A 56415-nucleotide genomic window follows, 5' to 3' on the forward strand; every position below is an offset into this window, starting at 1 on the left:
GCCCCGCTCTGCGCAACCGGCATCGCCGACGATGCCGGCAACGGCGCCGGAGCAGCCACGTCGCCCGTTTCGCGATTCATCTGCGACGCGTCCCAGCCGCCGCCCAGCGCCTTCACCAGACCCACCGACGACACCATTCGCTGCCCCGCGATGCTCTCGAGCTTCTGCTCGGCCGTGAACGCCGTGGTCTGCGCGGTCAACACGCTGACGAAGGCGACCGTGCCCGCCTTGTACTCGTTCGTGACGATGGCGAGCGCCTGACGGGCCGACTCGACCGCTTGCCGCTGCACGACGATTTCCTGTTCGAGAATGCGCAGCGACGCGAGGTTGTCCTCGACGTCCTGGAACGCGGTCAGCACCGTTTGACGGTAGGTGGCGACGTCGGCGTCGTAGGTGGCGCGCGCGGCGTCGGTCTGGGCCTTGCGCAGACCGGCGTCGAACAGCGTGGCCGCGAGTTGCGGCCCGACCGTCCAGAAGCGCGACGGCACGGTCAGCAACTGCGAGAACACCGAGTTCTCGAAGCCGCCGGTGGCCGACACCGTCAGCGACGGGAAGAACGCGGCGATCGCGACGCCAATCTGCTCGTTCGCAGCCGCAGCCTTGCGTTCCGCCGACGCGATGTCCGGCCGCCGCTCCAGCAACGCTGACGGCATCTGCGCGGGCACGGTGGGCGGCGTGGCGGTGAGCGGCATTGGCGGCAGCGAGAACACCGAGGCCGGCACGCCGATCAGTACGGCGATGGCATGCTCGTCCTGCGCGCGCTGGATGCCGTTGTCGATTGCGGCCGCCTGCGCGGATTGCAGCTGCGTTTGCGCCTGAATCACGTCCGAACGCGCGGCGACGCCTGCGGCGTACTGATTTTGCGTGAGTTGCAGCGAGCGTTGATAAGCCGCGACGGTGTCGTCGAGCAACTTTTGCGTGGAGTCGAGTGCGCGCAGCGAGAAGTAGGTTTGCGCGAGCGTGGCCTGTGCGGACAGCCGCGCGTTCGCGAGATCGGCGGCCGCGCCCTGCTGGCCGGCTTTTTGCGCGTTGACCGAGCGGGTCACCGAGCCCCACAGATCGGGCTCCCAACTGGCGTCGAGCTGCACGTTGAAACTGTTGCCGACGCCCGAGCGGCTGCTGCCGGTCGTCGAGCTACCGCTGGATGCGATGCCGTTGCCGGAACGCGACGCGCCCGCCGAAGCGCCGATGATCGGAAAATACGCCGAGCGCGCCTCGCCGACCAGCGCGCGCGCCTGCCGGTAGGTGGCCGCGAATTGGGCGATGGTCTGGTTGGCGGCGTTCAGCTTGTCTACGAGCGCGTTGAGCTGCGGGTCTTCGTAAATGGTCCACCAGTCGCCGCGATCTTGTTGGTCGGCCGGTTCGGCGACTTTCCAGCCGGGGGCGGCTTCCTTGAACGACGCGGGGACTTCGGCGGCCGGCCGCTTGTAATCGGGGCCGACGGCGCAAGCGGCCAGCAACGTGGCGAGGGCCGCTGCTACCGCGATAGTCAGGGCGCGAGGCGCAAGCCGCCGCGCGCGCGAGATTCGATCAGACTGCATGCAATGAATTCCTTCTGGACGCCGCGATGCGGCCGATGGCGGCACCGTCGGCGGGGCGAGATCTTGGTCTGCCGGAATGTTAGCGTATGAGCCCGCGTGGGCGCGGGAAACTGAAAGGGTAATGCGGGGATGCGCGCAGGTGTGTTACTGAGGGTGTCGCGATGGTTACGTGCTGTTACGCGGCGCGGCCGGCGCTGCGCCGCGCGACCGTCAGATCCGGGATTCCGTCGACGTGGTCTGGCGCGCCAAGCGGCCGGCGGCCGCCCGGCAGGGCGCGTCGCCGCGCGCCTGGCACGCGCCTGCCGCATTGACTGCATTGGCCGCGTGGCCAGCCGTTGCCGCGACGCTTTCCGTCAGCCCGGGCGCAGCCGTCAACTCTCCACTCGCCGCCTTGCCGACCTTGCTGCCCCGCCGATGCTCGACCCACGCCAGCACCGCGACCCCCACCGATCCGCCCGGCAACACGAACAGCCCGGCGAACAGCGCGAGTTTCCACCAGCGGTGCGGGCCTTGAAAGCTGTTCAGTGCGGAATCGGTCAGGGAGCGGCCGAGGCCGCCAAGGGTGTTTTTGAGGTACAGCATGGGGAATCCTTTTCGCACGTCGCGCTCGCGGCGGTGCAGACAATCGGTCAGAACATGGGCTCGTGGGCGAGTAACTCGTTGCCTGTAATAATATTGACTATGCAATTAAATTTCAACATACTTTGCGCCGCGTACAAACTTCGTGTTGTTTTTCTGCTCCTCATGGAGCTTGCAAGAGGTTTGACTTGCCTGCTTAGGCAGCTAAACTCCGTTGTGCTTGTCGATGTTCTGGAATCGCGATGACTGATGGCCCCTATAAAGCGGACGAGACTCAACTCATGTCGAGCCTCGGCTACTACCTGACGAAAGCGCGGAACGTGCTGGTCGAGCGGACGGACCGCGCGGTCAAGCCGCTGGGGCTGACCGCGCAGCAGATCGGTGTGATCCTGATGCTGTCATCGCGGCGCGCGAACACGCCGTTCGAGCTGTCGCGGGCGATGTCGTACGACAGCGGATCGATGACGCGTCTGCTCGATCGCCTTGAAAAGAAAGGCTTTGTGGTGCGCACGCGCAGTAACGCCGATCGCCGGATGGTGAAGCTGGAACTGACGCCGCAAGGCCATGAAGCGGCGCGGCAACTGCCCAGTCTCGGCGCGGCGGTGTTGAACGAGCAACTGCGCGGCTTCTCCGCCGACGAGCACGCGACGCTGATCGACCTGCTCGCGCGTTTCATTGCGAATGGTCTCGGCGATGGCGTGGGCGCGGGTTGCGCGTTGGAGCCGCAACAGCACTCGCAGGAAAAAGCATCCGCACGGACGCCGGCGGAGCCCGGCGACCAGTAACCAAGAGGCGCTTTTGAAAGCGCCATTGTTTTGAGATATCTGTCTGGGCAGAGGGTGATCCGGCATGCAAGCGCGCGGTTCGTGACGCGCGACAAGGCTGCCGTGACAAGCTTTCCCGGCTGAGGAGAACATCATATGGACGCCACGGCACCCGCCGCTGCCCTTCCCGCCGCCGAACCCGCGCCGCTCAAAGGCGGAGCGCTGGCCCTGCTGACTGTCGGCCTCGCGCTCGGCACCTTCATGGAGGTGCTCGACACGTCGATTGCGAACGTCGCAGTGCCGACCATTTCCGGCAGCCTCGGCGTGGCGACCAGTCAGGGCACCTGGGTCATCTCGTCGTATTCGGTCGCGTCTGCGATCGCCGTGCCGCTGACCGGCTGGCTCGCGCGACGCGTCGGCGAAGTGCGGCTTTTTACGCTGTCCGTGCTGCTCTTCACGATTGCGTCGGCGGCGTGCGGCTTCGCGCATAACTTCGAGTCGCTGATCGCGTTCCGGCTCGTGCAAGGGCTGGTCTCCGGGCCGATGGTCCCGCTCTCGCAGACCATCCTGATGCGCTCCTATCCGCCGGAGAAGCGCGGGCTCGCGCTGGGTCTCTGGGCGATGACCGTGATTTGCGCGCCGATCTTCGGTCCCGTGATGGGCGGCTACATCACCGACAACTTCACGTGGCCGTGGATCTTCTACATCAACGTGCCGATCGGGCTGTTCTCGGCGGTGTGCGCTTACTTGCTGCTGCGCGGCCGCGAGACGAAGATCACCCGCCAGCGCATCGATGCCGTCGGCCTCGCGCTGCTCGTGATCGGCGTGTCGTGTTTGCAGATGATGCTCGACCTCGGCAAGGACCGCGACTGGTTCAACTCGACGTTCATCGTGTCGCTCGCGGTGATCGCGGTGGTGTCGATTGCATTCCTGCTGGTCTGGGAGATGACGGAGAAGGAGCCGGTGGTCGATCTCTCGCTCTTTAAGGACCGCAACTTCGCGCTTGGCGTGCTGATCATCTCGTTTGGCTTCATGGCCTTCTTCGGCTCGGTGGTGATCTTCCCGCTGTGGCTGCAAACCGTGATGGGCTACACCGCTGGGCTCGCGGGTCTCGCGACCGCGCCGGTCGGACTGCTCGCGCTGTTCCTGTCGCCGTTGATCGGCAAGAACATGCACCGGCTGAACTTGCGCATGGTGGCGAGCTTTGCGTTCATCGTGTTCGCGTTCGTGTCGTTCTGGAACTCGACCTTCACGCTCGACGTGCCGTTCAATCACGTGATCTGGCCGAGACTCGTGCAGGGGATCGGCGTGGCGTGCTTCTTCGTGCCGATGACGACCATCACGCTGTCCAGCGTGCCGGACGAGCGGCTCGCCAGCGCATCAGGTTTGTCGAATTTCTTCCGGACCTTGTCGGGGGCGATCGGCACCGCGATCAGCACGACGTTCTGGGAGAACGACACGATCACCCATCACGCGATGCTGACCGATTCGGTGAACGTGTATTCGGCGAACACCAACGCCTATACCAATGCGCTGGCGGGCATCGGTCTGTCCGGCGATAGCGTGACCGCGCAACTGAACCAGGTGGTGACAGCGCAGGCTTATATGATGGCCACCAACGATTTCTTCCGCATTTCGTGCGCGGCGTTCCTCGTGCTGGCGGTACTGGTGTGGATTACGAAGCCGCGTAAAGGCGTGGGGCCTTCGATGGGGCACTGAGGTTGGTCTGCCGACGTCCGATGCTTCGAGCGCGCCCGCGTGACGATCCAATGCGCCGCGTCGTCACGCGCGTCGATGCTCTTCGTTGCGTCACTGCGTTACGGCTTCGCCATTGGCTGTCGGAATCGATTGTCCCTGCGCAGCATCCGGATGCATCGCGGTAGGTGCAGGCGGCGGTTTCACTCCACCCTGCGGTGCGCCGCCGACGTTGCCTCGCACAAATTGCTTGAAGTCGGCGCCAGCTTCCCAAGGGTTCGGTTTGCAACCCAACGAGCCGTCGCAATGCGCGGCAAAGCCGATAGTCGCCGTGCCGTCAGGGTTCGCGGTGCGCGTGATCTGATATGCGAGTGCGCGCTTGCCGCCGTCCGGGCCCGCAGTCTGAATCAGCGAGTCGGTCGCGGACTCGATCTTGTAGGTCGAATGACTTGACACCCACGTCTGCGCGCGTTGCCACCACAGGTCGCATTCAGCTTTGTTCGAACACGTCAACGGCGTCGTCGCGATCTGCATGACATCCGGATCGACCTGCCCCTGCGTCGAACATCCCGCCGCTGCCGCTAAACACAGCGCGGCCAACAGACCTTTGTTCATCACGTCGATACCTCCTGCCTGGGAGCGTGTCTATCAGTTTGACCGCGGCGCTGATGCGGTGTTTCATCGACGTCAGCGAATCGTCAGAGCGCACGGAGAATTTGCCGATTATGTGCGATGCGCGGCCATGCGCGACGTAGACGTTACCTGTAGAGAAGAAAAAGCGGCCACGCGGGCCGCTTTTTTCATGGCATCGCTGAGCGCGTCGGTCACACGCTAAATCGGTTCAAAGTGTACGCGCGATAAGCCGCGACGAAGGCGTCGAACGAACCGACCTCTTCGCGCTCGAGTTGGCTCTGCTCGGCCAGCGACTGCGCGGCGAGTTCGGTGAACGCCTGCGTTTGCGCAGCGTCCAGCGGACGCGAACGGAAATACGCGGCGTGCGCTTCGCTCTGTTCGAGGCCGAACGCGATGAAGCTCTGCTGCTTATCGCGCATGATTTGCAGCACGCGCGCGGACGGAGTCAGCGATACATCCGTGAGCTTCGCGCGTTGCACCGCCACCGCGCGCGCGTGTTGGTCGCCGCCTTGCAATGCGTCGAGCGCGGCGGCTGCCGCGTCGATCTTGCTCATCAGCTCGTTGGCCCAGTCCAGCATCGCGACCGGCTGGCCCTCGCGGATCAGTTCGAGGCCGGGCTTGCGCCCTTCCATCGTCACGCGGCCGAAGTTCTGATTGGCTTCGGCGTAGGCGTCCGGCGGCAACGGCGCGCTGTCATCGAGTGCGCAGACGAGCAGATAGGCGTCGAGAAAGCGCGACGTTTCCAGCGAAATGCCGCTCGGCTCGAATGGGTCGATATCCATGCAGCGCACTTCGACGTATTGCACGCCGCGTGCGGCGAGCGCATGCAGTGGACGCTCGCCCGGATGCGTGACGCGCTTCGGGCGAATCGTCGAGTAAAACTCGTTCTCGATCTGCAGCACATTGGTGTTGATCTGCACCCACTCGCCGTCGCGTTGCGTGCCGATCTGCTCATACGCCGGATACGGCTGGCTCACGGCCTTCGCGAGCGCGTCGAGGTAGCCGGGCAGCGTGTCGTAGTCGGCATGCAGTGCGGCTTGCGCGGTGGTGTTCGAATAGCCGAGGTCGCTCATGCGCAGGCTGGTCGCGTACGGACGGTACAGCGTGTCGGCGTCGAACGTTTCCAGCGTGTGTTTGCGATCGCGGAGAAACCGACGATCCAGCGCCGGCGATGCGCCGAACAGATACATCAACAGCCAGTTGGTGCGGCGGAAATTGCGGATCAGCGCAAGGTAACGTTCGGACTGGAAATCGACGGCGGTCGCGGTGGATTGCTGGTCCGCGTGCAGCAGCCGCCACACTTCTTCGTTCAGCGAATAGTTGTAGTGGATGCCCGCGATGCACTGCATCGTGCGGCCGTAGCGCAGCGCGAGGCCAATGCGGTACACGTACTTCAGCTTGCCGATGTTCGACGTGCCGTAATCCGCGATCGGAATGCCGTCGTCGGTGTCGGGCAGCAGGCCGGGCATCGAGTTGTTCCACAGGATTTCGTCGCCGAGTTGCGCGTAGACGAAACGATGCAGCGTGTCGAGTTTCTCCAGCGTGAGCGCGACGTCCTGCTCGGCCGGCGTGATCAGTTCGAGGAGCGCTTCGGAGTAATCGGTGGTCAGCGACGGATGCGTGAGCGCCGAACCGAGCGCGCGCGGATGCGGCGTCAGCGCGAGCTGACCGTCGTGCGTGACGCGCAGGCTTTCCTTTTCGATGCCGCGCAGACCGCGCGCCAGCGCGTCACGCTGCGGGCCTGAGGTCAGCACGGACAGGCGGTGCAGGAACGCGTCGGTCGTGCGGGAAGGTGTCGTGTTTGGCATTGATGCGAGTCGGGCGTTGTCGGCCGCCATGTGCCGCTTGACTGCTCGTGGGCAGCACTGCGCGGTTGACAACGTTCGGCGGAATTTTCAGTAGCGGGCACTTTAACATCTCGCTACGACGCCTGCTTGAGGCCGCTTCGGCGGGCTATTCGGGGCAGCGGTCCCGCCCGTTTTTGGGATGAATCCGAGTGTCGCGCGGTGCGCTGATTTGCTTGCCGCACGCGCGTTACGCGCGCTGGTCCAAGCGACGCACAGGCGTGAGTTCAGCGACGGCGTGTGGCGCCATGTGGGGTTCGCCCACCCCGTTATTGAAGATGAATCGTCTGCAATACGGCGCGCTGCTTCACCCCCGGTATCCGCGCTTACACGCTCCGGTTCTGAGCCACTTGCCCGCGCGACTTTAACCACCGCGTGCCGTGTCAGCGCAGTCGGTCCGCCATCTCGTTTTCGAGCCGCGAGACGGCGTGCTATTCCGACGCGCGCGCCCACGCGACTTCATCCACCCCGCGCTGCGCCCGCGCGGTCCGCCACCTCGTTCCACAGATGCATCGCCGCATACGCGCGCCACGGCCGCCACGTATCGGTGCGGGCACGTTGCTGCGTCGGCCGCACGAGCGACGGGTCGCGCGCGCAGATCGACTGCATCAGCACGAGGTCCCAGGCGGGCCAGGCGTCGGCGTCGCGCCATGCGCGCATCGCGACGTACTCGACGGTCCACGGACCGATGCCGGGGAGCGCGAGCAACGCGGCGCGCAGGCTGGCCGCGTCGACGACGTTGCTGTCGAGCGGTACGTCGCCGGTGGCGACCGCGTGCGCGAAACCTTGCAACGACGCGACGCGTTTGCCCGGCATGCCGATCTGCGCGAGATCGACCGCGGCCAGCGCGGCGGGCGTGGGAAAGCGCCACGCGGTGTTCTCGTGCGGATGTCCGTCGATGCGCTCGCCGGCGCGCTGCACAAGCCGGCCGATGATGGTGGTCGCCGCTTTCACGCTGACCTGCTGCCCGACGATCGCGCGCACCACCAGCTCGAAACCGGACCACGCGCCCGGTACACGCAGGCCGGGCGCGGCTTCGACAAGCGGGGCGAGCCAAGGATCCGCCGCGAGTTCCGCGCCGATCTTCTTCGGATCGGCGTGCAGATCGAACATCTTTGCTATCGGCGTGGCGAGCGCGTCGGCGTGACGGCTCACCGGCCCTTCGATGCTCGCGACGAGGCAGCGCTTGCGTGGATGCAGCCGCACGCTTAGCGTGCCGCTGTCGCCGGCCCAATCGATCGCGCGGCGATACGCGCCGTCCTCCACCGCTTCGACGCCGGGTGTCGCGCGTCCGCCGAAAAAGCGCAGCAGGCGCGGCCAGTCGAAGGGTGGTTTGAACGGTAATTCGAGAGTTGCGACGTCGTCGAGCGTGCTCACGCGGCGTGGTCCAGTTTGGTGGGGGTTGTCGTGGTGGCGTCCGAGCCAGAATTGGAGCCGGAGCCGGAACCAATGAGGGCCGGCTTCTGGCGGCCCGGCTGACGGGGCTGGCCGGGCGTCGCATGACCGGCATGCTGCGCTTCGTTGTCGAGCAGCGCGGCCTTGCGCGGCAGACCCCAGCGGTAACCGGCCAGCGCGCCGCCCTTTTGCACCACCCGATGACAAGGAATCGCCAGCGCCACCGGATTCGTCGCGCAGGCGGTGGCCACCGCGCGCACCGCGCGCGGCGAGCCGACCGCTTCGGCGATCTGCGAATAGCTGCGCGTTTCGCCGTAGGGAATGCGCCGCAGCGCGTCCCAGACACGCTGCCGGAAGGCGGTCGCCGCGATGTCCAGCGGCAGATCGAAGTCCTGTCGGCTGCCGCGCAGATAGGCGTCGATCTGCGCGATGAACGGGGCGAGCTGTTGAGCGTCCTCCAGCAGGTCGGCGTTGGCGAATTCGTCGCGCAATTCGTCGAGCAGCGCCGCGTGGTCGTCGCCGAAACCGATCTTGCAGATGCCTTTGCCGGTGGCCGCGACCAGCACGAAGCCGAGCGAGGTCGGCGCGCTTGCGTAGCGCACGGTCAGCCCCGCGCCCTTGCGACGATACGCGGATGGCGCCATGCCCAGTTCTGCCGGCGCGCTGTCGTACATCCGCGACGGCGACCCGAAGCCGGCGTCGAGCGTGGCGCGCGTGACGTCCGCGCCGCTTTGCAGCGCGTCGCGCAACGCTGCGCCCCGCTGCGCAGCCTGGTATTGCCGCGGCGAGACCCCCACCACGCGCTTGAACAGACGCTGAAGGTGAAACGGGCTGACGTGCACGGCGTCGCTCAATTGCGCGAGCGTGAGACGTTGCTGCGGGTCGGCGTCGAGCGCGGCGCACGCGCGATTCACGATTTCCAGTTCGCGCGGCAGGCCGCCGGGCTGGCAGCGCTTGCAATCGCGAAAGCCCGCGGCGCGGGCGGCGGCGGCGTCGGTGAAGAACGCGACGTTTTCGCGGCGCGGCTGACGCGATGCGCACGACGGCCGGCAGAACACGCCGGTCGTGCGGACCGCGTAGAAGAATGCGCCATCCGCGCGCGGCTCGCGGCGCGTGACGGCGGCCCAGCGCTCGTCGTCGGAAGTCCAGCGGGCGGAGTCCGGGGCGGTGCGGAGGTCGGCAGGATCGGTCGTGCGGTTCATGGTGGTCTCGAGGAGGCAGGTGGTGTCGATGCTCACCAATGTAGGCCGTATGCCGACACCCTACGCTCCGGTTCTTGCTCTGTCATTGCGCCTGTTCGTCGGCTGAAACGGCCGCCTGGCGGTCGTTTTGCCACAAAACGCGACAATTTGGCCCGATATCGGGTTTTCCCTTAAAAAGTTATTGCGTCGCATCAACCCCGTGTGTATATTAGTACCTGTCTCCTCCATGTCTCCTCCTGATATGGATTCAGCCCGCTCCACATAGAGCGGGCTTTTTTTCGTCTGTACTTCCCCGATTTTCTTTTTTGAGCCGCCCCTCGCGGCGGGTTGTACGCGTGTACTCGCGGCAGCGCCCTTTCTTCTACACTGGCTAATCATCCGTTCTGCCAACCAGTCAGGGGCGTCCGATATGAAAATCCACATCCGCGAGATCGATCACGTCGTCATCCGGGCGACGAACGTCGAGACCATGGCGCGTTTCTATTGCGACGTGCTCGGGTGCAGCCTGGAAAAGGAACAGCGGGACTTGGGGCTGACGCAATTGCGCGCGGGGCGCTCGCTGATCGACCTGTTGCAGGTTGGCGGCAAGCTGGACCGTGTCGAGAACGGCGTGCCGGGCGCAGGGCGAAATATGGATCACGTGTGCTTGCGCGTCGAACCGTTCGACGCCGACGCGCTCAACGCGCATCTGACCGCGCAGGGCGCGCGGCTGGGCGAACAGGGGGTGCGCTACGGCGCGGACGGTTTTGGTCCGTCGCTGTATCTGTTCGACCCGGAGGGGAATATGGTCGAACTCAAGGGGCCGCCGGAAGCGGCGCGAGTCACGACGCTCTAGGCACCCACCAGCAGCGACAGGCTAATGGCTGGCCACGCGCCGCTTCGGCCCTCGTCCGATTCGAGCGTCGACGCAAATCGCAAGCCGTCAGCCCTTACGCGTTGGCCGGCGCCTTCAATACCGTCCACTCGATCTTCACCGCATCGGCGTCGGCGCTACCGAGCCACGCTTCGCCGTCCTGCACCGTGCATTGCAGGCGCATCGTGCGTTCCGCGAGCGAGCCGAGCGCCGTCGCAACGTCTTCGCCGAGCGTCCACACCGTCACATTGCGCATGCGCTCGACCTTGTTGCGCACGCCCTGCCACCAGATGTCCGACGCACGGCCGCCGTATGCGATCACGATGACTTCGTTCGAGCGCCCGCTCGCTTTGGCGATGCGCCGTTCGTCGGGCTGGCCGACTTCGATCCACGTTTCGATCGCGCCGGTCAGATCCTTCTGCCACAGATCCGGTTCGTCGACATCCGACAAACCTTTGCAAAACTCGAGCCGTTCCTGCGCAAATAGCGCGAACGCGGCGACGCGCACCATCATGCGTTCGTCGGTTTCGGAGGGATGGCGGGCGATCGTCAGGGAATGGTCGGCGTAGTAGTGCCGGTCCATGTTGGCGATCTGCAGTTCCGCCTTGTAAATCGTCGATTTGAGAGCCATGCCGTTGCTAAACCAGGCGCTCGCTCCACCGGAGCGAACAGAAAAAGAATCGTCGACGGCGCGTTGCCGTTTTCCGTGTTTGTTGTACATCGCGTTTCTCCCGCGCCGTCAGCCGGCGGCTACACCGACGGGAGAAGCATTTATCGCGCCACAGCCGGCTCGAAAGCCGTGCCGTAGACCTCTGCCGCGGCTTCCCGCAAGGCTTCGAGCACCACGGCGGCGGCTGGCGAAAGCAGATGCGACTGGCGCGTGATGATACCGAATGTATCCATCCTGCACGGTAAATCGATCGGCACGCGCTTCAACACACCGTACTGTTGGTATTGACGCGCCACTTCGTCAGGCAAAACCGCCAACATGTCGCTCTGGAGCAGCAGGCTTGAAATCGCCAGAAAATTGTTGGTATTGACGACGTTTTGCGGCGGATTCAGCCCGATTTGCGAAAACATCAGATCGAAGCGGTGACGCAGCACGCTGCCCGGCGGATGCAAAACCCAACTTGCGTTCACGATTCCGCGCAACGTCAAACCTGTCTCATTTTCGAGAGGATGACCGGGCCGGGCGACCACGCAGAGCGGCTCGTCGGCGAGTGGTTCGTAGCGGACTTCGGCCTTCAGCTGGTTCTGCCGCTCCAGCACCCGGCCGATCATGATGTCCAGCTCGCCTTCGGCCAGCCGCGGCAGCATCACGTCCGAGGTTTCCACCTCGGCCCAGATCTGCAGCTGTGGATAACGTTCCTTCACGCCGGCGATCGCGCGCGGCACCATCGTCGCGGCGGCTGCGGCAATCACGCCGATGCGCACCTGACCGGTGAGCCCGGAGCGCAGCGCCGAGATTTCGTCGTGCGCGTGGCTCAGGTTCGACAGCACCATGCGCGCGTGGCGAATCATCACTTCGCCGTACAGCGTGGCGTGCATGCCGTGCGGCGTGCGATCGAACAGGCTGACCTCCAGCATGTCCTCCAGCTCCTTGAGCAGGCGCGACGCGGCGGGCTGCGTCATGCCGAGCACGTCGGCGGCCCGGCGCACGTTGCCCTCCTCCTCCATCGCCGCGAGCAGCAGCAACTGGCGCGTCTTGAGCCGCGCCCGGACGAACCAGTTCGAATAGCTACGCGTCATCGCCTTGTCTCCATCCTGTTTTTGGTTGAGCGGTCTGAAGCCGCTGCGCCCGGTGGTTTATCCCGGCGAGGTCTCAATCATGCCATACCGAAAGTGATATCGGGATGGCTTAAAAAGGGATTGGAAAGTTATTGGGGCGGCTCATACCATTCGTGGACTTTCCAAGCATCCCACGTGGCGCCCTTCCGTCGATGAACCGCGATTCGCTCGTCCCGCTCGTTGCCAGCCCCTTTCGCCATTACATCAATGGCGGATGGGAGACGGGCGCGACCGCGGGCGTCTCGTTCAACCCGTCGGACCTCGACGAACCGGTCGGCGAGTACGTCCGCGCGGACGTGCGGCAGACCGATACGGCGATCGAAGCGGCGCACGCGGCGTTTCGCGACTGGTCGGTGGCGTCGGCGCAGCGTCGCGCGGATGCGCTCGACGCGATCGGCACGGAGATGCTCGCGCGCCGCGACGAACTCGGCCGGCTGCTCGCGCGCGAAATCGGCAAGACCGTGCCCGAGGCGCAGGTCGAAGCGACGCGCGCCGGCCAGATCTTCAAGCTGCTCGCCGCCGAGGCGCTGCGCGCGTTTGCGGAGCCGCTGGCCTCGGCCCGCGCGGGCGTCGAAATCGACGTGACACACGAACCGCTCGGCGTGGTCGGCATCATCGCGCCGTGGAGCGCGCCGCTGGCGATCGCCGCGGCGAAGATCGGCGCCGCGCTCGCGCACGGCAACTGCGTGGTGTTCAAGCCGGCCGAATCGGCGCCAGCGTGCGCGGCGGCGTTGGCCGCGATTATCAGCCGCGCCGGCCTGCCCGCCGGCGTGTTTAACCTCGTGATGGGCAGCGGCCGCCAGGTCGGCGCGCGGATCGTCGCGCATCCGCTGGCGGCGGCGATCAGCTTCACCGGCTCGACCGAAACGGGCACACGCGTGCTGCAGGCCGCGGCCGCCCGCCAAGTGCGCGTGCAGCTGGAAATGGGCGGCAAGAATCCGTTCGTGGTGCTGGCCGACGCCGATCTCGACGGCGCGGTCGACGCCGCAATAACCGGCGCCTACAGCGCGACCGGTCAGCGCGGCACGGCGTCGGCGCGGTTGATCGTCGAGCGCGCGGTGTTCGAGCCGTTCGTCGACGCGTTGAAAACGAAGCTCGCGAAGCTCTCCGTCGACCACGCGCTGAAGCATGGCACGGACATCGGCCCGGTCGCAAACGCTACGCAGCTGAAGCGCAACCTCGACTACGTGCGCATCGGTCAGCAGGAAGGCGCGCAACTGTTGTGCGGCGGCCAGCAACTGGAACGTGCGACGCGCGGCTACTTCTTCGAGCCGGCGCTGTTCATCGGCGAACCGGAACACCGCATCGCGCGCGAGGAAATTTTCGGCCCGCTCGCCGTCGTGCTGCGCGCGGACGACTACGAGCACGCGCTGCATCTGGCCAACGACACCGCCTACGGCCTATGCGCCGGCATCTGCACGCGCTCGCTCGAACGCGCGCGGCATTTCCGCCGCCATGTGCAGAGCGGTCTCGTCACGATCAATCTGCCGACCACCGCCGTCGAGCACCACGCGCCCGGCGGCGGTCGCAAAGCGTCCGCCTATGGCGCGACCGACGCAGCGTTCTGGACGGCCGTGAAAACGGCCTACGTGGCGGGCTGATCGCGATGCGTGTCACGCGTCGCTTCGCTCACCGCGCCGTTTGTCGCGCAGCGGCATTTCGATGCGTCGCGCATCCCACGCTTCATTTGCGCCCCGGCTGATGCCGCGGCGCATGCCCCTGCTGCAAACCAACGAAATCAATGCAGCTTTCAACCTCAGGAGACAGGCATGACCAGCAAGCTTCGCCGTTTGACCCTCACCGCGATGGCCGCCGCCGCCCTCGCCGCACCGTTCGCCATGCAACTTTCCGCGCACGCGGATCAGCCGCTCAAGGTCGGCTTCCTCGTGAAAATGCCGGAACAGGCGTGGTTCATCAACGAACAGAAAGCTGCAACCGCGCTCGGCCAGAAGGACGGCTTCTCGGTCGTCAACATCGGCACGCCGGACGGCGAAAAGGTGCTGGCCGCGATCGACAACCTCGGCGCGCAAGGCGCGAAGGGCTTCGTGATCTGCGCGCCCGACGTGCGTCTCGGACCGGCGATTCAGGCGCGCGCGAAGCGCTACAACATGAAGTTCGTCACCGTCGACGATCAACTGGTCGACTCCACCGGCAAGCCGCTCGCGAACGTGCCGCACCTGGGCATGTCGGCGTTCAAGATCGGCAATCAGGTTGGTACAGCAATCTCCGAGGAAATGAAACGCCGCGGCTGGAAGCCGGAAGAAGTCGGCGCGCTGCGCATCACGAACTACGAACTGCCGACCGCGAAACTGCGCACCGATGGCGCGACGCAATCGCTGCTGGCCGGCGGCTTCAAGAAGGAAAACATCTTCGACGCGCCGCAGAAGACGACCGATGACGAAGGCGGCTTCAACGCGTCGTCGCCGGTGCTCGCGAAGCATCCGAACATCAAGAAGTGGGTGATCTTCGCGCTCAACGAAGAAAGCGTGCTGGGCGGCGTGCGCGCGACCGAGCAGTTGCATATTCCGGCGGCGGACGTGATCGGTGTCGGCATCAACGGTGCGGGCGAAGCCTTCGCCGAATTCCAGAAGAAGGAGCCGACCGGCTTCTACGGCACGATCGCCGTGAGCTCGACCAACCACGGCAAGGACAGCACGGAAAACCTCGTCGAGTGGATCAAGGACGGTAAGCAGCCGCCGGCCGACACGCAGACCACCGGCAAGCTGATGGTGCGCAGCAACTGGCAGGACGTGCGTAAGGACCTCGGCATCTAAGCGGCGAAGCGCTCCGAGATTCGAGGCCGCACGTTTTGCGGGCCGCGTCGCGCTCGCGCGCGGGCGGCCCGCGAAGCTGCCCGCACAGCAGTCGTTCACCCGCTTGATTGAGGTTTTCCCATGACGTCTTTATCGCCTTTGTCCACCGAGCCGCCGAGCGAAACAGCGGCGCCCTCGCCCGCCTTCGCCGACGTTGCGCCCTATCTGCAACTCGACGGCATCACCGTGCGCTTTCCCGGCGTACTCGCGCTCGATCAGGTATCGCTCGAAGTGCGGCGCGGTGAAGTACACGGGCTGATGGGCGAAAACGGCGCCGGCAAATCGACGCTGCTCAAGGTGCTATCCGGCGTGAATCAGCCGGCGGCCGGTACGCTGTCGCTCGACGGCGTCGTGCAGCATTTCACCACGACGAAGGCGGCCATCGCGGCGGGCGTCGCGATCATCTATCAGGAACTGCATCTGGTGCCGGAGCTGACCGTCGCGGAAAACCTGATGCTCGGCGCGCTCCCCAATCGCTTCGGCATACTGGACGAAAAGGCGCTGGTCGCCCGCGCGCTGCGTGAACTGGAGCGGCTCGGCGAAAAGATCGATCCGCAGCAGCAGGTGAAGAATCTGTCGATCGGCCAGCGGCAAATGATCGAAATCGGCAAGGCGTTGATGCGCGACGCGCGCGTGATTGCGTTCGATGAGCCGACCAGTTCGTTGTCGTCGCGCGAGACCACGCAACTGTTTCGCATCATCCGCGCGCTCCGGGCCGAAGGCCGCGCGATCATCTACGTCACGCATCGGATGGACGAGGTGTACGAGCTGTGCGATCGCGTCACGGTGTTCCGTGACGGCCGCCGCATCGATACGTTCGAAGCCGGCGCGGGGCTCGATCGCGATCGTCTGATCAGCTGCATGGTGGGCCGTTCGATTGCCGACGTGTACGGCTATCGCTCGCGCGAACTCGGCGACGTGCAACTGCAAGTCAAGGATCTGATGGGACGCGGCCTGCGCGAACCGGCTTCGTTCGCGGCGCGCAAGGGCGAGATCGTCGGTTTCTTCGGACTCGTCGGCGCGGGCCGTTCCGAGTTGATGAAGCTGATCTACGGCGCGGTCAAACCGGCCGCGGGCGAGATCACGCTCAAGGGCAAGCAGGTGCGCTTCGCCACGCCGCGCGACGCGGTGCGCGCGGGCATCGCGCTGTGTCCGGAAGATCGCAAGCAGGAAGGCATCGTGTCGATCGCGTCGGTGTCGGACAACCTCAACATCAGTTGCCGCCGTCACTTCAGCCGCTTCAACGTGCTCAACGGCCGCAAGGAAGCGCAGACCGCGAAAGAGTTCATCGGCAAGCTCGCGATCAAGACGCGCAACGGCGAAACGCCGATCGGCACGCTGTCCGGCGGCAATCAGCAGAAGGTGATCCTGTCGCGCTGGCTCGCCGAAGACATCGACGTGTTCCTGATGGACGAGCCCACGCGCGGCATCGACGTCGGCGCGCGCAGCGAAATTTACGGACTGTTGTATGGGCTCGCCGAAGCGGGCCGCACGGTCATCGTCGTGTCGAGCGACCTGGCCGAGGTGATCGGCGTCGCGGATCGCGTGATCGTGATGAAGGAAGGCTGCATCGTCGGCGATCTGCCGAAGGCGCAGGCCACGCCCGACGCGTTGATCAAGCTCGCGCTGCCGCGCTGAACCGCAACCTGAGCCGCGGCTGAAGGGCCCCGCTCCACCCGGCTCGACCCGAACCCGAACAAGCCACTGAATCGCGCTTACTGAAACGGAACACACATCATGCAGACACCCTCCACCGACTCCCCGACCCCAGCCGTCGCCTCCGCAGGCTTGAGTGCGCGCGCCGCGCGCACCTGGGACCTGATCAACAAGTCCGGCATCGTGATGGTGTTCATCATCCTGTTCGCGGTGCTGTCGTTCACCGTGCCCGACTTTCTGAGCTCGCGCAATATCCAGGGCTTGCTGCTCTCGGTCACGCTGATCGGCTCCATCTCCGTCACGATGATGTTCGTGCTCGCGCTCGGCGAGGTGGATCTGTCGGTGGCGTCGATCGTCGCGTTTGCCGGCGTGGCGGCGTCCACGGTGATCACCGCGACGCATAGCGTGCTGCTCGGCGTCGCGGTCGGCGTGCTTGCGGGCGGCGCGGTCGGGCTCGTCAATGGCGTGCTGGTCGCGCGTTACAAGATCAACTCGCTGATCGTCACGCTCGCGATGATGGAGGTCGTGCGCGGTCTCGCGTTCATCACGTCGAACGGCGACGCGGTGATGATTTCCGAAGAGCGTTTCTTCGACCTCGGCGGCGGTTCGTTCCTCGGCATTTCGTTTCCGATCTGGAGCAACATCGTCGGTTTCGTGCTGTTCGGTTTCCTGCTGAAAAAGACCGTGTTCGGCAAGAACGTGCTGGCCGTCGGCGGCAATAGCGAGGCCGCCTTGCTGGCGGGCTTGCCGGTGACGCGCATCAAGATCACGGTGTTCGTGCTGCAAGGCCTCGTGACCGGCTTCGCGGGCGTGATGCTCGCGTCGCGCATGAGTCTCGGCGACCCGAAGACCTCGGTGGGGCTCGAACTCGGCGTGATCTCGGCTTGCGTGCTCGGCGGCGTTTCGCTGACGGGCGGCGTCGCGACGATTTCCGGCGTGCTGGTCGGCGTGCTCATCATGGGCTCCGTGCAGGACGCGATGAGCCTGCTGAACGTGCCGACCTTCTACCAGTACCTGATTCGCGGCGGGATTCTGCTGCTGGCGGTGCTGTTCGATCAGTTCCGTCGCAGTAAGCGCGTGCATTGAGGTTGTCCGAAGCCGCTGCCGCCGCTTCGATTTGAGAGTTTTTCCCTGCGCTTTGCGAGAAGGCGTACGTGCCGATGCGGATCGATAATCCGCATCGGCTTTTTTCTGGGCGCTTCGAAAGCAGAACAGCCCCGCGATAATGTTTGGGCAATAAAAAAGCTGGGCATGCGATGCCCAGCCGATTTTTAACTCACAGACTCACACCCTCCAGCTTTTTAATTGCTCGAGGCTTATTGTGCGCATAAATACGCGAGCCGGATTTCGGCTTTTAGCCGGAATCGCGGCGTTCGGATTATTGCTTGATAAAGCGGTCGTTCGCCCAAAGGCCCTGCGTATCGCTGTTGCCGGAATTCACGAATTCGACGTCGTGTCCGACTACGCGCACGACCCGGAAATTCGAGTTTTGCGGCGTCGACACGCACTGATATCCGGAGAAGAATTCCTGCATCTGCTGCTGTTCACCGGCTTGCGCGTGCTGGTCGGCGGCGTCGAGTTTATCTTTCGACAGACAGCCATACGCATTGGCCTTGAACTGGATGGTTTGCTGCGGCTTGATCACGACGTCTTGCGCCTGAACATTTGCGGCAGCCAAACCCGCAATGGCGAAAAAAGCGGCGAATCGCATTTTCATATTTTCCTCCGGTGCGGGTTGATACTCAGGTTAGCTATGTATTTAACTTTAACGTTGAACCCGCATCTTGCACTTTAGGAGAATGCAAGAGAACGACAAGCACATCTTGTGTGCGGTCGCAACAGTGGCGAATTGTCGCACCTGCGGCGCGGGTTGCTTAAACCTTGAGCAGCGGTTTAAACCGCTGGCATTGAAATGGATAAATAAAAACCGGCTCCGTCGTTGCGCTTTAACCAGTCAAGCTTTGCGGCCTGTACTGGTGTAAACGCGAAGTGGCAATTAAGCGGTCTAATACAATGAAATATGCCGGTTTGTGCGCCGCACACAAAGTCGGTCCGGCGGTTCAATCAGAAATGCGAAATAACGGTTCACATGCAGAAGATAAACAGTGCCAGGTAAGTTATCGGCGCCGCGAGGCAACGACCTGGTGGCGACCGCACACGTCAGTCGGTGTGCTTGCCGGACCTGAAGAACTCCGACTGGAACATGCACATGCGCAACGCATTGTGATAGCGGCCATTGCCGAAGAATTCCTCGATCAGTTCCGCCTCGTGCCGGAAGCCGCATTTCTCGTAGACGTGAATCGCGGCGGTATTCGACTTGTCGACGATCAGATAAATCTTGCGCAGGTTCAGCACCGAAAACGCGTAGTCGATCGCCAGCTGGGTCGCGACGGTTGCGTAGCCGCGGCCCTGCGCGTGCGGCGCGATGATGATCTGGAACTCGCCGCGTCGATGGATATAGTCCAGCTCGATCAATTCGACCACGCCGACGGTTTGCCCGGCGTTGTCCATCGCGACGAAGCGCCGTTCGCGCAGATCGTGCACGTGCTGGTCGTAGAGCTGGGTCAGTTCCGAGAAGGTTTCATACGGCTCCTCGAACCAGTAGCGCATGATCTTGGCATTGTTGTTCACTTCATGGACGAAGCGCAGGTCGGTCCGTTCAAGCGGGCGCAACGTAAGTTCGCTGCTGCGTTCGATTGTCATTGAATTCCCCTCGACACCATGGTTTGAATGTACGCGCCCGGTTCGGCGCGCGAGCGCGTTCCGGTTAGTCTTGGCGCGGGGGGCGGAGTTCTTGCCCTGTCTTGATCGACGCGGTGCGCGTTTGCCGAACGCGCGCAGAACGCTGACAAACAGGCATAGCGGCAGGCCGGGCGGCGAGGGCGGCGGCATCGTCTCGCCAAACGCTAGTCGGCGTCGGTTTACGCGCCGGCGCGGCACGTACGGTGCTCTACAATGAAACCATGCTCCTGCGATCGGAGGCCACCGTGATCGAGCACTTGATATTGGGCGTTTTTCTGGTGATTCCGCTGCTCATCGTCGCATTTCTTTTCTCGGACGAATTGTGGCAGGAACATCGCCATCTCCATGACCTGCGGCCTGTACGTCTGAGACAACGACGGATCGACTGGCGTCATCCGCTGCGCCGCCATCGGGATCGTCTCTAACGCCCGCGCCAGCGGTTGCCGAAGCGCATTCGCATGCCGTGTGCGCCGTCGCGCCAGGCAGGCTGCGCCGCGCGGCCCGACCGCCAAGAAAAAAAGCCTGCCGTTGCCGGCAGGCTTAAAAAGAGATCCACACTCAATGCCTTGAGGCTACAAGGCAGCTCACAGTCTAGTCGCGTCGCGCGCGCTACTGATTTCAAAGGCTTTTACAGATGTTACGGCGCGTGACTACGCCCGCGCCCTGCGCACCCCTCGTCAGTCGGCGCGCCAGTGCGCGCGAATCCGTGTGGCGAGCGCTTCGAGCGTGTCGGTATCGGCGACGTCGCGCGCGTGAAGGTTCAGCGGCTGGCCGTCCCAGCGCGGGATCACGTGAAAATGCACATGCCGCACGGTCTGTCCCGCAGCCGCGCCGTTGAATTGACCGATGAACACGCCGTCCGGCCGCAAGGCCGCGCGCACCGCGATCGCGAGCTTCTGCGTCATCCGCATGCACGCCACCAGCGACGCATCCGACAACTCGAAAATCTCGGCCACCGGCTCTTTCGGCACGATCAGCAGGTGGCCGTCAGCCTGCGGCATCAGGTCCATGAAGGCGAGCGCGGCTTTGTTTTCGGCCACTTTGATGCAGGGCAGCTCGCCCCGCAAAATCCTCGCGAAGGGATTGCTGTCGTCATAGTTCATCGCGCTTCCTTTCCTGGTTGCAAGTTCGGATCGAGGTGAGGCTGTGTTCTCGAGATTGTCCACTACATCCGTTACAACGCGCGCGCCGCGCGTCGGATTGCCTGCGGCGGCTGGCCGTAGGCGCGCAGAAATGCGCGCCGCATCCGCTCGGTGTCGATAAAACCGGTATCGGCCGCGACCGCTTCCATCGAATGACGGCCCGCTTCGAGCATCGCGCGCGCGGCTTCGACGCGCAATGCCTCGATCGCCTTGGCCGGCGACTGCCGGGTCTCGTCGCGAAACGCACGGCTGAATTGGCGCGGACTCAGATGCGCGATGTCGGCGAGTTGTTCGACCGTCAATGGCTCGTGCAGATGGCTTTTCGCATACGAGAGCGCGTTCTGGATGCGGTCCGATTTCGGCTCCAGGTCGAGCATGGCCGAGAATTGTGACTGGCCGCCAGTGCGCCGGTGATATACGACGAGTTTCTTCGCGATCGCCCGCGACACGTCCACGCCGAGATCGCTTTCGACCAGCGCGAGACACAGGTCGATGCACGCGGTCATGCCAGCCGACGTCCATACCGAACCGTCGACGATAAAAATGCGGTCGTCGTCGACCCGCGTGTCCGGAAAGCGCTGTTGTAGCGCGCGCGCGTGAAACCAGTGGGTGGTCGCGTGGCGGCCGTCGAGAATGCCGGCTTCAGCCAGCGCGAACGCGCCGGTGCAGATGCTGGCGGTGCGCCGCGACGCGGCGAGTGCGTCATTCAGAAATGCCAGCATGCCCGGCGACGACGGCGCGATCTGCATCGCCCCGGTGACGACCACGGTGTCATACGCCGGATCGCCGAACGGCCGCGTGGCGATTTCCACGCCGGACGAACTGCGCACCATGCCGCCGTGTTCGGAAATCACCTCGACCTCGTACTCCGGCTGGCCGGCCTCCAGGTTCGCCAGTTCGAACACCGAGACCGCGACCATATCGAGGATCTGAAAGCCGGGAAACACCACCACGCCGATCTGCTTCATCGCGATGTCCTGAAACGAGGTAAATACGACATTTGAGTCAAAAGCCTACGCGCCTAGACTTGTCTCGTCAACAGCGCCACACCGAGCCGAAAACGACGCGGCGGCGCGGTTTTACGGCGTATCTCATCAATCGGACAGGGCAGGGGCGCGATGCGCCAAGCCCGTAAGGAGCGCTTCAAATGGCAACGCGAGCAGGCAATGAAAGCAAAGGGACCGCCCTGGTGACGGGCGCGTCGTCGGGGATCGGCGCGGTGTACGCGGACCGCCTCGCGCGGCGCGGCTACGATCTGATTCTGGTCGCACGCGACGGTCAGCGGCTCCAGGGTCTCGCTGAGCGGCTGACGCGGGAAACCGGACGCCATGTCGATACCGTCAGCGCGGATCTGACCGTGAAGGCCGACGTGCGCCGCATCGAGGAACGGCTGCGCGCGGATCGCGCGATCACGATGCTGGTCAACAATGCGGGCGTCGGCGCGACGGCCTCGCTGATCGACTCGGATGTCGACGAACTCGAAAAGATGATCGACCTGAACGTGACCGCGCTCACGCGTTTGACGGCGGCGGCGGTGCCGGGCTTCGTCGAACGGGGAAATGGCGTCGTGATCAATATTTCGTCGATCGTGGCACTGTCGCCGGAACTGCTGAACGGGACGTACAGCGGCACCAAGGCGTACGTGCTGAACCTGACGCAATCGCTGCATCACGAAGTGGGCGACAAGGGCGTGCAGTTGCAGGCGGTATTGCCGGGCGCCACCAGCACGGCTTTCTGGGACCGTGCGGGGCTGGCCGTCGAACATCTGCCCGCGCAGATCGTGATGACCGCCGACGACATGGTGGACGCCGCGCTCGCCGGTCTGGACCAAGGCGAACTGGTGACGATCCCGTCGCTGCCGGACGCGGCCGATTGGGACCGTCTGAACAGCGCGCGCCAGCACTTGCAGCCGAATCTGTCGCACAAGGTGCCGGCCGAGCGTTATCGCCGCGCCAAGATCGCCGCCTGACGGCGCCGGTCGGCGCTAGCGCGAGAACTGGAGCTAGCGGCCGTCGCACAACAGACACGGACTGACGCACGGACGCCCGGCGCGCCTTACCGCCAGTCCGTCGCCACGTCGTCGGGATCGGCCAGCGTCAATCCCGACGCGGGCAACGGCAGCGCCGTCTTGTAGCGCACCTGCTTGAGCGCGAAGCTCGACCGGATATTGGAGATGCCCGGAATTTTCGTCAGATGATCGACGATGAACCGTTCGAGCGTCTGCATGTCCGGCATCACCACGCGCAGCAGATAATCGGCATCGCCGGTCATCAGGTAGCACTCCATCACCTCGGGCCGCTCGGCAATTGCCTGCTCGAAGCGCAACAGCGCATCCTCAACCTGTTTTTCCAGGCTCACCTGAATAAACACGTTGATGCGCAGCCCGAGCGGCTCCGGGTTCAGCAGCGTGACCTGCTGCTTGATGAGGCCGAGCTTTTCGAGCGCCCGCACGCGATTGAAGCAGGGCGTCGGCGACAGATTCACCGAACGCGCCAGGTCCGCATTGGTGATGCGCGCATTCTGCTGCAACTGGCTCAGGATCCCGATGTCGATGCGGTCCAGCCGTCGGGGTGACGTGCTCATAGATGAAATATTCCGTGACGGGCGATAAAACCGGAATAAATAGCCTATCCTAAGGCACAACCACAAGCAAATGAGATGCTCATTTTGCGGGCACGTAGCTACCATGGAATCACTCGATCCTGAGCCGAACGCGTCGAAGCGGGAGTGGTGTGATGACGGATTTGTCCAGTGGTAGCGAGCAGTTGCGGTCGTTGAACGAGCCGGTTGTCGACAGCGCGGAGCCGCGCGATGCGGTCACCAGCGCCGACACCCACATCGACCCCGACCCGCAGGAAACCGCCGAATGGCTGGAAGCGCTCGACGCGGTCGTCGAGCACGTCGGCCGCGAGCGCGCGCAGTTTCTGTTCGACCGGCTCGCGAGCCATGCGCTGACGCTCGGCGTCGAATCGGCGCGCAGCAACGTCACGCCGTACCAGAACACGATCCCATTCGACCAGCAGCCGCGCTATCCGGGCGACCTCGAACTCGAAGAACGGCTCGCCGGCGCGCTGCGCTGGAACGCGCTCGCGATGGTGATGCGCGCGAACCAGGCTTACGGCGAACTGGGCGGCCATATCGCGAGCTACGCGTCGGCGGCGGACCTGTTCGAAGTCGGCTTCAACCATTTTTTCCGCGCCGCTGCGCCGGACGGCGAGCCGGGCACGGGCGACCTCGTCTACTTCCAGCCGCATTCGTCGCCGGGCGTGTATGCGCGGGCTTACCTCGAAGGCTTCCTGTCCGACGAGCACCTGCGGCATTACCGCCGCGAGATCGGCGGGCCGGGCTTGTGTTCGTATCCGCATCCGTGGCTGATGCCGGACTTCTGGCAGTTCCCGACCGGCTCGATGGGCATCGGCCCGATCAACGCGATCTACCAGGCGCGCTTCATGCGGTACCTCGCCAACCGCGGCCTCGCACAAACGGCGGGGCGCAAGGTGTGGGGCTTCTTCGGCGACGGTGAAATGGACGAGCCCGAATCGACCGGCGCGCTGTCGATCGCCGCGCGCGAAGGGCTCGACAACCTGGTGTTCGTGATCAACTGCAATTTGCAGCGGCTCGACGGTCCGGTGCGCAGCAACGGCCGCATCATCGACGAACTGGATGCGCACTTCGTTGGCGCCGGCTGGAACGTGATCAAGGTCGTGTGGGGCTCGGACTGGGACGCGCTGTTCTCGCGCGACCGCACCGGCGCATTGCTGCGCGCGTTCGCGCAAACCGTCGACGGCCAGTTCCAGACCTTCTCCGCGAACGACGGCGCGTACAACCGCGAGCGCTTCTTCGGCCAGAACCCGGAGCTTGCCGCGCTCGCCGCGCAATTGAGCGACGACGACATCGACCGCTTGCGCCGCGGCGGTCATGACGTGCGCAAGCTGCACGCGGCTTACGCGAAGGCGCTCGCGCATCGCGGCCAGCCGACGGTGATCCTCGCGAAGACGATGAAGGGCTTCGGCATGGGCGCAACGGGCCAGGGCCGCATGACCACGCATCAGCAGAAGAAGCTCGGCTTCGACGACCTCAAAGCGTTTCGCGACCGCTTCCGCCTGCCGCTCAGCGATGCGGATGTCGAGCAACTGACGTTTTACAAACCAGCGGAAGACAGCCCGGAAATGCAGTACCTGCATGCACGCCGGGCGGCTCTCGGAGGCTATCTGCCCAGAAGGCGGCGAGCTGCATCGGCGGGGCTGATCGTCCCGCCGGTGTCCTCATGGGGGCAATTCGCGCTGGACGCGAACGGCCGCGAGATGTCCACGACGATGGCGTTGGTACGCATGCTCACTGCGTTGCTGAAAGACGCGCAGGTCGGTCCGCGCGTGGTGCCGATCGTCGCCGACGAGGCACGCACGTTCGGCATGGCGAACATGTTCCGCCAGGTCGGCATCTATTCGCCGCTCGGACAGCTGTACGAGCCGGAAGACCTCGGCTCGATGCTGTACTACCGCGAGGACACGCAGGGGCAGATTCTCGAAGAGGGCATTTCGGAGGCGGGCGCGGTGTCGTCGTGGATCGCGGCGGCCACGTCGTACAGCGTGCACGATCTGCCGATGCTGCCGTTCTACATCTACTACTCGATGTTCGGTTTCCAGCGCATCGGCGACCTGATCTGGGCGGCGGCCGACCAACGCGCGCGCGGTTTCCTGATCGGCGCGACGTCGGGCAAGACGACGCTCGGCGGCGAGGGCTTGCAGCATCAGGACGGTTCGAGCCATTTGGCTGCATCGACGATTCCGAACTGCCGCGCGTACGATCCCGCGTTCGCGTACGAGGTGGCCGCGATCGTCGACGAAGGGATACGCGAGATGGTCGAAGCGCAACGCGACGTGTTCTATTACATCACCGTGACGAACGAGAACTACGCGCAGCCTTCGGTGCCGGGTGGTGATCTCGCGGTGATGCGGGAAGGGATTCTGAAGGGCATCTATCCGCTGGCCGGCGCTCACGCGCATGAAGCAGCGCAAGTGCAATTGCTCGGCGCGGGCGCGATTCTCGGCGAGGTGATCGCCGCGCAGCAGATGTTGCGTGACGAGTGGCGGATCGACGCCGCCGTGTGGAGCGTGACGAGCTTCAGCGAATTGCAGCGCGACGGCATGGCGGCGGAACGGCTCGCGCGTCTGGGCGAAGCGGACGATGCGCCGTATGTCACGCGAGCGCTCGCAGACTCGCGAGGGCCGGTGATTGCCGCGACGGACTATGTTCGCGCGGTGCCCGAGCTGATTCGCGCGTATGTGCCGCGCCGCTACGTGACGCTCGGCACCGATGGCTTCGGCCGCAGCGATACGCGCCAGGCGTTGCGCGAGTTCTTCGAAGTGGACCGCAAGGCGATCGTGCTGGCCGCGTTGAAGGCGCTCGCGGACGAAGGCGCAATCGAGGCTCGCGTGCTGGACGAAGCGCGCGGCAAATATCGCGGTGATGCGCCGGTCGGTGCGGCGCCGTGGCAATGCTGAGTAGTGGGCCTGGCTGAGAAGAGGGTTTGACAAGCGGGTAGGGTGCAAGCGACGCGAATCGCCCATTACGCCGCGAAAAAAAAACGCGCCCGGTAAACCTCCCGGACGCGTTTTTCGTTCGCACGCAGCGGGTTCATTGACACCGCTGCCGCCCGCCGCGATCACCCACTCACCGCCACCTGATTCTTCCCATCCCGCTTCGCGCGATACAACCCGACGTCGGCGGCTTCGATCAGCGTCGTCACCGGCTCAGTGGACGACGGCACGAGCGTCGCCGCGCCGATGCTGATCGTCACCACGCCGGTCGCCGAACCCGAATGTGGGATCGCGAGCCCTTCGATCGCGAGGCGGATCTTTTCCGCGAGCAGATGCAAGCCGCCCGCCGATGTTCCCGGCACCACCACCGCGAACTCCTCGCCGCCGAAGCGCGCCGCGAGATCGGGCGAGCGTCCGAGGCACGACTCGACCGTTTGCGCGACGCGTTTGAGCACCTCGTCGCCGGCGACGTGTCCGTAGGTGTCGTTATAGGCCTTGAAGTTGTCCACATCGATCATCAGGAAGCCGAGGCCGGTTTTGTCGCGCGTGCCGCGACGCCATTCGGCGGCCAGATACTGATCGAGGTAGCGGCGGTTCGACAAACCCGTCAGCCCGTCCGAATGCGTGAGCCGCTGTAATTCGAGGTTGGTCGCGAGCAACTGCTGTTGCGATTGGCGCAGCGCCTGGTAAGCCTCGTCGCGCTGCAGCAGGTTCAGATACGAGCGCGAGTGGTAGCGAATCCGCGCGATCAGCTCGATACGATCCGGCAGCTTCACCAGATAGTCGTTCGCGCCGGCGGCAAAGGCCGCGCTTTTCACGAGCGGCTCTTCCTTCGTCGACAGCACGATGATCGGGATGTCACGCGTCGCCGGATTCTGCCGGTATTGCCGCACCAGCGTGAGCCCGTCGGTGCCCGGCATCACGAGGTCTTGCAGGATCACGGTCGCGCGCGTTTCCTCGGCGCACAGCACCGCCTCTTCGGGCGACGCGCAATAGTGGAAGTCGACGCTCGCTTCATCGGCCAGCGCCTGGCGGATCGCCTCGGCGATGATCGCCTGGTCGTCGACCAGCAACACCATGATCGGGCACTCGGCGGCGGGCGGATTACCGAGGATGCGCGCCAACGCGTCGTCGACGGCGAGGTTGGGCGCGTCCTCCGCGAGTGCCTGCGCAGTCGCGTCGTGTTCTGCGAGGCCTCGCGCGGCGGCATTCTGATGCGGTTTAGGAGTGTCCATGATGTTCAGCCAGAATGAATGTCAGTGAATCGGCTCGTCGGTGTTGGCCAGGGTGCGTTCTATCGTGCATTCACCGCCGCGGCGAGCGCGGCGGCAATCCGTGGCAACGGCAGGATCGAGGCGGCCGCGTTGAGCGCGGCGGCCGCCTTCGGCATGCCGTACACCGCGCTGGTCGCCTCGTCCTGCGCAATGGTGTGATAGCCCTTGGTGCGCATCGCCTTGAGTCCGATCGCGCCGTCGCGGCCCATGCCGGTCAGCAGCACGCCGATCGCGCGCGCGGGCCAGCGTGCCACCAGGCTGTGAAAAAACACGTCGACGGAAGGGCGGTACGGCGTCTCTTCCGGCACGCGCGTATAGCCGAGCACGTCGGGTAGCTTCAGATGCAGATGATCGTCGGTGGCGGCGAGCAACACCACGCCCGCTTGCGGCCGGTCGCCTTCGCGCGCGATCCGCACCGGCAGCGCCGATTGCTGGTTCAGCCAGTCCGCCATGCCGGCGGCGAACGCCGCGTCGACGTGCTGCACGATCACGACCGCCGCGTTGAAGTCCTTCGGCAGCCCGGCGAGCAGCGTCGCGAGCGCGGCCGGTCCGCCCGCCGATGCGCCGATCGCCACCAGCGGCATATCGCGATTCGTCGCGCGCGCGCTGCTCGCCGATGCCGCCGCGCCCGGCGCATGGCGTTCCTTGACGAGCGCGCCGATGCGGTCGATCTTCGCGAGCAGCGTGGCGATGCTCCTGTGCGCATCGGGGCCGCTCAGCGACGGCGTGTCGACGGCGTCGAGCGCGCCCGCGCCCATCGCTTCGTAGACGCGCCACGCGTTAGCGCCCACGTCGACGGTGACGATCAGGATCGCGCACGGCGCGCGCGCCATGATGCGGCGCGTGGCCTCGATCCCGTCGACGTTCGGCATCACGAGGTCCATCAGCACGATGTCGGGCCGTTGCGCGGCGCAGAAATCGACCGCCTGCAGGCCGTCCTGCGCGACCCACAGCAAGTCGTAATCGGCACGCGCCGAGAGCGCGCGTCGCAGCGCCTCGACGGCGAGCGGCATGTCGTTGACGATTCCGATCTTCATCCGTTTTACCCGTAGGCCTCGCCGATCAAATCACGCACTGCATCGAGCAGCGCTTCGTCATGAAAGCTGCCTTTCGCCAGATAATAATCCGCGCCGGCGTCGAGGCCCGCGCGCCGATCTTCTTCGCGATCCTTGTACGACACGATCATCACCGGTAGTGCGTGCAATTGCGGATCGCGCTTGATTAGCGTGACGAGTTCGATGCCGTCCATGCGCGGCATGTCGATATCGGTGATGACGAGATCGAAGCGCTCGCCGCGCACCGCGTTCCAGCCGTCCATGCCGTCGACGGCAATCGTCACGTCGTAACCGCGCGTGGCCAGCAGCTTGCGTTCGAGCTCGCGCACGGTGAGCGAATCGTCGACCACCAGCACGCGCCGCGCGGCGCGTTGCGCGCTCAAGGCGCCGCCGTGCTGCGCGTGCTTCAGGGCGCCACCGGCCACCAGCCGTTCGACCGAACGCAGCCAGTCGTCGACATCGGCGATCAGTACCGGATCGCCGTTCTCCATCAGCGCGCCCGCCGTGATGTTGCGGATCTTGCCCAGCCGCGGGTCAAGCGGCTGCACGACCAGCATCCGCTCACCGAGAAAACGGTCGACCACCACGCCGTAGGTTTGCGGACCGTCGCCGATCACCATCATGCAGACGGCGCCGCTGTCGTCGGCGGGCGGCGCGGTGTCGAGAATCTGATGCGCGGTGACGACGCCGATGCGCTGCCCGGCGAACGCGATGTGCTGATGGCCTTCGAGCAGTTCGATGTCCGCGCGGTTCACCTGCAACGTGCGATTCACGTGCGCGAGCGGGACCGCGTACGGCTCGCCGGCGACTTCAATCAACAGGCTGCGGATCACCGACAGCGTGAGCGGCAACTGCAATTGCACCCGCGTGCCGAGGCCCGGCTCATGCGTGATCCGCACCGTGCCGCGCACGCGCTTGACGACGTCGTGGACCGCATCGAGTCCGACGCCGCGGCCCGATACTTCGGTCACCTGATCGCGCAGCGAGAAGCCGGGCAGAAACAGGAATTCGAGCAGCTCGGCTTCAGAGAGACGCGCGGCGGTTTCCTCGCTCGCCAGTTTCTTGCGCACGATCGACGCACGCAGCGCGTCGAGATCGATGCCCGCGCCGTCGTCGGATACGGTAATCAGCAACGCGCCGGCGGTGTGGCGCGCGTCGAGCGTGAGCGTGCCTTCTTCCGGCTTGCCGCGCGCGAGCCGCACGGCGGGCGCCTCGATGCCGTGGTCGAGCGCGTTGCGCAGCATGTGACCGAGCGGCGCTTCGAGCAGATCGAGAATGTCGCGGTCGACCTGGGTCGATTCGCCGACCAGTTGCCAGCGCACTTGCTTGCCGAGCGATCGCGCGACGTCGCGCACCATCCGCGCGAGCCCGCCGGTGCCGTCACCGAACGGACGCATCCGGCATTGCAGCGCGGCGTCGTAAAGCTGTTGCGACAGATGCGTCGAGCGTCGATCGAAGCTCTCCAGATCGGCTAGCCGGTCGGCGAGCAGATGTTGCGATTCGGCGGTGAGGCGGCGCAGTTCTTCAAGCGCGGCTTGCGCGCGCGGATCGAGCTTCAGATCGGCGAGCGTTTCGTGCAACTGATCGAGCGCGCGCGTGCTGTCGCGCTGGACGCGCTTGACCCGCAGCATCGATTGCGCGAAGGGTTTCAGCCAGCGCGATTCGACCAGCGATTCGCCGGACAGCGACAGTAGCCGGTCGAGGTTATCGGCGCGCACGCGCAGCATGCGGCCAGGTTCGGTGGTGTTGCTGCCGGTGCTTGCGGGCACGGGCGGTATGTCGGTCGTGACGTTCGCGGGGCTTTCGAGGTTCAGCGGTATCGCGGGTGTGGCGGATGTGGCCGTCGCTGTGGCTTCGGCGCGTAGCGCGTCGGCCAGCAGGTTGAAGGCTGCATCGGAATCGCCAGCGGCATCTGCGGATGTGTCGGTGCGTGCCGCTGGCGCTCCGACGACCGCACGAGGCGCAGGCGTCGCAACCACCGGCGACGCCACGTCCCGCCGCAACGCCGACCCATGCGGCGCCACGCCCGCCATGCGCGCCTGCAGCGCAGCTACGCAGGCGCTGACCGCGTCGCGCGCGGACTCGTCTTCATCGTTGCCGATGCGCGCGATGATATCGACGCCACGCAGCAGTTCATCGATCCACGCGGCGTCGAGCAGCACGCGGCCTTCCTGCGCGGCGACGAAGCAGTCCTCCATCGCATGCGCGAGTTCGACGCCGACCTGCACGCCGACGATGCGTGCCGCTCCCTTCAGCGAATGCGCGGCGCGCATGCACGCTTCGAGCGCGGCGGCATCGCCGGGCGTGCGGTCGAGCACGAGCAGGCCGTCATTGAGCACGCGCGCCTGGGTGCGCGCTTCCTCGCGGAAGAGATCGATCAGCGAAGGACGGCGCGGATCGTCGATCATCCGAGACTCCGGTTCAGCGTGTCGAACAGCGCGTCGGCGTCGAGCAGGCCGACGCTCATGCCGCGCCATGGCGCGACCGCGCGCGTGTGTGCAGCCGCCGTTTGCGACAGCGTCGCGGGCGGCGCGCAGAACGTGGACGGCGCGAGCCAATGCACGCCGTCGACCTGATCGACGGGAAACACCGCGTGCTCTTCCGCGCGTGACACCACCAGCAGACGCGGCAGATCGTGCCGCACGCGCTCGTCGCGCACGGCACTGTCGGTTTCGAAACCGAGCAGATGCGCGAGCGACAGACACACCAGCAATTCGCCCTGCACATTGACCACGCCGAGCACCGCGCGATGCTGCCGATGCGGCAGCGTGTGAATGGGCCGCGTCTGCACGATGCGTTTGAAGATCGGCGTAGGCAGCGCGAGCCATTCGCCGCCGATACGGAACACGAGGAACGATTCGTTCGCCCCATGCGCGTCGTGCCGCTGTTGCACCGGTGCGCGCAGTTCGTGGCGCGACAGATCCACGCGCGGAATCGGCTGTTCGAGCAGTTTGGCAGCAGCGGCTTCGAACACGGGGCAATTGAGGCAGCGCACGTACTCGACCAGCCGCTCGCACGACGAATCGCCGCGCACGCCGATGCGGTTCCAGCAATCGTCGAAGCCCACTCCGCGAACGTCAGTCACGTGGCGCTCCCTGCGCGCGCGACGCGCGTTGCATCAAACGGCGCGCGCCATCGCGATCGCCTTCGAGTTCGAGCAGCGCCGCCAGATGCGCGAGTGCTTCCGCGTGCTGAGGATCGAGATACAGCGCCTTGCGATACTGGCCGCGAGCGAGATTCGTATCGCCGTTAGCGTCGGCCAGCACGCCGAGCAGATAGAACGCGTCCGCGTGCGGCGCGTGCAACTCCAGATACGCGTTGATCGCGGCGGCCGCTTCCGCGAGGCGGCCGGCGTCGGCGAGGGCGTGCGCGGCTTGCAACGTGTCACGTGCGGCCGTGGTCGGCGCGTTAGCCGGCTGATTGATGAGTGGATTCAGCGAGCCGTTCAGCGGCGCATTCAGCGCTGCGTTGGTCCGAGGTGCGTGCACGTCGTGCACTGGCGACGCGGGCATCGATGGCTTGCCTGTATGCGCAGCGAGACCGTTGTTGAACGAAGCGAACCGCGTCGCACCGTCGAGCGACGTCGTACGCGTACTGCCGTCGAGCGGCGCGGGCCGCGTCATCTCGTCGAACGTCGTTCGCGCGACCGGATCGGGCCACGCAAAAGGCTCGGCGGAAAATGCGTGCGCAGGCGAGAGCGCGGGCACCGGCGAATGCGTCATCGCGAGGGCGGCGGCGCTCGCGAGCGGCGCGGTATGCCAGCCGTGCCACGGTGCATCGGCGGGGGCGGCGCGCTGGAACGCGAACGCCAGCGGAATCTTCACGGACTGCATGCCGTGACGCATCAGCAGCCCGGTTTCCGCCGGCCCGACGAACAGCGTGCCGTTTTCGGCGAGCACGCTAGTGAGCGCATGCAACGCGGTCTGCTGCGTTTCGCGATCGAAGTAGATCAGCACGTTGCGGCAGAACACGAAATCGTAGACACCGAGCGCCGCCGCGTCGAGCTGCATCAGATTGGCGCGCGAAAAGCGCACCGCGTCGACGATGCGCGGCGCGAGACGCCAGCCGTCTTCGGTGCGCGTGAAGTGTGCGTCGCGAAACGCCAGCGCATTGCCGCGAAACGAATTGCGCCCGTAGATCGCGCGCTGCGCGAGCGCGAGCGAACGTTCGCTGATATCCATCGCGTCGATGCGCAGCCGCGCGGCGTCGATGCCTGCGTCGAGCAGCGTCATCGCGATCGTGTACGGCTCTTCGCCGGTCGAGCAGGGCAGGCTCAGGATGCGCAGCGGCAGTCCCGCCGCGCGATCGAGAAGGCGTTCGTGCGCGAGTCGCGCGAGCGCTTTGAACGCGTCGGCGTCGCGGAAGAACCAGGTCTCCGGCACCACGACGGTTTCGATCAGCGCCTGCACCATTGCGGGCGTAGCCTGCGCCGCGTCCCAGTAGTCGGCGAGCGTCGCGCCGGTGTGACCGTCCGCGTACCACGCGGCCGCGCGCTGGTCGACCGCGCGCTCGATCGCGTTATGGCCGAGCGACGCGGCGTCGAGCCCCATAGTCCGATGCAGCAACTCGGCGAAGCGCCGATAAAGCGGCGCGTTGTCGTGATGCGCGTTCATGCGTGCGCCACGGGAAACAGCAGCGCCTGGACGTCGTCGGGCAGCAGATGCTCGACGCGGACCCACTGCACGAAGCCGCCCGCATCGCTCGCGACCGGGCCGAGATAGCGCGCGTGCGGTATGTCGATGCCGGTCTCGTGAAATGCTTCTGTATCCAGACGAATCGTGCGGGTCGCGCCTTCGAGCAGCAGCGCGAGCAGCCGTACCGTGCCCGCGTGCGGATAGCGCACCAGCACGACGCGCGTCGACATCAGTTGCGCGGCCGGGCGGCCGAGCGCCAGCGCCGGCAGATCGATCACCGGCAGCGGCGCGCCCTCGTGGTCGAGCACGCCCGCCACCCACGACGGCGCGCCGGGGATTGTCTTCGGCGGCGACTGCGGCGTGAGCGGCATCAGACGCTCTACCTGCGTCGCGTCGATCACGTAGCGTTCGCTATCGAGCGTGAAGAGGATGAAGAGCATCGGCGTGTGCGCGGGCGGTGATGAGGATGACGCTGACGGTTCGCCTCGCGGCGCGCGTCAGGCCACTACCTTGAAGCGCGACACGCCGGTGCGCAGACTGTTGGCGACGTGCGTCAGATCGTCGATCGCCTGGGTCGACTGGCGCAGCGATTCGGCCGTCTGCTGCGCGGCCTCCGACAATTGCGTCAACGCCTGGGTGATCTGCTCGGCGCCGGTCGCCTGGGTCTGCATGCCTTCGTTGACCATCGAGAAGCGCGGCGCGAGCTGCTGCACCTGCTGGATGATCTGCGTGAGATGGCCGCCGACGTTCTGCACGTCGAGCATGCCACGCCGCACTTCCTCGGAGAACTTGTCCATCCCCATTACGCCCGCTGCCACCGCCGACTGGATCTCCTTGACCATCTGTTCGATGTCGTAAGTCGCGACGGCGGTCTGGTCGGCGAGGCGACGGATCTCGGTCGCCACGACCGCGAACCCGCGGCCGTATTCGCCGGCTTTTTCCGCTTCGATCGCCGCATTCAGCGACAACAGGTTCGTCTGGTCGGCGACCTTCGTGATGGTGGCGACCACCTGGTTGATATTGCTGGCCTTCTCGTTGAGGATCGCGAGCTTCGCGTTGACCGAGCCGGCCGCTTCCATCACGAGGCGCATGGTTTCTTCCATGCGCGCGAGACCGGCGTGGCCGGTGCCCGCGAGCGCGGCCGACTGGCCCGCCACTTCCGACACTTCGTTCATCGTGCGCAGCAGGTCGCGCGAGGTCGCGAAGATTTCACGCGACGTCGCGCCGATCTCGGTCGTGGTGGCGGCGGTTTCGTTCGCGGTGGCCTGCTGTTCGCGCGAGGTCGCCGCGATTTCCGTCACCGACGTCGTGACCTGCATCGCCGATTTCTGCGCCTGGCCGACCAGCGCCGTGAGTTCGTCGGTCATCCGGTTGAAGCCGGCTTCGAGCGCGCCGATCTCGTCCGCGCGATTCAGTTGCAGACGTTGCGTCAAATCGCCCGTCCGCATCACGTCGACCACTTGCAGCACCTTGGCCATCGGCTTGGTCACCGCGCGCAGCAGCCAGTAACCGGCCAGCACCGCGACGATCGCGGCGAGCAGCATCATCACGAGCAACACGATGCGAGTCGTCTCTACCGAGTTGCGGATGCTGTCGGCGGATTGGTCGGCGTAACTCTTGTTGTCTTCCACCAGCTTGCGCACCGACAACCGCCCGGTTTCCCAGATCGGCGTGAGTTGCGTGTTGAAGACACGCGTGGCGTCGTCCTTCGACGCCGGCAGGCTGTTCAGCAACGCCGTCTGGATCGGCAGATATTGCGCGTGTTGCTGGCGGAAATGATTGAACAGGTCGCGGTCCACCTGCCGGAAGATCGTCGCGCCGTATTCATCGAGGAGTTTTTGCAGCGTCTGCTGCGTCTCCTGCAAACGCGCGGTGTCGCGCTTGACGGAGTCGGGATCGGCGTCGACGTAGACGAGACGCTGCGTCACCGAGTAGTTCTCGAACCAGGCCGCGCGCATTGCGGTCGCGTAGTAGAGGCCGGGCATCGAGTCCTGCTGCTGGCTCTTCGCGTCGCGGTCGATAGCGCCCAGTTGCTGGAAAGTGACGATCGCCATTGCCAGCATCACGATCAGCACGATCCCAAAGCTGCACAGAATTCGTTGCCGGATGGTCCATTGTTTCACGCGCACGCCCCTTACTTTTGGCTTTGTCTCGACCCGGCTTGCCGACGCTGGGCCGCGGCCGGGGTCGATGGGTCGGAAAGCTTTGCGGGTCGTCGGATTTGTCCGACGGCTTATGCGGCGAATTTTACATTGATCGGGAGCCAGTTTCGCATTTAGCGATTTGTGCATGCGAGCGGCATACGTGCGCCGTCTTGCGCGCTTGTAACGTAATGTTCCGTTACCACTTGCAGCATCTATTTCCACGCGCGCCCTTCACAATCCTTTCCATGCCTGAACGGCGGGAGCTGAAAATGAAAAAGATCGCAGTGGCGTTGTTGATGGTGGGAAGTTTGAGTGTGACGGGGCAGGCGTCGGCGCATGGCCATGGCGGCGGCGATGTGGTCGGCGCGCTGATCGGCGGGGCCGTGCTGGGCGCAGTGGTGAGTTCAGTGCTGACTCCCGCGCCGGTGGTCGCTTATCAACAACCTGTTTATGCTCAGCCGGCCTATCAGCCCGCACCGGTCTATGCGGGACCGCCGCCGGGATACTGCTATGACCCGTACCAGCGCGGCTATGTCGCCTGCGCTGCGCCGCCGCAACAGCAGTACGGGTATGGGCAGCCGCAACCGCAACCGGGTTGGTGATCGGGGCGCCTGAGCTCTTCGAGCTCGCGTTCGCCGCGCGTCACGGAAAAAGGCCGTCGCTCGATGCGACGGCCTTTGCATTTGATGTACCGCTCAGGTTGGCTCAATGTCTGTGATGCAGCCACTCCGCATAGTGCGTGTCGAGCCAGCGCTCGAGCCTTGGAGGCTTCGCGTTGCGGTGATAGAGGGACGCCGCCCAGATGGCGAGGCCTACCACGATCATGACGGCAGGCCCGAGCAAATAAGCGATCAACGATTCAGACATCGGAACCTCCGTATCGGCTTGCATCGATTGCTTCAGTTTAGGCGATGGGAATGGGGGAAAGAAGAGCAGTGTGAGGGGAGTGTGGGATCGGTTTCGAGCGAAGTAAAAGCCGGGCTCTGAAACCTGCTGTGCGGCCTAATTCTCTTTTAAAGCAGAGGATTGATCCAGGCATTGTTTCGCCTGTGTACCATCGTTGGTCGCCGTGAAGCGGCCACGCTCTCTCAGGCCCCGCCGCTCGCAGCGTGCCGCGCGGCTTGAATCTGTCGGTCGACAAAGTCCGCCCAGCCTTGCAGGAGTCGCCGCTGCTGCGCCGCGTTATCGGCCTGCGACACACCTTCCGCCGCGAGCGCCGACGAGCGATCGAGCGCGTCATCGCGTTGCGCGATCTCGTGCAGGTGCGTCGAAGCCGTGCGCCGGAAGTCATGCAGCACGAAATGTTCGACCTCCAGCCCAAGCGCCTTGACCGCTTGATTCAGCGTGCTCTTTGCGATGGGCCGGTCGTCGCCGCGGACGCTCGGGAATACGAAGTTTCGGCTGGCCTTCGCGCGCTGAAGCTCGCGCAGCATCGAGACCGCCTGCCGCGGCAGATAGACGACGCGGTCCCCGCCGGTGTTCAAGCGCGCGGCGGGGATCGTCCACAGCGCATTGTCCAGATCGAATTCGGCCCACCTGGACTCCACCAGGTCCGATTTGCGCACCATCGTCAGCACCAGCAGATGCAACGCCAGCTTCAGCGGACGGCGAATGCTCGATGCGTCGATCGCGCGCAGCATGCTGCCGATTTCGTCGCCCGACAGCACGCGGGTGCGGCTGTCGAAGGTGGCGATGGAGCGCGCCGGAACGACGTCGGCCGGATTGTGGGTCGCCAGCCGCCGGGCCATCAGATACGTGTAGAGCCGTTTGACCACGTTGCGCGTATGCAGCGCCATTTTCGGCGAGCCCCGGCTTTTGATCCGCTCGCAGATGTCGACAATGTCGTCCGCGGTGACCGCGTTGATCGGCTTGCCACCGATCGCGGGCAGCACGTCCTTGTCGAGCGCGCGCCGCGTGGTGCGGCGATATTCGTCCGATTTGCCCGCGAGCGCCGTGGCGAGATAGAGCTCGGCGGCTTCGCGCAGCACGTCCGCTTTGCTTTCGGCGCCGCGATCGCGCCGAGCGGTGGCGACCGGCGAGATGCCTTGCGCAACGATCTCCGCGTATTTCTGCGCCTTGGCCCGCGCGACGCGCAGCGAGATCATCCGGTAGTCGCCGATCGTCGCGAGCGGCTGGCGCTTGCCGTTCAACGTGTAGCGGAAGCGCCAGACCTTGGTGCCGGTCGTCATGATTTCGATCACGAGGCCGTTGCCGTCCGCGACGCAATAGCGGGTGGCGCGCGGTTCGAGCGCGCGGATCTGAGATTCGGTGAGGGGGACGGCGAGGCGGGGCATGCTTGGATCGTTGATACGCGGATAGTGGCGATTTTAGCCCCTGTGCGGTCTGTGTACCAAAGATTTATGGATTTTTGTGTCTACGGTCTTTCGGTGCGGCGTGCTCGGCAGGCTGGTGAGAATTCATTGCATCTCCGTCTCACGAGCTCGGCAGGCAGACTCAAACTCCGCCGCTACTTGCCGATACAGAATCTGCTGAAAATCACTCCCAGTAAATCGTCCGAACTGAACTCACCGGTAATCGAGTTCAACTGATCCTGCGCGAGGCGCAATTCCTCGGCGAACAAATCCAGTGCCTGCGAGTTCTGATCCGCATGCGCGGCGGCCGTCGCCAGATGCTCTTCGGCGGCACGCAATGCGATCAGATGCCGCTCGCGCGCGAGGTAGACGCTTTCCGCGCCAGCCTGCCAGCCTGCGATTCGCAGCAACTCGCCGCGTAGCAGCGCCACGCCGTCCCCCTGTTTCGCCGACAGACGCACCTCGCTCAAATCGAGCTCTGCGTCGAGCGCCTGGGTCGCCGGCGCGAGGCCCGTCAGGTCCGTCTTGTTCAGCACGCGCACCACCGGCACTGCGGCCGGAAAGCGCGCGGCGATCGCCTCGTCGTCGGCGGTCATGCCGGTGCGTGCATCGAGCAGATGCAGCACCACGTCCGCGCGCTCGATCTCGCTCCACGTGCGCGCAATGCCGATCTTTTCCACCTCGTCTTCGGTATCGCGCAGGCCAGCGGTATCGATCACGTGCAGCGGAATGCCTTCGATCTGGATGGTTTGCGCGACCTTGTCGCGCGTCGTGCCGGCGATCGGCGTGACGATGGCCAGCTCGGCGCCGGCCAGCGCGTTAAGCAGCGATGATTTGCCGACGTTCGGCTGGCCCGCCAGCACGACCGACAACCCCTCGCGCAGCAACGCCCCCTGGCGCGCTTCGCTCAGCACGTGCGCGAGGCGTTCGCGAATGCGCGCGAGCTTGCCGCGCGCATCGGCGGCTTCGAGGAAGTCGATTTCCTCCTCCGGGAAGTCGAGCGTCGCTTCGACCAGCATGCGCAGCGTGATCACGTCTTCGACCAGCGCGTGGATGTCGCGCGAAAACGCGCCGTCGAGCGAGCGGCCCGCCGACCGCGCCGCGGCCTCGGTGCTCGCTTCGATCAGATCGGCGACGGCTTCGGCTTGCGCCAGATCCAGCTTGTCGTTCAGAAACGCACGACGAGTGAACTCGCCGGGCTCGGCAAGGCGCAGACCGAATGCGCGGCCGGCGTCGATGCAGCGTTGCAGCACGAGTTGCAGCACGACCGGGCCGCCGTGGCCTTGCAGTTCGAGCACGTGCTCCCCGGTGTATGAGTGCGGCGCCGGGAAATACAGCGCGATGCCGCGGTCGAGCGCTGTGCCGCTGTCGTCGAGAAATGGCACGTAACTGGCGTGGCGCGGCGCGAGCGTCTGGCCGGTGAGCGCCTGCATTAGCGGCTGGGCCGCCGCCTCTCCTGCGCGGCCGAACGAAATCCGCACGACGCCGATGCCTCCCCGGCCTGGCGCGGTGGCAATGGCGACGATGGGATCGGAATCGGTGGTAAGCATGGGAACGTGGCAAAAACGGGAGGGAAGGGCCAGACAGCGCCGGTCAATACAGCGCGAGGCATTGTAACGCGGGCGGTGAGGGCCGCCGCCTCTCGACCCAGGAAACGCGACCGCGTGGACGATTCTGCAGGCAAGTCAGATTTATCTTAAGTACGCTAGGATTATTACTACGCCGCCTAGGAAAAATTGAGATGAGATAAGACGAGCGGGACGCGGAGAAACCCGCCAGATAAAGAAAAGATGGCCTAGATCAAATTCGTCTGAACGCTTTGCCCGGCGCGCGTCACAAGCTAAAACTATCTCAAATACGCTAAGACTAAGCCTGAACGGTTGTCAACTGGGTGGACGCTGAATTGCACAATCTGGCCCATGCCAACCGATAAAGAAAAAGCCGCCTTCGCCAAGAGGCTGAAGGATCTGCTAGAGCCGCTCAAGATTCGCGGCGGGACCAAACTCGCCGAGCAATTCAATCTTCGCTATCACGGCGAGCGTCCGGTGACGCCGCAAACCGCGCACAAATGGCTCACGGGTACGACGATCCCGAAGCCGGACAAGCTGCGCACGTTAGCCGAATGGTTGAACGTCAAAGAGCATTGGCTCCATTACGGCCCGCCGCCCGGATCGAGCAACAGACCGATGGCGCGCGGCGAGAAATATCCGCCGACGCCGGAAACGATCGAGCTCGCTTCGAAGATCGCGTCGCTGGTGCCCAAAGACCGCAACCTGGTCGAGGAGATGATCGAGCGCTTTTACGGTGAAGACAACGAAGAGGAATGAATCGGCAAGACGGCTGCCCACGCTTCGTGGCGAGCATGAAAAAAGCCGCCCGGTTTGCACCGGGCGGCTTTTTTTATCGCAGCTCGGCGAGGCAGCGGCGGCTTGCATCTGCGTGGGGCGAGGCGGGCGTTGTTGCCGCCGCCTCGGAGAACCCATTACGCCGGCTTCACCGACGATTTGCCCATCATCCGCGTGATGTAGTACTGCTGCGCGATCGACAGCACGTTGTTGACCACGTAGTACAGCACCAGACCGGCCGGGAAGAAGAAGAACATGACCGAGAACGCGATCGGCATGAACATCATCATCTTGGCCTGGACCGGGTCCGGCGGCGTCGGGTTCAGCTTGGTCTGCAGGAACATCGACACGGCCATCAGCACCGGCAGAATGAAGAACGGATCCTGTTGCGACAGATCGTGAATCCACAGAATCCACGGTGCGCCGCGCATTTCCACCGACGACAGCAGCACCCAGTACAGCGAGATGAACACCGGAATTTGGATCACGACCGGCAGACAGCCGCCGAAAGGATTGACCTTCTCGGTCTTGTACAGCTCCATCAGCGCCGCGTTCATCTTTTGCGGATCGCCCTTGAAGCGTTCACGCAGCGCCTGCATGCGCGGCGTGATCGCCTTCATGCGCGCCATCGACTTGTAGCTCGCGGCCGACAGCGGGAAGAACACCGCCTTGATCAGCACCGTCAGCAGCACGATGGACCAGCCCCAGTTGCCGACATAGCTATGGATCTTCTCGAGCAGCCAGAACAGCGGCTTCGCGATGATCGTGACCCAGCCATAGTCCTTCACCAGTTCCAGACCCGGCGCGATGCCTTCGAGCATGCGCTCTTCTTCCGGACCGGCGAACAGGCGCGCGGACACGGTGGCCGTCTGGCCCGGCGCGATGGTCGGCAGCGGCTGCTTGACGCCCACGCGATACAGCGACGGATCGATCTTCTCGACGTAGATGTCGCGCTTGACACCCTGCTGCGGAATCCAGGCCGACGCGAAGTAATGCTGAACCATCGCGATCCAGCCGTTGTCGGCCGAGTTCGCGTAATCCTGCTTGTTCTTGTCGATGTCGCCGAACGTCATCTTCTGGAAGTGATGCTGGTCGGTGTAGACAGCCGGTCCGATGAACGTGTGCGAGAAGCGCGGCGTTTCCACCGGCTGATCGTCACGCACCAGTTCCATGTAGACCGACGGCGACACCGGCGTGCTGCCGACGTTCTGGATCTTCGTCTCGACGCCGATCACATAGCTGCCGCGCGTGAACGTGTAGGTCTTGATGACCTTCACGCCACCCTTCTCCGGCGACTCGAAGCTCAGGCTGAACGTTTTTTCGTCGCCCTTCAGTTCGGTCTGCTGATTCGGCATCAGCGTGAAGATGTCGTTATGGTTCGGGAAATCGCCCCCGAGCAGACCCGTGCGAGCCAGGTACGTGTGATTGTTCGTGCGGTCGAACAGTGTGATCACCAGATCCGGCGTCTTGCCGTCGCCCTGCTTGACGAGCGACAGCCGCGACAACGTGCCGCCGCGGGTATCGATCTCACCGCTATAGACATCGGTGGTGAACTTCACGAGTTGCGATTGCGTCGCCGCCGGAGCATTGCCCGGCGCGGCTGCGTTGGTGGCCGGCAGATCGGCCGGCTGGGTTCCCGGCGTCGTGGTTCCCGGTGCGGCGCTACCGACGGTCTTGGTCGGCGTGGCGCTTGGGAAGAACATCGACGGGCGTCCGTGGTCGCGTTGCCAGTTGTCGAACAGCATGACAGCTGACATGAAAAAGATGACCCATAGGACGGTGCGTTTGATATCCATGCGTTGTCTCAGTGTCGATGGAACGGCGCGTCAGCGCTTTTCAGAAGTGGGAGGCGGGACGAGATCGATGCCGCCCGCGGAAAACGGGTGGCAGCGGCAAATACGCCTGGCGGCGAGATAAGTCCCGCGCGCGGCGCCATGATACTGGATTGCTTCGCGCGCGTAATCAGAGCAGGAAGGGTAAAAACGGCACCGGTCGCCGAGCATTGGGCTCACGGCAACCTTGTAGAAACGCAATAAAGCGATGAGTACCGTTTGCATGGCTGGTGCGGCCGGACGGCGCCGCGCAACGTGGAGTACCGGGTGACGCCCGTTCAGCCGGGTGGCCGAAGCGGCCAGGACTGCTGAAACATCACTACGGGCGGTCACTTGAGCGTCATTCCGTCTTGGGCGCTTCCGCGGGCGGCGCCTCGCGACGGACAATTTCGCGCGCTGCCTTGTCGAGCAGCGCCTCGATTTCACTGCGGCACAGCGCCTTCAACGGCGGCGACGAAGCGCTCGGCAAAGCCTTCTTGTCGAAGCGCGTGTGCAAACGCAGCAGCACATCCCAACCGCCGAATTCCGCGCGACGCAGCCGGAAGGCTTCACGCGCGATTCGACGTACCAGATTACGCGTGGCCGCGCGCGGCGCATACTTCTTGCCGATCACGAGGCCCAAGCGAGCGTCGTTGCCGGTGGGCCGGCCGTACACCACGAAGTGCGCGGTGCGGCGCCACGGGCGCAAACGAAAAACGGATGAAAATTCATCCGTTTTCAGTAGCCTTGCGGCTTTGGGAAAGGCGGCGTGCGCTCGCAACGGAACCGAGCCCTGTTGCTGCGCCCCAGCCGCTCCCGCTTCGCCGCGGGCTTCGGTCACAGCGCGCAATCCGCTCGCCTTAGATAGCGAGGCGCTTGCGGCCCTTCGCGCGACGTGCGTTGATGACCTTGCGGCCACCAGCGGTCTTCATGCGAACGCGGAAGCCGTGGGTGCGCTTGCGACGGGTAACGGAAGGTTGGTAAGTACGTTTCATGTTGCTCTCACTTGATCGAAAAAAAACCGCGCGATCATCGCTGAAAGCGCAATGGCCGGAGGTTTACTGAAATTGGTTTTCGCGGAACCCGCTATTTAAACCGCTTTTCCGTTGGCCGTCAATAGTTTAGCCTGGTTCGGCCGTCGGCCGGGCTTGCTTCGCCAGATGATCCGTCCCTGTGGATAACTCCCTTGCGGGTCCGTTTTGGCGTTAGAATCTCGCCTTACTTCCCAAAAATCCTGCACGCCGCTCCGGCTCGCTTGCCCCGCAAACCCTTGTGGCACAAGCGCCTGGAGCCGTTACGCCTGGCTGCTCAGGGCCTTGTTGCGTGCGCGCGACAAGGGCAGCGGCGACCGCCGTGCACACCATAACGACAGCAACTCGATGAACGATTTCTGGCAACACTGTTCCGCATTGCTGGAGCGTGAGCTTACGCCCCAGCAGTACGTGACGTGGATCAAACCGTTGGCCCCGGTCGCCTTCGACGCCGCTGCGAACACACTGAGCATCGCCGCGCCGAACCGCTTCAAGCTCGACTGGGTCAAGAGCCAGTTCTCCGGCCGCATCGCGGATATGGCCCGCGATTTCTGGCAAGCCCCGGTCGACGTGCAATTCGTACTGGATCCGAAAGCCGGCATGCGCGCTCCCGTGGCAGCCGCGCCGGCTCCGGCGCGTTCGGCTTCATCGGCGCCGATGGGTAGCCATGCCGGTGGCGGCGCCGCGGTGGATGCGGCCGTCGGCGCCGTGCAAGCGGCGCAGATGGCCCGCGCCAACCAGGCGATGGCGACGCAAAACGCGAACGCACGCGCAGCGGCCGAAGACGCCGCGGACCTCGATCTGCCGAGCCTCGATGCAAACGAAGCCGCGGCCGCACGCCGCACGTGGCGTCCGGGCCAGAGCGCCGGCTCGAACGGCAACGGCGAAAACGACTCGATGTACGAGCGCTCGAAGCTGAACCCGGTGCTGACCTTCGACAACTTCGTGACCGGTAAGGCCAACCAGCTGGCGCGCGCCGCGGCGATTCAGGTCGCGGACAATCCGGGCATCTCGTACAACCCGCTGTTCCTGTATGGCGGCGTCGGTCTGGGCAAGACCCACCTGATCCACGCGATCGGCAATCAGCTTCTGATGGACAAGGCCGGCGCGCGGATTCGCTACATCCACGCGGAACAGTACGTGTCAGACGTGGTGAAGGCATATCAGCGCAAAGCGTTCGACGACTTCAAACGCTACTACCACTCGCTCGACCTGCTGCTGATCGACGATATTCAGTTCTTCTCCGGTAAGTCGCGTACGCAGGAAGAATTTTTCTACGCGTTCGAGGCGCTGGTCGCGAACAAGGCGCAGGTGATCATCACCAGCGACACGTATCCGAAGGAAATTTCCGGTATCGACGACCGCCTGATCTCGCGCTTCGACTCCGGCCTGACGGTCGCGATCGAGCCGCCCGAGTTGGAAATGCGCGTCGCGATTCTGATGCGCAAGGCGCAATCGGAGTTCGTGAGCCTGAATGAAGACGTCGCGTTCTTCGTCGCCAAGCATTTGCGTTCGAACGTCCGCGAGCTCGAAGGCGCGCTGCGCAAGATCCTCGCGTATTCGAAGTTCCACGGCCGCGAAATCACGATCGAACTGACAAAAGAAGCGCTGAAAGACCTGCTGACGGTGCAGAACCGGCAGATTTCGGTGGAAAACATTCAGAAGACCGTCGCTGATTTCTACAGCATCAAGGTCGCGGACATGTATTCGAAGAAGCGGCCGGCCAACATCGCGCGGCCGCGTCAGATCGCAATGTATCTGGCGAAGGAGCTGACCCAGAAGAGCCTGCCGGAAATCGGCGAACTGTTCGGCGGGCGCGACCATACGACCGTGCTGCACGCGGTGCGCAAAATTGCCGACGAGCGCAGCAAGGACGCGCAACTGAACCACGAACTGCACGTGCTGGAGCAGACCCTGAAGGGCTGAGCGGGCCGGACGGAAAAATCGACCTGTTTATTTCCAAACTCGCCCCCATTTTAGTGAGGCGGTTCCGTTTTCAGGCACAATACAGGTTTAACCGCCCGGCGGCCGCGGGCGGAATTCACGCCGTGACGGGCGCTGCGTAGCGCCGGCGGGGAGCCACGGCTGCACGCGGGAACGCTTGCCTGGCAAGGCGCGGGCCGTTATATCAACGAAGGAACTCTATGCAACTGGTCAAGACCGAACGCGATAACCTCCTCAGGCCGCTGCAAACTGTGAGCGGCATCGTCGAACGCCGCCATACGTTGCCGATCCTCGCCAATTTGCTGATTACCAAGAACGGCCCGGACGTGTCGTTCCTGTCTACCGACCTCGAGTTGCAGATCACCACGCGTGCAGATTTCGGCGTGGGCGGCGATACGGTCGCGACCACGGTGGCAGCGCGCAAGCTCCTCGACATTCTGCGCGCGATGCCCGACGGCCAGGTCACGCTCACGCTGAACGACAAGCGTCTGACCGTGCAATCCGGCAAGAGCCGCTTTGCGCTGCAAACGCTCGCCGCGGACGAATTCCCGACGGTCGCGCAAGCTAAAGACTACGGCGCGAGCCTGGTGGTTCCGCAAAAGACGTTCCGCCAGCTGCTCGGCATGGTCCATTTTTCGATGGCCCAGCAGGACATTCGCTACTACCTGAACGGCATGCTGCTGGTAGTGGACGGCGACCAGCTGATGGCGGTCGCGACGGACGGCCACCGTCTGGCGTTTTCGTCGATGAAGATCGAAGGCTCGTTCGCGCGTCAGGAAGTAATCATTCCGCGCAAGACGATTCTGGAATTGCAGCGTCTGCTGGAAGACATCGACGACACGCTGAAGATCGACATCGCGCAAACGCAGGTGAAGTTCACGTTCGGCCAGGTTGAACTGGTGTCGAAGCTGGTGGAAGGCAAATTCCCCGACTTCCAGCGCGTGATCCCGAAGTCGCATAAGAACCAATTCCTGATTGGCCGCGAAGAACTGCAGCGTTCGCTGCAACGCGCGGCAATTTTGACGTCGGACAAGTTCAAGGGCGTGCGCTGCATCATCGAGCCGGGCCAGTTGAAGATCATGTCCACCAACGCCGATCAGGAAGAGGCGCAGGAAGAACTGGAAATCGCATATCAAGGCGACAGCGTCGATATCGGATTCAACGTCACGTATCTGCTCGACGTGCTCGCGAACCTGAAGGTCGACATGTTGCAAGTGAGCCTGGGCGACGCCAGCTCCAGCGCGTTGATCACGATTCCCGAGAACGACGAATTCAAATACGTCGTGATGCCGATGCGCATCTGACGCGTCCAAGACCAATAACACACCAAGGGGCGCAGCGCCCCTTTGGCGTTTTTATGGCGTTTTGAAAAGTCCCGAGCAGCAACCTTGCAGCAACGCAGAACCGGAAAAAATCCATGACTGAAACGAACAATACGCAACCCGACAACAGCTACGGCGCCTCGTCCATTCAGATCCTCGAAGGTCTGGAGGCTGTGCGCAAGCGGCCGGGGATGTACATCGGGGATACATCGGATGGCACCGGTTTGCACCACCTCGTGTTCGAGGTGCTCGACAACTCGATCGACGAGGCATTGGCCGGGCACTGTAACGACATCCAGGTGATCATCCACGCGGATAACTCCATCTCGATCACCGACAACGGCCGCGGCGTGCCGACCGGTCTGAAGATGGACGACAAGCACGACCCGAAGCGCAGCGCCGCTGAAATCGTGATGACCGAACTGCACGCCGGCGGCAAGTTCGACCAGAACAGCTACAAGGTGTCCGGCGGCCTGCACGGCGTGGGCGTGTCGTGCGTGAACGCGCTGTCGTCGTGGCTGCGCCTCGTCGTGCGCCGCGACGGCAAGAAGCACTTCATGGAATTCCACCGTGGCGTGCCGCAAAACCGCGTGATCGAAGAGATCGACGGTGTCGCCGTGTCGCCGATGCCGGTGGTGGGCGAGACCGAAAACCGCGGCACCGAAGTGCACTTCATGGCCGACGAAACGATCTTCGGCAATGTCGAATATCACTACGACATTCTGGCCAAGCGGATTCGCGAACTCTCGTTCCTGAATAACGGCGTGCGGATTCGCCTGAGCGATCAGCGTTCGGGCAAGGAAGACGATTTCGCGTTCGTCGGCGGTGTGAAGGGTTTTGTCGAGTACATCAACAAGACCAAGAGCGTGTTGCACCCGACCATTTTCCACGTGAACGGCGAGAAGGACGGCGTCGGCGTGGAAGTGGCGATGCAGTGGAATGACAGCTACAACGAAAACGTGCTGTGCTTCACGAACAACATTCCGCAGCGCGACGGCGGTACTCACCTGACCGGCTTGCGCGCGGCAATGACGCGCGTGCTGAACAAGTACATTGCCGATCACGACGTCGCGAAGAAAGCGAAGGTCGAGACTTCGGGCGACGACATGCGCGAAGGCTTGTCGTGCGTGCTGTCGGTGAAGGTGCCCGAACCGAAGTTCAGCGCGCAGACGAAGGACAAGCTGGTGTCGTCGGAAGTGCGCGCGCCGGTGGAAGACGTGGTCGCGAAGGCGCTCGAGGAATTCCTGCTTGAAACGCCGAACGACGCGAAGATCATTTGCGGCAAGATCGTCGATGCGGCCCGCGCGCGCGATGCGGCTCGCAAGGCGCGTGAGATGACGCGTCGTAAGGGCGTGCTCGATGGCGTCGGTTTGCCTGGGAAGCTGGCGGATTGCCAGGAGAAGGACCCGGCGAAGTCCGAGATTTATATCGTCGAGGGTGACTCGGCAGGCGGCTCCGCGAAGCAGGGGCGTGACCGGAAGTTCCAGGCGATTTTGCCGCTGCGTGGCAAGGTGCTCAATGTGGAGAAGGCGCGTTATGACAAGCTGCTTTCTTCCGAGCAGATCGTGACGTTGATTACGGCGCTGGGCTGCGGGATCGGCAAGGAAGACTACAACCTCGACAAGCTGCGTTATCACCGGATCATCATCATGACCGATGCTGACGTGGACGGCGCGCACATCCGGACACTGTTGTTGACATTCTTCTATCGGCAAATGCCGGAGATGATCGAGCGTGGGTATATCTATATCGCGCAACCGCCGCTGTACAAGATCAAGGCGGGCAAGGATGAACGGTATCTGAAGGATGAGTCCGAGGTTAATGCTCACATCCTGAAGCTCGCGTTGCAGGGCTCGGAGCTGGTTCCCGCTGAAAATGCGACCCCTATTACCGGTGATGCGCTCGGTGAGTTGGCGCGGGCTTATCTGCTCGCTCAAGCCGTGGTTAATCGTCTGAGCCGGTTGTATGACGCAGGTGCGCTCGAGGCAGTGATGGATGGGGTGGTTGTCGACCTCACCAGCGAAGCGGCGGCCGAGACTTCGGCTAAGGCGCTCGAGGCCAAGCTGCGCGACGATGCGCTCAAGCCTGAGGTGCGGGTTACCACGATGTATGACCCGGTGCGTGAGCTGCGGTCGTTGCGCGTCGCGAGGACGCATCACGGCAATCAGAAGATCTCCGTGTTCGATGAAGAGTTTCAGTTGACGGCGGATTATCAGCAACTGATCAACACCGCGAATACGTTCAAGGGGTTGATTGGCGCTGGGGCGGTGATCAAGCGCGGTGAGCGGAGCATGGCGGTGAACGACTTCAAGAGTGCTATGAAGTGGCTGCTGGCTGATGCTGAACGTAACGTTTCCAAGCAGCGCTATAAAGGCCTCGGTGAAATGAATCCCGAGCAGCTTTGGGAGACGACGATGGATCCGACGGTGCGTCGTTTGCTTCGTGTGCAGATTGAGGATGCGATTGCGGCTGATGGCATCTTTACGACGCTCATGGGGGATGATGTGGAGCCGCGTCGGGCTTTCATCGAGTCCAATGCGTTGCGGGCGGGGAATATTGATGTTTGATGGTGCGCCATTATCCGGTAGTTAAAGGCGTAACCTAAAAAAAACGGGCCCATAAGTGGAGACACTTATGGGCCTTTTTTTAACAGTTCGGATTTTTCGGCAGAACGGGATCAGTCGATTCTGAGACCACCGCGCTGTCCGCTCTCCTGCTGCATCATCTGCCTCCCGGCAATCGTGTCGTTTCTATCCGACCCAATCATGATTTGCCCGGCCCTGTAGTCAACGCGGAAAAAGACGGCCTGACCAGGCCGGAAGCCTGCGTGTTCGAGCAACGCATCTGCGACTTGCATCCACGGGAAGGCAACTCGCCGCTGCTGTTCCTGCGGACTATCTGTCTCGCAGGCGTGCTCCAGTACAACAGAAATACTCGCGCTTTGTTCCCCGCGTGCGCGACGCGGTTTAAGATTGGCATTAGCCATAGTCAACTCCTCTGTTGAGCTGGTTGTGGTCAGCGGGCGATGAGTGCGTCAACACTCATCGCCCGCGCTTCGTTTACGGGCTAAACCCTGCTATTAGCGGCCCTCCTCGTGCGCGTTGCGCACCGCCGTTCCGTTGCCTCCAATACAAGCAATAACGCCCGCTACCTGATTCTTAAAGATCAACGCATCGAGTAGTTCGCGCACGACCAGACGCTGCTGTTCTGCATACGCGAGACGGTCTCAAATTGATATCGCACCGTTTCATCGGACCCACGCTCTTCCTGATCGGAAACCAGTGCATCAGCACTAACGCCAAGCGCGATCGCCAATCTGCGAATCACATCTGGCGGAGGCTGCCAGTTTCCGCCTTCATAACGTCGAATCTGTAGCACGGCCAGCCCGACTGCATCGGACAGGGTTATCTGAGTAAGGCCGCGCGCCTTGCGCCACGCAGCCGAGCGTTCGCGAAATTCCATGTCGAAAACTTAGGAAGACAAATTATTAGCGTAGCACCATGGGTATCGCAAAAATATCGATGTTGCAAATATCGACCGCTCTCGATCAAAGGGCGATTTGAACCCTCTCCGGTAGCAAATCTGAACGACCCTGAGGGGACGAGAACCGCCCCCACCCCCAAACTTATCCACCCCCCCCTCTGGATAACTTTTGTAAAAGCCCCCTGGCAGCTTGTGGGCGAAACCTTGATAAAGCAGCAGGCTTACCAGATCGCATAAAAGTTTTCCCAGGCTCCGTCTTCCTGTCCGCGTTTACCACGCAGGCTTATGGTTTACGCAGCGCCTTGATCCGTAAACGAAGTTTCAAGTTATCCACAGCCAGGTGCGGTGCTTGTTAACTATTACTACGTATACATATACAAAGACTATAAAAACCAGAGAGGCATCCAGAAAGCGCGCTGCGTATACATGCAAAAGCAATGCACAAGCCTTCGCAAGCAAAGTCACAAACGCCGTAAGCCTCAAACCAACGGTAAACAGATCTCGGTCAGCAACTCCGCAGGCGCGGTGTCCTTCGGGCTATTCAGATACTCCTCGAACACCGGCGCATCCGCAGCTTCGCGCCCCGACTGCACAAGCCACGTCCCATACAACCACTCATACGCCGCCCGCATATCGCTATACGGACCCTTGTGCCGCAACACCGCGTATTCACCGCCTTTCACAGGCGCGACGTTAACCGGCGGACTCACCGTCACGGCCACTTGCAGCGGATGCGGCAACAACACCCCAGCTTTAGAACGCAGCGCGTTTTCATCGACCACGCCAGGATCGTCGTAGTAGATCCCGATCATGCGCATCTCTGTCGCGAGCAAATTATGTTTGGCGAGCCACCCAAACAACGCATCGAACGCTTTGCCGATTTGCATGTACGACCCAACATGATCGACCGATAAAACCTCGATCGGCTCAACATAACGAATCACCACTTCGCGCATCGTCATTTGACTGTCTCCTGAAAGCGCCGGACGAAACCGGCTATGCGTGCCTTGCTTGCGATACTGCGCCGGCGGCACACCGAACACCGCGCGAAACGTCCGCGAAAAAGATTGCAAACTGCTGTAACCCGAGCGCTCGGCGATCTCCGCAATCGGCATCGAACCGTTCGCGAGATACCCGGCCGCGCGATGCAAGCGCAAGCGACGCACTGTCGTCGCGACCGTCTCGCCATACATCGCCTGATAAATCCGATGCCAGTGATACGGCGACAGACACGCAATTTCAGCGAGCCGCTGGATATCGAGCGGTTCGTCGAGATGATCGTAGATATGGTCGAGCACGCGTGCGAGTCGCGTTTCATATTGAGCCCGATTGCCTGATCCGTTCATGAAGAGGAATGAGCCGTTCGTTGAAAGACCGCGCGAATGAACGCGAACAAGGACAAAACAAAAATACCACGCGCCCGTTTACCAAATCCTGCGAACTTCAGTGCAACCAGCAAGCGCCAAGCGCCGGAGGTCCGCGCAGGTTAGCGCAGTTGCAATTAAGCACCCGTTAACACGCAAGCTCCCGAACTTTGCCGAATTTCGATAACACCCTCGAATAATGGCTTCCTACCATCGGCTGAAGCCTGTCGGCCCACGCACCGCAATGCCTTGCGGCGTCGAGCAAAGCGCGTCAATGCGTCAACACGTCAACGCGAACTCAGGAGCATCCGATGAAACCACCGCCCATCCAACAGTCCATCGGTCAGGCCATGCACCACGAGCTGAAGCAGACGCTCGGCACATGGCAGCTGTGGGGCATCGCCGTGGGCCTCGTCATCTCCGGCGAATATTTCGGCTGGAGCTACGGCTGGGCGAGCGCCGGCACACTCGGCTTCGTTGTCACGGCGATTTTCGTCGCCGCGATGTATACGACTTTCATTTTCAGCTTCACCGAACTCACCACGTCGATTCCACACGCGGGCGGCCCGTTCGCGTACGCGCGCCAGGCGTTCGGTCCGACCGGCGGCTATCTCGCGGGCGCGGCCACGCTGGTCGAATTCGTGTTCGCGCCACCGGCCATCGCGCTCGCCATCGGCGCGTACCTGCACGTGCAGTTTCCCGGCCTCGAACCGAAGCACGCGGCAATGGGCGCCTATCTCGTGTTCATGGCGTTGAACATCGTCGGCGTTCAAATTGCCGCGGCCTTCGAGTTGTGCGTGACGCTGCTCGCGATCTTCGAACTGCTCGTCTTCATGGGCGTCGTGTCGCCGGGTTTCCGTTGGTCGAACTTCACGGCGGGCGGCTGGGGCGGTGCGAACACGTTCAGCATGGGGTCGTTTCACGGCATGTTCGCGGCGATCCCGTTCGCGATCTGGTTCTTCCTCGCAATCGAAGGCGTCGCGATGGCCGCCGAAGAAGCGAAAAACCCGAAGCGCTCGATTCCAATTGCCTACGTCACCGGCATTCTGACGCTGGTCGTGCTCGCGATCGGCGTGATGGTGTTTGCCGGCGCGGCCGGCGACTGGACCAGGCTGTCGAACATCAACGACCCGCTGCCGCAAGCGATGAAATTCATCGTCGGCGAACACAGTGGGTGGATGCACATGCTGGTGTGGCTCGGCCTGTTCGGGCTGGTCGCGTCGTTTCACGGGATCATCCTCGGCTACTCGCGGCAGATCTTCGCGCTGGCTCGCGCGGGCTATTTGCCGGAGTGGCTCTCGAAGGTGCATCCGCGCTTCAAGACTCCGCATCGCGCGATTCTCGCGGGCGGCGTGATCGGCATCGCCGCGATCTACAGCGACGAGCTGATCCAGTTCGGCGGCCAGACGCTGACGGCAAACATCGTGACGATGTCGGTGTTTGGCGCTATCGTGATGTATATCGTCAGCATGCTCGCGCTGTTCAAGCTGCGCCGCAGCGCGCCGAACATGGAGCGCCCGTTCCGCGCGCCGCTGTTTCCGTTCTTTCCGGCGTTCGCGTTGGTGGCCGCGGTGATCTGTCTGGCGACGATGGTCTACTTCAATTTTCTGGTGGCGATCGTGTTCGCGATCTTTCTCGCGCTGGGCTACGTCTACTTCCTGTTGACGCGCCATCAACGCGAGGCGGCGCCCTCCGATGCGCTGCTCGAAGAATGACATGACGGATCGAGCCGCTGCGCAAGCAACGGCGATGGAGTCGTAAACATGAGCTACACCGAGTCGATCGGCAACCGCACGTATCGCTTCGCCGATCTGAAGACGCTGATGGCGAAAGCCAGTCCACAACGTTCCGGCGATCAGCTCGCGGGCGTCGCGGCGGCGAGCGAGGAGGAACGCGTCGCTGCGAAGATGGCGCTCGCGCAGGTGCCGTTACGCACGTTCCTCAACGAAGCGCTGATCCCGTATGAGAGCGACGAAGTTACGCGTCTCGTGATCGACGATCACTCGCCGCAGGCGTTCGCCGAGATCGCGCATCTGACGGTCGGCGATTTCCGCAACTGGCTGCTAAGCAGCACGACCGACGCCGACGCGCTTACGCGTATTGCCGCTGGCCTCACGCCGGAGATGGTGGCGGCGGTGTCGAAGCTGATGCGCAATCAGGATCTGATCCTGGCGGCGCGTAAACGTCCGGTGATTACGCGCTTTCGCAACACGGTCGGTTTGCCTGGCCATATGTCGGTGCGCTTACAGCCGAACCATCCGACCGACGACGTCAAAGGCATCGCCGCCTCGATGCTCGACGGCCTGATGTACGGTTGCGGCGACGCGATGATCGGCATCAACCCGGCAAGCGACAATCTCGCGGCGATCACGAAGCTGTTGCTGATGATCGACGACTTCCGCCTACGCTACCAGGTGCCGACGCAATCGTGCGTGCTGACGCATGTCACCAACACGATCGCTGCGATAGAAAAAGGCGCGCCGGTCGATCTGGTGTTTCAATCGATCGCCGGCACGGAGAAGGCGAACGCGGGCTTCGGCATCTCGCTCGCGCTGTTGCAGGAAGCTTATGAAGCGGGGCTATCGCTGCAACGCGGCACGGTGGGTCACAATTTGATGTACTTCGAAACCGGGCAGGGCAGCGCGCTGTCCGCCGACGCGCATTTCGGCGTCGATCAGCAGACCTGCGAAGTGCGTGCGTATGCGGTGGCGCGCAAGTTCAATCCGTTCCTCGTCAACACCGTGGTGGGCTTCATCGGCCCCGAGTATCTGTACGACGGCAAACAGATCACGCGCGCCGGTCTCGAAGATCACTTTTGCGGCAAACTGCTCGGCGTGCCGATGGGTTGCGACATCTGCTACACGAATCACGCGGAAGCCGATCAGGACGACATGGATAATCTGCTGACGCTACTCGGCGTCGCGGGCATCAATTTCATCATGGGCATTCCGGGCGCGGACGACGTGATGCTGAACTACCAGAGCACGTCGTTTCACGACTCGCTCTATGTACGCGACGTGCTCGGCTTGCGCCGCGCGCCGGAATTCGAAGAGTGGCTGGAGTCGATGCAGATCACCGACGCGCGCGGCGCGTTGCTGAGCGCATCGCCGCAGCAACCGCTGCTCGAAGGCGCGCGCGACTGGATGGGCATCGCATGAGCGACTTCCTCGAAAAGAATCCGTGGAATGCGCTGCGGCAATTCACCAATGCGCGCATCGCATTGGGCCGCGCGGGCAGCAGTGTGCCGACCGAGCCGTTGCTTGCGTTCAACCTCTCCCATGCGCAGGCGCGCGACGCGGTGCATCATCCGCTCGACGCCGATGCATTGCACGAGCAGTTGCGCGCGCAAGGCTTCACGACATTGGACGTGCATAGCGCGGCGCCCGATCGCGAGCATTATTTGCGGCGTCCCGATCTGGGCAGGCGTTTGTCGGACGAGAGTCGCGCGATGCTGGCGCAGTTGTCTGCCGCGCCGAGCGATGTCGTGTTCGTGATCGGCGACGGTCTTTCAGCGTTCGCCGCATCGAAGCAGGCGATCCCGCTGTTGCAAGCCGTTTGCCCCACACTCACGGATTGGAGTATCGGCCCCGTGGTAGTTGCGCGTCAGGCACGCGTCGCGCTCGGCGACGAGATCGGCGAACTGCTCGGTGCAAAGATTGTGGTGATGCTGATCGGCGAGCGGCCGGGTTTGAGTTCGCCCGATAGCCTCGGCATCTACCTGACGTATGCGCCGAAAGTGGGTTGCAGCGACGCGCAACGCAATTGCATTTCGAACGTGCGGCCGGAGGGACTCGATTACCCGCTGGCCGCGCACAAGTTGCATTACCTGCTGACGCATGCGCGGCGTTTGGGGCTCACCGGTGTCGGTCTGAAAGACGATAGCGATGCGTTGCTGCCGGGTGCTTCCGGAACACCCGCTGTCGGCGACGATTCGAATTCAAACAACGGCGCAGCGTAAGCGATCGGCATTAGCAATCACGCATCCGCCCGCTCCACCGGATGCGTTTCCAACCACGCATTCTCATCGTCTTCAAACAGCCGCGAGCGCGTGAGAAAACGCATGCCGCTCGGGCGTTCCAAAGAAAACATCCCGCCGTTGCCCGGGACCACGTCGATGATCAACTGCGTGTGCTGCCAGTATTCGAATTGCGACTCGCTCATGTAGAACGGCACGCCGGCAATCGTCCCGAGTTTCACATCAGACGAGCCGACCATGAACTCGTTTTGCGGAAACATCATCGGTGCGCTGCCGTCGCAGCACCCGCCGGATTGGTGGAACAGCACGTCCCCATGTTCGGCGCGCAACGTGTCGATCAATTCGACAGCGGCGGGCGTCGCGATCACGCGGGCGACTTCTTTGTCATCGGCCATCACATGCCCTCGTTGAAAAAGAGCGAGCCGCACGATGCGGCTCGCCCTGAGCGGACAGGCTAACGTTCAGAAGAACCCGAGCGGCTTGTCGCTATAGCTGACGAGCAGGTTCTTGGTCTGCTGGTAATGGTCGAGCATCATCTTGTGATTTTCACGGCCGATGCCCGATTGCTTGTAGCCGCCGAACGCCGCATGCGCCGGATACGCGTGATAGCAGTTGGTCCACACGCGGCCCGCCTGGATCTGGCGGCCGAAGCGATAGGCGCGCGTGCCGTCGCGCGTCCATACGCCGGCGCCGAGACCGTAGAGCGTGTCGTTGGCGATTTCCAGCGCTTCTTCTTCGGTTTTGAACGTCGTGACTGACACCACCGGCCCGAAGATTTCTTCCTGGAAGATGCGCATCTTGTTGTGGCCACGGAACACGGTCGGCTTCACGTAATAGCCCTTGCTCAGTTCGCCCTGGAGCGTATTGCGTTCGCCACCGATCAGACATTCGGCGCCTTCCTGTTTGCCGAGGTCGACGTACGAGAGAATCTTTTCGAGCTGCTCCTGCGAGGCCTGCGCGCCGATCATCGTCTTGCTGTCGAGCGGATGCCCTTGCGCAATCGCGGCGACGCGCTTCAGCGCACGTTCCATGAAACGGTCGTAAATCTTCTCGTCGATCAGCACGCGCGACGGGCACGTACACACTTCGCCCTGATTCAACGCGAACATCGTGAAGCCTTCGAGCGCTTTGTCGAAGTAGCTGTCGTCCGCGTTCATCACGTCGGCGAAGAAGATGTTCGGGCTCTTGCCGCCGAGTTCGAGCGTGACCGGAATGATGTTCTGGCTCGCATACTGCATGATCAGGCGACCGGTCGTGGTCTCGCCGGTAAACGCGATCTTCGCGATGCGCTTGTTCGACGCGAGCGGCTTGCCGGCTTCGAGACCAAAGCCGTTCACCACGTTCAGCACGCCCGCGGGCAGCAGGTCGTGAATCAGTTCGAGCAGCACGAGAATCGAAGCGGGCGTTTGCTCGGCAGGCTTCAACACCACGCAGTTGCCGGCGGCGAGCGCGGGCGCAAGCTTCCACACCGCCATCAGGATCGGGAAATTCCACGGAATGATCTGGCCGACCACGCCGAGCGGTTCATGAAAG

At 63.6% G+C, this 56415-nt stretch carries 50 protein-coding genes (2 of these 50 cut by a window edge); 18 read left to right on the top strand and 32 right to left on the bottom strand.

Going from position 1 to position 56415, the window contains the following annotated elements; all coding sequences use genetic code 11:
- Positions 1 to 1541 carry the 5' portion of an efflux transporter outer membrane subunit gene (locus tag BGI01S_RS17470; RefSeq protein ID WP_042327224.1) on the bottom strand. Its footprint begins 28 nt before the window's first position, so the window shows 1541 of its 1569 coding nt (coding positions 1–1541); its start codon is at positions 1539 to 1541; its stop codon lies off the left edge, out of view.
- A gap of 210 nt (positions 1542 to 1751) precedes the next feature.
- Positions 1752 to 2123: a hypothetical protein gene (locus BGI01S_RS17475; RefSeq protein ID WP_042327225.1), complete on the bottom strand. Its 372-nt coding sequence runs from the start codon at positions 2121 to 2123 to the stop codon at positions 1752 to 1754.
- Between the two features lie 239 nt (positions 2124 to 2362).
- Here BGI01S_RS17475 and BGI01S_RS17480 point away from each other — a divergent pair, with 239 nt between their 5' ends.
- Complete coding sequence (locus BGI01S_RS17480) at positions 2363 to 2905, top strand: MarR family winged helix-turn-helix transcriptional regulator (protein WP_042327226.1); 543 nt, start codon at positions 2363 to 2365, stop codon at positions 2903 to 2905.
- A gap of 135 nt (positions 2906 to 3040) precedes the next feature.
- Positions 3041 to 4603, top strand: a complete 1563-nt coding sequence (locus tag BGI01S_RS17485) for a DHA2 family efflux MFS transporter permease subunit (RefSeq protein WP_042327227.1) — start codon at positions 3041 to 3043, stop codon at positions 4601 to 4603.
- Between the two features lie 90 nt (positions 4604 to 4693).
- Here BGI01S_RS17485 and BGI01S_RS17490 read toward each other — a convergent pair whose 3' ends face one another.
- From BGI01S_RS17490 to ada, 4 genes are all read right to left on the bottom strand, one after another.
- Positions 4694 to 5194: a hypothetical protein gene (locus BGI01S_RS17490; protein WP_042327228.1), complete on the bottom strand. Its 501-nt coding sequence runs from the start codon at positions 5192 to 5194 to the stop codon at positions 4694 to 4696.
- 209 nt (positions 5195 to 5403) lie between these two features.
- Positions 5404 to 7020, bottom strand: coding sequence for a glutamate--cysteine ligase (gshA, locus tag BGI01S_RS17495; protein ID WP_042327370.1), 1617 nt, complete (start codon positions 7018 to 7020; stop codon positions 5404 to 5406).
- A gap of 495 nt (positions 7021 to 7515) precedes the next feature.
- Positions 7516 to 8433: a DNA-3-methyladenine glycosylase family protein gene (locus BGI01S_RS17500; protein ID WP_042327229.1), complete on the bottom strand. Its 918-nt coding sequence runs from the start codon at positions 8431 to 8433 to the stop codon at positions 7516 to 7518.
- On the bottom strand, positions 8430 to 9653 hold the full coding sequence (ada, locus tag BGI01S_RS17505; RefSeq protein ID WP_042327230.1) for a bifunctional DNA-binding transcriptional regulator/O6-methylguanine-DNA methyltransferase Ada: 1224 nt from the start codon (positions 9651 to 9653) through the stop codon (positions 8430 to 8432). The genes BGI01S_RS17500 and ada overlap by 4 nt, the downstream gene beginning before the upstream one ends.
- A 409-nt stretch (positions 9654 to 10062) precedes the next feature.
- Between ada and BGI01S_RS17510 the strand changes: the two genes are divergently transcribed.
- Entirely contained in the window at positions 10063 to 10488 is a 426-nt protein-coding gene (locus BGI01S_RS17510; RefSeq protein WP_042327231.1) for a VOC family protein, read from the top strand.
- A gap of 94 nt (positions 10489 to 10582) precedes the next feature.
- On the opposite strand, the gene BGI01S_RS17515 is transcribed toward BGI01S_RS17510, so the two are convergent.
- The gene (locus tag BGI01S_RS17515) at positions 10583 to 11137 is read right to left on the bottom strand and encodes a YaeQ family protein (protein ID WP_042327232.1); all 555 of its coding nucleotides are present in this window, start codon (positions 11135 to 11137) and stop codon (positions 10583 to 10585) included.
- Between the two features lie 140 nt (positions 11138 to 11277).
- Positions 11278 to 12255 (bottom strand): LysR family transcriptional regulator, encoded by a 978-nt coding sequence (locus tag BGI01S_RS17520; protein ID WP_042327233.1) that lies wholly within the window; start codon positions 12253 to 12255, stop codon positions 11278 to 11280.
- Positions 12256 to 12446: 191 nt separating this feature from the next.
- On the opposite strand from BGI01S_RS17520, the gene BGI01S_RS17525 reads away from it, so the two are divergent.
- From BGI01S_RS17525 to araH, 4 genes are all read left to right on the top strand, one after another.
- Positions 12447 to 13895, top strand: a complete 1449-nt coding sequence (locus tag BGI01S_RS17525) for an aldehyde dehydrogenase family protein (RefSeq protein WP_042327234.1) — start codon at positions 12447 to 12449, stop codon at positions 13893 to 13895.
- A 168-nt stretch (positions 13896 to 14063) separates the two neighbouring features.
- The gene (locus tag BGI01S_RS17530) at positions 14064 to 15068 is read left to right on the top strand and encodes an arabinose ABC transporter substrate-binding protein (RefSeq protein ID WP_042327235.1); all 1005 of its coding nucleotides are present in this window, start codon (positions 14064 to 14066) and stop codon (positions 15066 to 15068) included.
- A 120-nt stretch (positions 15069 to 15188) separates the two neighbouring features.
- Complete coding sequence (gene araG / locus BGI01S_RS17535) at positions 15189 to 16745, top strand: L-arabinose ABC transporter ATP-binding protein AraG (RefSeq protein ID WP_042327236.1); 1557 nt, start codon at positions 15189 to 15191, stop codon at positions 16743 to 16745.
- Between the two features lie 99 nt (positions 16746 to 16844).
- Complete coding sequence (gene araH / locus BGI01S_RS17540; RefSeq protein ID WP_042327237.1) at positions 16845 to 17849, top strand: L-arabinose ABC transporter permease AraH; 1005 nt, start codon at positions 16845 to 16847, stop codon at positions 17847 to 17849.
- A gap of 292 nt (positions 17850 to 18141) precedes the next feature.
- Here the strand turns inward: araH and sap1 are convergent, their stop codons facing one another.
- Together sap1 and speG are read right to left on the bottom strand one after the other, a co-directional pair.
- Positions 18142 to 18480 carry a surface attachment protein Sap1 gene (gene sap1, locus BGI01S_RS17545; protein ID WP_042327238.1) on the bottom strand — a complete coding sequence of 113 codons (339 nt, stop codon included), beginning with the start codon at positions 18478 to 18480 and terminating at the stop codon, positions 18142 to 18144.
- Positions 18481 to 18923: 443 nt separating this feature from the next.
- Entirely contained in the window at positions 18924 to 19466 is a 543-nt protein-coding gene (gene speG, locus BGI01S_RS17550) for a spermidine N1-acetyltransferase (RefSeq protein ID WP_042327239.1), read from the bottom strand.
- Between the two features lie 284 nt (positions 19467 to 19750).
- Here speG and BGI01S_RS17555 point away from each other — a divergent pair, with 284 nt between their 5' ends.
- Entirely contained in the window at positions 19751 to 19930 is a 180-nt protein-coding gene (locus BGI01S_RS17555; protein WP_042327371.1) for a hypothetical protein, read from the top strand.
- Between the two features lie 252 nt (positions 19931 to 20182).
- Here the strand turns inward: BGI01S_RS17555 and BGI01S_RS17560 are convergent, their stop codons facing one another.
- The gene (locus tag BGI01S_RS17560) at positions 20183 to 20608 is read right to left on the bottom strand and encodes an HIT family protein (protein WP_042327240.1); all 426 of its coding nucleotides are present in this window, start codon (positions 20606 to 20608) and stop codon (positions 20183 to 20185) included.
- A gap of 71 nt (positions 20609 to 20679) precedes the next feature.
- On the bottom strand, positions 20680 to 21615 hold the full coding sequence (locus BGI01S_RS17565; protein ID WP_042327241.1) for a GlxA family transcriptional regulator: 936 nt from the start codon (positions 21613 to 21615) through the stop codon (positions 20680 to 20682).
- A gap of 179 nt (positions 21616 to 21794) precedes the next feature.
- Here BGI01S_RS17565 and BGI01S_RS17570 point away from each other — a divergent pair, with 179 nt between their 5' ends.
- Positions 21795 to 22616: an SDR family NAD(P)-dependent oxidoreductase gene (locus BGI01S_RS17570; protein WP_042327242.1), complete on the top strand. Its 822-nt coding sequence runs from the start codon at positions 21795 to 21797 to the stop codon at positions 22614 to 22616.
- Between the two features lie 86 nt (positions 22617 to 22702).
- On the opposite strand, the gene BGI01S_RS17575 is transcribed toward BGI01S_RS17570, so the two are convergent.
- Positions 22703 to 23230 (bottom strand): Lrp/AsnC family transcriptional regulator, encoded by a 528-nt coding sequence (locus BGI01S_RS17575; protein ID WP_042327243.1) that lies wholly within the window; start codon positions 23228 to 23230, stop codon positions 22703 to 22705.
- Between the two features lie 152 nt (positions 23231 to 23382).
- Between BGI01S_RS17575 and mdeB the strand changes: the two genes are divergently transcribed.
- Positions 23383 to 26151, top strand: a complete 2769-nt coding sequence (gene mdeB / locus BGI01S_RS17580) for an alpha-ketoglutarate dehydrogenase (RefSeq protein ID WP_042327244.1) — start codon at positions 23383 to 23385, stop codon at positions 26149 to 26151.
- A 161-nt stretch (positions 26152 to 26312) separates the two neighbouring features.
- Here mdeB and BGI01S_RS17585 read toward each other — a convergent pair whose 3' ends face one another.
- Genes BGI01S_RS17585 through BGI01S_RS17615 form a run of 7 tightly spaced genes read right to left on the bottom strand, consistent with a single transcriptional unit; the run spans position 26313 to position 35273 of the window.
- On the bottom strand, positions 26313 to 27422 hold the full coding sequence (locus BGI01S_RS17585; protein ID WP_042327245.1) for a diguanylate cyclase: 1110 nt from the start codon (positions 27420 to 27422) through the stop codon (positions 26313 to 26315).
- Positions 27423 to 27481: 59 nt separating this feature from the next.
- Positions 27482 to 28498, bottom strand: a complete 1017-nt coding sequence (gene cheB / locus BGI01S_RS17590) for a chemotaxis response regulator protein-glutamate methylesterase (protein WP_042327246.1) — start codon at positions 28496 to 28498, stop codon at positions 27482 to 27484.
- A 5-nt stretch (positions 28499 to 28503) separates the two neighbouring features.
- Positions 28504 to 30924 (bottom strand): hybrid sensor histidine kinase/response regulator, encoded by a 2421-nt coding sequence (locus BGI01S_RS17595; RefSeq protein ID WP_042327247.1) that lies wholly within the window; start codon positions 30922 to 30924, stop codon positions 28504 to 28506.
- A complete protein-coding gene (locus BGI01S_RS17600; protein ID WP_042327248.1) occupies positions 30921 to 31601 on the bottom strand; it encodes a chemotaxis protein CheW in 681 nt (226 codons plus the stop codon). The genes BGI01S_RS17595 and BGI01S_RS17600 overlap by 4 nt, the downstream gene beginning before the upstream one ends.
- Entirely contained in the window at positions 31594 to 33129 is a 1536-nt protein-coding gene (locus tag BGI01S_RS17605; RefSeq protein ID WP_042327249.1) for a CheR family methyltransferase, read from the bottom strand. The genes BGI01S_RS17600 and BGI01S_RS17605 overlap by 8 nt, the downstream gene beginning before the upstream one ends.
- The gene (locus tag BGI01S_RS17610; protein WP_042327250.1) at positions 33126 to 33590 is read right to left on the bottom strand and encodes a chemotaxis protein CheW; all 465 of its coding nucleotides are present in this window, start codon (positions 33588 to 33590) and stop codon (positions 33126 to 33128) included. The genes BGI01S_RS17605 and BGI01S_RS17610 overlap by 4 nt, the downstream gene beginning before the upstream one ends.
- Before the next feature lie 57 nt (positions 33591 to 33647).
- Positions 33648 to 35273 (bottom strand): methyl-accepting chemotaxis protein, encoded by a 1626-nt coding sequence (locus BGI01S_RS17615; RefSeq protein ID WP_042327372.1) that lies wholly within the window; start codon positions 35271 to 35273, stop codon positions 33648 to 33650.
- A gap of 290 nt (positions 35274 to 35563) precedes the next feature.
- On the opposite strand from BGI01S_RS17615, the gene BGI01S_RS17620 reads away from it, so the two are divergent.
- On the top strand, positions 35564 to 35896 hold the full coding sequence (locus BGI01S_RS17620) for a hypothetical protein (protein WP_042327251.1): 333 nt from the start codon (positions 35564 to 35566) through the stop codon (positions 35894 to 35896).
- Between the two features lie 103 nt (positions 35897 to 35999).
- Here the strand turns inward: BGI01S_RS17620 and BGI01S_RS30605 are convergent, their stop codons facing one another.
- From BGI01S_RS30605 to mnmE, 3 genes are all read right to left on the bottom strand, one after another.
- The gene (locus tag BGI01S_RS30605) at positions 36000 to 36161 is read right to left on the bottom strand and encodes a hypothetical protein (protein WP_167335661.1); all 162 of its coding nucleotides are present in this window, start codon (positions 36159 to 36161) and stop codon (positions 36000 to 36002) included.
- 221 nt (positions 36162 to 36382) lie between these two features.
- A complete protein-coding gene (locus tag BGI01S_RS17630) occupies positions 36383 to 37588 on the bottom strand; it encodes a tyrosine-type recombinase/integrase (protein WP_042327253.1) in 1206 nt (401 codons plus the stop codon).
- Positions 37589 to 37761: 173 nt separating this feature from the next.
- Positions 37762 to 39156 (bottom strand): tRNA uridine-5-carboxymethylaminomethyl(34) synthesis GTPase MnmE, encoded by a 1395-nt coding sequence (gene mnmE / locus BGI01S_RS17635; RefSeq protein ID WP_042327254.1) that lies wholly within the window; start codon positions 39154 to 39156, stop codon positions 37762 to 37764.
- Between the two features lie 369 nt (positions 39157 to 39525).
- On the opposite strand from mnmE, the gene BGI01S_RS17640 reads away from it, so the two are divergent.
- The gene (locus BGI01S_RS17640; RefSeq protein WP_042327255.1) at positions 39526 to 39933 is read left to right on the top strand and encodes a transcriptional regulator; all 408 of its coding nucleotides are present in this window, start codon (positions 39526 to 39528) and stop codon (positions 39931 to 39933) included.
- A gap of 155 nt (positions 39934 to 40088) precedes the next feature.
- Here BGI01S_RS17640 and yidC read toward each other — a convergent pair whose 3' ends face one another.
- From yidC to rpmH, 4 genes are all read right to left on the bottom strand, one after another.
- Entirely contained in the window at positions 40089 to 41747 is a 1659-nt protein-coding gene (gene yidC / locus BGI01S_RS17645; RefSeq protein ID WP_042327256.1) for a membrane protein insertase YidC, read from the bottom strand.
- A 30-nt stretch (positions 41748 to 41777) separates the two neighbouring features.
- Positions 41778 to 42008, bottom strand: coding sequence for a membrane protein insertion efficiency factor YidD (gene yidD, locus BGI01S_RS29660; protein WP_084585410.1), 231 nt, complete (start codon positions 42006 to 42008; stop codon positions 41778 to 41780).
- 115 nt (positions 42009 to 42123) lie between these two features.
- Positions 42124 to 42603 (bottom strand): ribonuclease P protein component, encoded by a 480-nt coding sequence (locus BGI01S_RS17650; RefSeq protein ID WP_042327373.1) that lies wholly within the window; start codon positions 42601 to 42603, stop codon positions 42124 to 42126.
- Between the two features lie 19 nt (positions 42604 to 42622).
- The gene (rpmH, locus tag BGI01S_RS29665) at positions 42623 to 42757 is read right to left on the bottom strand and encodes a 50S ribosomal protein L34 (protein ID WP_004198824.1); all 135 of its coding nucleotides are present in this window, start codon (positions 42755 to 42757) and stop codon (positions 42623 to 42625) included.
- A 384-nt stretch (positions 42758 to 43141) separates the two neighbouring features.
- On the opposite strand from rpmH, the gene dnaA reads away from it, so the two are divergent.
- The 3 genes from dnaA (at position 43142) to gyrB (ending at position 48626) form a co-directional block, all read left to right on the top strand.
- A complete protein-coding gene (gene dnaA / locus BGI01S_RS17655; protein WP_042327374.1) occupies positions 43142 to 44719 on the top strand; it encodes a chromosomal replication initiator protein DnaA in 1578 nt (525 codons plus the stop codon).
- Between the two features lie 218 nt (positions 44720 to 44937).
- Positions 44938 to 46041 carry a DNA polymerase III subunit beta gene (gene dnaN, locus BGI01S_RS17660; protein WP_042327257.1) on the top strand — a complete coding sequence of 368 codons (1104 nt, stop codon included), beginning with the start codon at positions 44938 to 44940 and terminating at the stop codon, positions 46039 to 46041.
- Positions 46042 to 46154: 113 nt separating this feature from the next.
- A complete protein-coding gene (gyrB, locus tag BGI01S_RS17665; protein WP_042327258.1) occupies positions 46155 to 48626 on the top strand; it encodes a DNA topoisomerase (ATP-hydrolyzing) subunit B in 2472 nt (823 codons plus the stop codon).
- A gap of 110 nt (positions 48627 to 48736) precedes the next feature.
- On the opposite strand, the gene BGI01S_RS30265 is transcribed toward gyrB, so the two are convergent.
- The 3 genes from BGI01S_RS30265 to BGI01S_RS17675 all read right to left on the bottom strand — a co-directional run bounded on the left by BGI01S_RS30265 (position 48737) and on the right by BGI01S_RS17675 (position 50888).
- Positions 48737 to 49045, bottom strand: a complete 309-nt coding sequence (locus BGI01S_RS30265) for a hypothetical protein (protein WP_157004214.1) — start codon at positions 49043 to 49045, stop codon at positions 48737 to 48739.
- Positions 49046 to 49224: 179 nt separating this feature from the next.
- Entirely contained in the window at positions 49225 to 49521 is a 297-nt protein-coding gene (locus BGI01S_RS29670; RefSeq protein WP_232624323.1) for a helix-turn-helix domain-containing protein, read from the bottom strand.
- A gap of 500 nt (positions 49522 to 50021) precedes the next feature.
- A complete protein-coding gene (locus tag BGI01S_RS17675; protein WP_042327260.1) occupies positions 50022 to 50888 on the bottom strand; it encodes an AraC family transcriptional regulator in 867 nt (288 codons plus the stop codon).
- A gap of 329 nt (positions 50889 to 51217) precedes the next feature.
- Here BGI01S_RS17675 and eat point away from each other — a divergent pair, with 329 nt between their 5' ends.
- From eat to eutC, 3 genes are read left to right on the top strand one after another with little or no spacing between them, the layout of a single operon-like run.
- Positions 51218 to 52621 (top strand): ethanolamine permease, encoded by a 1404-nt coding sequence (eat, locus tag BGI01S_RS17680; RefSeq protein WP_042327261.1) that lies wholly within the window; start codon positions 51218 to 51220, stop codon positions 52619 to 52621.
- Positions 52622 to 52669: 48 nt separating this feature from the next.
- Positions 52670 to 54064, top strand: coding sequence for an ethanolamine ammonia-lyase subunit EutB (locus tag BGI01S_RS17685; RefSeq protein ID WP_042327262.1), 1395 nt, complete (start codon positions 52670 to 52672; stop codon positions 54062 to 54064).
- Positions 54061 to 54864, top strand: coding sequence for an ethanolamine ammonia-lyase subunit EutC (eutC, locus tag BGI01S_RS17690; protein ID WP_042327263.1), 804 nt, complete (start codon positions 54061 to 54063; stop codon positions 54862 to 54864). Before BGI01S_RS17685 ends, eutC begins: the two co-directional genes overlap by 4 nt.
- 17 nt (positions 54865 to 54881) lie before the next feature.
- On the opposite strand, the gene BGI01S_RS17695 is transcribed toward eutC, so the two are convergent.
- Positions 54882 to 55277, bottom strand: a complete 396-nt coding sequence (locus BGI01S_RS17695) for a DUF779 domain-containing protein (protein WP_042327264.1) — start codon at positions 55275 to 55277, stop codon at positions 54882 to 54884.
- A gap of 66 nt (positions 55278 to 55343) precedes the next feature.
- Positions 55344 to 56415, bottom strand: partial view of an aldehyde dehydrogenase gene (gene adh / locus BGI01S_RS17700; RefSeq protein WP_042327265.1) — the 3' portion only. 449 nt of this gene lie beyond the right edge of the window; 1072 of the gene's 1521 nt are visible here — the last part of the coding sequence; its start codon lies off the right edge, out of view; its stop codon occupies positions 55344 to 55346.

Origin of the sequence: Paraburkholderia ginsengisoli NBRC 100965, from assembly GCF_000739735.1 — a bacterium.
GTDB classification, from domain to species: Bacteria; Pseudomonadota; Gammaproteobacteria; order Burkholderiales; family Burkholderiaceae; genus Paraburkholderia; species Paraburkholderia ginsengisoli.

What these genes read in the sequence shown, in the direction of transcription:
- BGI01S_RS17605 (WP_042327249.1), bottom strand. Translation starts at nt 33,129, where the DNA reads ATGAACGCGCATCACGACAACGCGCCGCTTTATCGGCGCTTCGCCGAG.
- eutC (WP_042327263.1), top strand. Translation starts at nt 54,061, where the DNA reads ATGAGCGACTTCCTCGAAAAGAATCCGTGGAATGCGCTGCGGCAATTC.
- sap1 (WP_042327238.1), bottom strand. Translation starts at nt 18,480, where the DNA reads ATGAAAATGCGATTCGCCGCTTTTTTCGCCATTGCGGGTTTGGCTGCC.
- BGI01S_RS17520 (WP_042327233.1), bottom strand. Translation starts at nt 12,255, where the DNA reads ATGACGCGTAGCTATTCGAACTGGTTCGTCCGGGCGCGGCTCAAGACG.
- eat (WP_042327261.1), top strand. Translation starts at nt 51,218, where the DNA reads ATGAAACCACCGCCCATCCAACAGTCCATCGGTCAGGCCATGCACCAC.
- mdeB (WP_042327244.1), top strand. Translation starts at nt 23,383, where the DNA reads ATGACGGATTTGTCCAGTGGTAGCGAGCAGTTGCGGTCGTTGAACGAG.
- BGI01S_RS17570 (WP_042327242.1), top strand. Translation starts at nt 21,795, where the DNA reads ATGGCAACGCGAGCAGGCAATGAAAGCAAAGGGACCGCCCTGGTGACG.
- BGI01S_RS17475 (WP_042327225.1), bottom strand. Translation starts at nt 2,123, where the DNA reads ATGCTGTACCTCAAAAACACCCTTGGCGGCCTCGGCCGCTCCCTGACC.
- BGI01S_RS17575 (WP_042327243.1), bottom strand. Translation starts at nt 23,230, where the DNA reads ATGAGCACGTCACCCCGACGGCTGGACCGCATCGACATCGGGATCCTG.
- rpmH (WP_004198824.1), bottom strand. Translation starts at nt 42,757, where the DNA reads ATGAAACGTACTTACCAACCTTCCGTTACCCGTCGCAAGCGCACCCAC.
- BGI01S_RS30265 (WP_157004214.1), bottom strand. Translation starts at nt 49,045, where the DNA reads ATGGCTAATGCCAATCTTAAACCGCGTCGCGCACGCGGGGAACAAAGC.
- BGI01S_RS17515 (WP_042327232.1), bottom strand. Translation starts at nt 11,137, where the DNA reads ATGGCTCTCAAATCGACGATTTACAAGGCGGAACTGCAGATCGCCAAC.
- BGI01S_RS17565 (WP_042327241.1), bottom strand. Translation starts at nt 21,615, where the DNA reads ATGAAGCAGATCGGCGTGGTGGTGTTTCCCGGCTTTCAGATCCTCGAT.
- BGI01S_RS17630 (WP_042327253.1), bottom strand. Translation starts at nt 37,588, where the DNA reads ATGCCCCGCCTCGCCGTCCCCCTCACCGAATCTCAGATCCGCGCGCTC.
- cheB (WP_042327246.1), bottom strand. Translation starts at nt 28,498, where the DNA reads ATGAAGATCGGAATCGTCAACGACATGCCGCTCGCCGTCGAGGCGCTG.
- BGI01S_RS17480 (WP_042327226.1), top strand. Translation starts at nt 2,363, where the DNA reads ATGACTGATGGCCCCTATAAAGCGGACGAGACTCAACTCATGTCGAGC.
- BGI01S_RS17510 (WP_042327231.1), top strand. Translation starts at nt 10,063, where the DNA reads ATGAAAATCCACATCCGCGAGATCGATCACGTCGTCATCCGGGCGACG.
- BGI01S_RS17490 (WP_042327228.1), bottom strand. Translation starts at nt 5,194, where the DNA reads ATGAACAAAGGTCTGTTGGCCGCGCTGTGTTTAGCGGCAGCGGCGGGA.
- BGI01S_RS17610 (WP_042327250.1), bottom strand. Translation starts at nt 33,590, where the DNA reads ATGCTCTTCATCCTCTTCACGCTCGATAGCGAACGCTACGTGATCGAC.
- BGI01S_RS30605 (WP_167335661.1), bottom strand. Translation starts at nt 36,161, where the DNA reads ATGTCTGAATCGTTGATCGCTTATTTGCTCGGGCCTGCCGTCATGATC.
- yidC (WP_042327256.1), bottom strand. Translation starts at nt 41,747, where the DNA reads ATGGATATCAAACGCACCGTCCTATGGGTCATCTTTTTCATGTCAGCT.
- dnaN (WP_042327257.1), top strand. Translation starts at nt 44,938, where the DNA reads ATGCAACTGGTCAAGACCGAACGCGATAACCTCCTCAGGCCGCTGCAA.
- BGI01S_RS17675 (WP_042327260.1), bottom strand. Translation starts at nt 50,888, where the DNA reads ATGAACGGATCAGGCAATCGGGCTCAATATGAAACGCGACTCGCACGC.
- BGI01S_RS17640 (WP_042327255.1), top strand. Translation starts at nt 39,526, where the DNA reads ATGCCAACCGATAAAGAAAAAGCCGCCTTCGCCAAGAGGCTGAAGGAT.
- mnmE (WP_042327254.1), bottom strand. Translation starts at nt 39,156, where the DNA reads ATGCTTACCACCGATTCCGATCCCATCGTCGCCATTGCCACCGCGCCA.
- BGI01S_RS17585 (WP_042327245.1), bottom strand. Translation starts at nt 27,422, where the DNA reads ATGGACACTCCTAAACCGCATCAGAATGCCGCCGCGCGAGGCCTCGCA.
- BGI01S_RS17595 (WP_042327247.1), bottom strand. Translation starts at nt 30,924, where the DNA reads ATGATCGACGATCCGCGCCGTCCTTCGCTGATCGATCTCTTCCGCGAG.
- BGI01S_RS17530 (WP_042327235.1), top strand. Translation starts at nt 14,064, where the DNA reads ATGACCAGCAAGCTTCGCCGTTTGACCCTCACCGCGATGGCCGCCGCC.
- BGI01S_RS17685 (WP_042327262.1), top strand. Translation starts at nt 52,670, where the DNA reads ATGAGCTACACCGAGTCGATCGGCAACCGCACGTATCGCTTCGCCGAT.
- gyrB (WP_042327258.1), top strand. Translation starts at nt 46,155, where the DNA reads ATGACTGAAACGAACAATACGCAACCCGACAACAGCTACGGCGCCTCG.
- BGI01S_RS17695 (WP_042327264.1), bottom strand. Translation starts at nt 55,277, where the DNA reads ATGGCCGATGACAAAGAAGTCGCCCGCGTGATCGCGACGCCCGCCGCT.
- BGI01S_RS17620 (WP_042327251.1), top strand. Translation starts at nt 35,564, where the DNA reads ATGAAAAAGATCGCAGTGGCGTTGTTGATGGTGGGAAGTTTGAGTGTG.
- gshA (WP_042327370.1), bottom strand. Translation starts at nt 7,020, where the DNA reads ATGCCAAACACGACACCTTCCCGCACGACCGACGCGTTCCTGCACCGC.
- BGI01S_RS17485 (WP_042327227.1), top strand. Translation starts at nt 3,041, where the DNA reads ATGGACGCCACGGCACCCGCCGCTGCCCTTCCCGCCGCCGAACCCGCG.
- araH (WP_042327237.1), top strand. Translation starts at nt 16,845, where the DNA reads ATGCAGACACCCTCCACCGACTCCCCGACCCCAGCCGTCGCCTCCGCA.
- BGI01S_RS17525 (WP_042327234.1), top strand. Translation starts at nt 12,447, where the DNA reads ATGAACCGCGATTCGCTCGTCCCGCTCGTTGCCAGCCCCTTTCGCCAT.
- yidD (WP_084585410.1), bottom strand. Translation starts at nt 42,008, where the DNA reads ATGCAAACGGTACTCATCGCTTTATTGCGTTTCTACAAGGTTGCCGTG.
- BGI01S_RS29670 (WP_232624323.1), bottom strand. Translation starts at nt 49,521, where the DNA reads ATGGAATTTCGCGAACGCTCGGCTGCGTGGCGCAAGGCGCGCGGCCTT.
- araG (WP_042327236.1), top strand. Translation starts at nt 15,189, where the DNA reads ATGACGTCTTTATCGCCTTTGTCCACCGAGCCGCCGAGCGAAACAGCG.
- ada (WP_042327230.1), bottom strand. Translation starts at nt 9,653, where the DNA reads ATGAACCGCACGACCGATCCTGCCGACCTCCGCACCGCCCCGGACTCC.
- BGI01S_RS17560 (WP_042327240.1), bottom strand. Translation starts at nt 20,608, where the DNA reads ATGAACTATGACGACAGCAATCCCTTCGCGAGGATTTTGCGGGGCGAG.
- speG (WP_042327239.1), bottom strand. Translation starts at nt 19,466, where the DNA reads ATGACAATCGAACGCAGCAGCGAACTTACGTTGCGCCCGCTTGAACGG.
- dnaA (WP_042327374.1), top strand. Translation starts at nt 43,142, where the DNA reads ATGAACGATTTCTGGCAACACTGTTCCGCATTGCTGGAGCGTGAGCTT.